Annotated in this window: 52 protein-coding genes (1 of these 52 running past the window's edge); 9 read left to right on the top strand and 43 right to left on the bottom strand. The window is 62.6% G+C overall.

Going from position 1 to position 57,671, the window contains the following annotated elements; all coding sequences use genetic code 11:
- On the top strand, window positions 1-393 hold the final stretch of the coding sequence (locus tag V6M61_RS15915; protein WP_332777559.1) for a protein kinase domain-containing protein. It extends 1,764 nt beyond the left edge of the window; 393 of the gene's 2,157 nt are visible here — the last part of the coding sequence; the start codon falls outside the window, past its left edge; its stop codon occupies window positions 391-393.
- Between the two features lie 95 nt (window positions 394-488).
- On the opposite strand, the gene V6M61_RS15910 is transcribed toward V6M61_RS15915, so the two are convergent.
- Window positions 489-1,208 (bottom strand): ABC transporter ATP-binding protein, encoded by a 720-nt coding sequence (locus V6M61_RS15910; RefSeq protein WP_332777558.1) that lies wholly within the window; start codon window positions 1,206-1,208, stop codon window positions 489-491.
- 106 nt (window positions 1,209-1,314) lie between these two features.
- Between V6M61_RS15910 and V6M61_RS15905 the strand changes: the two genes are divergently transcribed.
- From V6M61_RS15905 to V6M61_RS15895, 3 genes are all read left to right on the top strand, one after another.
- Entirely contained in the window at window positions 1,315-1,959 is a 645-nt protein-coding gene (locus tag V6M61_RS15905; RefSeq protein ID WP_332777557.1) for an arylesterase, read from the top strand.
- Window positions 1,956-3,011, top strand: a complete 1,056-nt coding sequence (gene mnmH / locus V6M61_RS15900; RefSeq protein WP_332777556.1) for a tRNA 2-selenouridine(34) synthase MnmH — start codon at window positions 1,956-1,958, stop codon at window positions 3,009-3,011. The genes V6M61_RS15905 and mnmH overlap by 4 nt, the downstream gene beginning before the upstream one ends.
- A gap of 61 nt (window positions 3,012-3,072) precedes the next feature.
- Complete coding sequence (locus tag V6M61_RS15895) at window positions 3,073-4,197, top strand: SMP-30/gluconolactonase/LRE family protein (RefSeq protein ID WP_332777555.1); 1,125 nt, start codon at window positions 3,073-3,075, stop codon at window positions 4,195-4,197.
- Window positions 4,198-4,338: 141 nt separating this feature from the next.
- Here V6M61_RS15895 and V6M61_RS15890 read toward each other — a convergent pair whose 3' ends face one another.
- The 22 genes from V6M61_RS15890 to V6M61_RS15785 form a co-directional block, all read right to left on the bottom strand.
- Window positions 4,339-4,512, bottom strand: a complete 174-nt coding sequence (locus V6M61_RS15890; RefSeq protein ID WP_332777554.1) for a hypothetical protein — start codon at window positions 4,510-4,512, stop codon at window positions 4,339-4,341.
- Between the two features lie 55 nt (window positions 4,513-4,567).
- Window positions 4,568-5,746 (bottom strand): PLP-dependent transferase, encoded by a 1,179-nt coding sequence (locus tag V6M61_RS15885; RefSeq protein ID WP_332777553.1) that lies wholly within the window; start codon window positions 5,744-5,746, stop codon window positions 4,568-4,570.
- A 4-nt stretch (window positions 5,747-5,750) separates the two neighbouring features.
- Window positions 5,751-6,275 carry a phosphoribosyltransferase gene (locus tag V6M61_RS15880; protein WP_332777552.1) on the bottom strand — a complete coding sequence of 175 codons (525 nt, stop codon included), beginning with the start codon at window positions 6,273-6,275 and terminating at the stop codon, window positions 5,751-5,753.
- A gap of 44 nt (window positions 6,276-6,319) precedes the next feature.
- The gene (locus tag V6M61_RS15875; protein ID WP_332777551.1) at window positions 6,320-7,660 is read right to left on the bottom strand and encodes an adenylosuccinate synthase; all 1,341 of its coding nucleotides are present in this window, start codon (window positions 7,658-7,660) and stop codon (window positions 6,320-6,322) included.
- 63 nt (window positions 7,661-7,723) lie between these two features.
- A complete protein-coding gene (locus V6M61_RS15870) occupies window positions 7,724-8,938 on the bottom strand; it encodes an ATP phosphoribosyltransferase regulatory subunit (protein WP_332777550.1) in 1,215 nt (404 codons plus the stop codon).
- Between the two features lie 130 nt (window positions 8,939-9,068).
- On the bottom strand, window positions 9,069-9,257 hold the full coding sequence (locus V6M61_RS15865) for a DUF2065 domain-containing protein (RefSeq protein WP_332777549.1): 189 nt from the start codon (window positions 9,255-9,257) through the stop codon (window positions 9,069-9,071).
- A gap of 13 nt (window positions 9,258-9,270) precedes the next feature.
- Entirely contained in the window at window positions 9,271-10,173 is a 903-nt protein-coding gene (gene hflC / locus V6M61_RS15860; protein WP_332777548.1) for a protease modulator HflC, read from the bottom strand.
- Window positions 10,174-10,184: 11 nt separating this feature from the next.
- Window positions 10,185-11,606, bottom strand: coding sequence for an FtsH protease activity modulator HflK (hflK, locus tag V6M61_RS15855; protein WP_332777547.1), 1,422 nt, complete (start codon window positions 11,604-11,606; stop codon window positions 10,185-10,187).
- Between the two features lie 58 nt (window positions 11,607-11,664).
- Window positions 11,665-12,798: a GTPase HflX gene (gene hflX / locus V6M61_RS15850; RefSeq protein ID WP_332777546.1), complete on the bottom strand. Its 1,134-nt coding sequence runs from the start codon at window positions 12,796-12,798 to the stop codon at window positions 11,665-11,667.
- 41 nt (window positions 12,799-12,839) lie between these two features.
- On the bottom strand, window positions 12,840-13,091 hold the full coding sequence (gene hfq, locus V6M61_RS15845; protein ID WP_442957792.1) for an RNA chaperone Hfq: 252 nt from the start codon (window positions 13,089-13,091) through the stop codon (window positions 12,840-12,842).
- 72 nt (window positions 13,092-13,163) lie between these two features.
- Window positions 13,164-14,507 carry a ribosome biogenesis GTPase Der gene (der, locus tag V6M61_RS15840; RefSeq protein ID WP_332777544.1) on the bottom strand — a complete coding sequence of 448 codons (1,344 nt, stop codon included), beginning with the start codon at window positions 14,505-14,507 and terminating at the stop codon, window positions 13,164-13,166.
- 26 nt (window positions 14,508-14,533) lie between these two features.
- Entirely contained in the window at window positions 14,534-15,679 is a 1,146-nt protein-coding gene (gene bamB, locus V6M61_RS15835) for an outer membrane protein assembly factor BamB (protein ID WP_332777543.1), read from the bottom strand.
- On the bottom strand, window positions 15,676-16,380 hold the full coding sequence (locus tag V6M61_RS15830; protein WP_332777542.1) for a YfgM family protein: 705 nt from the start codon (window positions 16,378-16,380) through the stop codon (window positions 15,676-15,678). The genes bamB and V6M61_RS15830 overlap by 4 nt, the downstream gene beginning before the upstream one ends.
- A gap of 58 nt (window positions 16,381-16,438) precedes the next feature.
- A complete protein-coding gene (hisS, locus tag V6M61_RS15825) occupies window positions 16,439-17,734 on the bottom strand; it encodes a histidine--tRNA ligase (protein WP_332777541.1) in 1,296 nt (431 codons plus the stop codon).
- Between the two features lie 8 nt (window positions 17,735-17,742).
- Window positions 17,743-19,017, bottom strand: coding sequence for a flavodoxin-dependent (E)-4-hydroxy-3-methylbut-2-enyl-diphosphate synthase (gene ispG, locus V6M61_RS15820; protein WP_332777540.1), 1,275 nt, complete (start codon window positions 19,015-19,017; stop codon window positions 17,743-17,745).
- Entirely contained in the window at window positions 19,017-20,009 is a 993-nt protein-coding gene (locus tag V6M61_RS15815; protein WP_332777539.1) for a helix-turn-helix domain-containing protein, read from the bottom strand. The genes ispG and V6M61_RS15815 overlap by 1 nt, the downstream gene beginning before the upstream one ends.
- Before the next feature lie 34 nt (window positions 20,010-20,043).
- Window positions 20,044-20,850 carry a type IV pilus biogenesis/stability protein PilW gene (pilW, locus tag V6M61_RS15810; protein WP_332777538.1) on the bottom strand — a complete coding sequence of 269 codons (807 nt, stop codon included), beginning with the start codon at window positions 20,848-20,850 and terminating at the stop codon, window positions 20,044-20,046.
- Window positions 20,847-21,995: a 23S rRNA (adenine(2503)-C(2))-methyltransferase RlmN gene (rlmN, locus tag V6M61_RS15805; protein ID WP_332777537.1), complete on the bottom strand. Its 1,149-nt coding sequence runs from the start codon at window positions 21,993-21,995 to the stop codon at window positions 20,847-20,849. Before rlmN ends, pilW begins: the two co-directional genes overlap by 4 nt.
- Window positions 21,996-22,014: 19 nt before the next feature.
- On the bottom strand, window positions 22,015-22,440 hold the full coding sequence (ndk, locus tag V6M61_RS15800; RefSeq protein ID WP_332777536.1) for a nucleoside-diphosphate kinase: 426 nt from the start codon (window positions 22,438-22,440) through the stop codon (window positions 22,015-22,017).
- Between the two features lie 115 nt (window positions 22,441-22,555).
- A complete protein-coding gene (locus V6M61_RS15795; protein WP_332777535.1) occupies window positions 22,556-24,190 on the bottom strand; it encodes a pseudouridine synthase in 1,635 nt (544 codons plus the stop codon).
- 18 nt (window positions 24,191-24,208) lie between these two features.
- Entirely contained in the window at window positions 24,209-24,943 is a 735-nt protein-coding gene (scpB, locus tag V6M61_RS15790) for an SMC-Scp complex subunit ScpB (protein ID WP_332777534.1), read from the bottom strand.
- A gap of 102 nt (window positions 24,944-25,045) precedes the next feature.
- Window positions 25,046-26,080, bottom strand: a complete 1,035-nt coding sequence (locus V6M61_RS15785; RefSeq protein WP_332777533.1) for an RluA family pseudouridine synthase — start codon at window positions 26,078-26,080, stop codon at window positions 25,046-25,048.
- A gap of 17 nt (window positions 26,081-26,097) precedes the next feature.
- Between V6M61_RS15785 and V6M61_RS15780 the strand changes: the two genes are divergently transcribed.
- Window positions 26,098-26,925 carry an outer membrane protein assembly factor BamD gene (locus V6M61_RS15780; protein ID WP_332777532.1) on the top strand — a complete coding sequence of 276 codons (828 nt, stop codon included), beginning with the start codon at window positions 26,098-26,100 and terminating at the stop codon, window positions 26,923-26,925.
- Here V6M61_RS15780 and V6M61_RS15775 read toward each other — a convergent pair.
- Together V6M61_RS15775 and V6M61_RS15770 are read right to left on the bottom strand one after the other, a co-directional pair.
- Window positions 26,888-28,894: an ATP-dependent DNA helicase gene (locus V6M61_RS15775; protein WP_332777531.1), complete on the bottom strand. Its 2,007-nt coding sequence runs from the start codon at window positions 28,892-28,894 to the stop codon at window positions 26,888-26,890. The two genes, V6M61_RS15780 and V6M61_RS15775, sit on opposite strands and share 38 nt — an antisense overlap.
- Window positions 28,894-29,097 (bottom strand): YdcH family protein, encoded by a 204-nt coding sequence (locus V6M61_RS15770; protein ID WP_332777530.1) that lies wholly within the window; start codon window positions 29,095-29,097, stop codon window positions 28,894-28,896. Before V6M61_RS15770 ends, V6M61_RS15775 begins: the two co-directional genes overlap by 1 nt.
- An 86-nt stretch (window positions 29,098-29,183) precedes the next feature.
- Between V6M61_RS15770 and V6M61_RS15765 the strand changes: the two genes are divergently transcribed.
- Window positions 29,184-29,942, top strand: coding sequence for a PP2C family protein-serine/threonine phosphatase (locus tag V6M61_RS15765; RefSeq protein WP_332777529.1), 759 nt, complete (start codon window positions 29,184-29,186; stop codon window positions 29,940-29,942).
- A 101-nt stretch (window positions 29,943-30,043) separates the two neighbouring features.
- Here V6M61_RS15765 and V6M61_RS15760 read toward each other — a convergent pair whose 3' ends face one another.
- From V6M61_RS15760 to V6M61_RS15700, 13 genes are all read right to left on the bottom strand, one after another.
- Window positions 30,044-30,655 (bottom strand): hypothetical protein, encoded by a 612-nt coding sequence (locus V6M61_RS15760; protein ID WP_332777528.1) that lies wholly within the window; start codon window positions 30,653-30,655, stop codon window positions 30,044-30,046.
- Window positions 30,656-30,660: 5 nt separating this feature from the next.
- The gene (gene zapE, locus V6M61_RS15755; RefSeq protein WP_332777527.1) at window positions 30,661-31,758 is read right to left on the bottom strand and encodes a cell division protein ZapE; all 1,098 of its coding nucleotides are present in this window, start codon (window positions 31,756-31,758) and stop codon (window positions 30,661-30,663) included.
- A gap of 74 nt (window positions 31,759-31,832) precedes the next feature.
- Window positions 31,833-33,272 (bottom strand): dihydrolipoyl dehydrogenase, encoded by a 1,440-nt coding sequence (lpdA, locus tag V6M61_RS15750; RefSeq protein WP_332777526.1) that lies wholly within the window; start codon window positions 33,270-33,272, stop codon window positions 31,833-31,835.
- Between the two features lie 62 nt (window positions 33,273-33,334).
- Window positions 33,335-34,588: a 2-oxoglutarate dehydrogenase complex dihydrolipoyllysine-residue succinyltransferase gene (odhB, locus tag V6M61_RS15745; protein ID WP_332777525.1), complete on the bottom strand. Its 1,254-nt coding sequence runs from the start codon at window positions 34,586-34,588 to the stop codon at window positions 33,335-33,337.
- Between the two features lie 67 nt (window positions 34,589-34,655).
- A complete protein-coding gene (locus tag V6M61_RS15740) occupies window positions 34,656-37,544 on the bottom strand; it encodes a 2-oxoglutarate dehydrogenase E1 component (protein ID WP_332777524.1) in 2,889 nt (962 codons plus the stop codon).
- A 264-nt stretch (window positions 37,545-37,808) separates the two neighbouring features.
- Complete coding sequence (soxB, locus tag V6M61_RS15735; RefSeq protein ID WP_332777523.1) at window positions 37,809-39,527, bottom strand: thiosulfohydrolase SoxB; 1,719 nt, start codon at window positions 39,525-39,527, stop codon at window positions 37,809-37,811.
- Window positions 39,528-39,657: 130 nt separating this feature from the next.
- A complete protein-coding gene (gene soxX, locus V6M61_RS15730; protein WP_332777522.1) occupies window positions 39,658-40,323 on the bottom strand; it encodes a sulfur oxidation c-type cytochrome SoxX in 666 nt (221 codons plus the stop codon).
- 29 nt (window positions 40,324-40,352) lie between these two features.
- Entirely contained in the window at window positions 40,353-41,135 is a 783-nt protein-coding gene (gene soxA / locus V6M61_RS15725; RefSeq protein WP_332777565.1) for a sulfur oxidation c-type cytochrome SoxA, read from the bottom strand.
- A 147-nt stretch (window positions 41,136-41,282) separates the two neighbouring features.
- A complete protein-coding gene (gene soxZ / locus V6M61_RS15720; RefSeq protein ID WP_332777521.1) occupies window positions 41,283-41,594 on the bottom strand; it encodes a thiosulfate oxidation carrier complex protein SoxZ in 312 nt (103 codons plus the stop codon).
- Window positions 41,595-41,654: 60 nt separating this feature from the next.
- Window positions 41,655-42,122 (bottom strand): thiosulfate oxidation carrier protein SoxY, encoded by a 468-nt coding sequence (gene soxY, locus V6M61_RS15715; RefSeq protein ID WP_332777520.1) that lies wholly within the window; start codon window positions 42,120-42,122, stop codon window positions 41,655-41,657.
- A 119-nt stretch (window positions 42,123-42,241) separates the two neighbouring features.
- The gene (locus V6M61_RS15710; RefSeq protein WP_332777519.1) at window positions 42,242-43,435 is read right to left on the bottom strand and encodes a c-type cytochrome; all 1,194 of its coding nucleotides are present in this window, start codon (window positions 43,433-43,435) and stop codon (window positions 42,242-42,244) included.
- Entirely contained in the window at window positions 43,422-44,780 is a 1,359-nt protein-coding gene (soxC, locus tag V6M61_RS15705) for a sulfite dehydrogenase (protein ID WP_332777518.1), read from the bottom strand. The genes V6M61_RS15710 and soxC overlap by 14 nt, the downstream gene beginning before the upstream one ends.
- Window positions 44,781-44,799: 19 nt before the next feature.
- Window positions 44,800-45,183, bottom strand: coding sequence for an ArsR/SmtB family transcription factor (locus tag V6M61_RS15700; RefSeq protein WP_332777517.1), 384 nt, complete (start codon window positions 45,181-45,183; stop codon window positions 44,800-44,802).
- Window positions 45,184-45,498: 315 nt separating this feature from the next.
- On the opposite strand from V6M61_RS15700, the gene V6M61_RS15695 reads away from it, so the two are divergent.
- Window positions 45,499-46,788 (top strand): surface lipoprotein assembly modifier, encoded by a 1,290-nt coding sequence (locus tag V6M61_RS15695; protein WP_332777516.1) that lies wholly within the window; start codon window positions 45,499-45,501, stop codon window positions 46,786-46,788.
- A gap of 16 nt (window positions 46,789-46,804) precedes the next feature.
- Window positions 46,805-49,024, top strand: a complete 2,220-nt coding sequence (locus V6M61_RS15690; protein ID WP_332777515.1) for a FecR family protein — start codon at window positions 46,805-46,807, stop codon at window positions 49,022-49,024.
- A 27-nt stretch (window positions 49,025-49,051) separates the two neighbouring features.
- Here the strand turns inward: V6M61_RS15690 and V6M61_RS15685 are convergent, their stop codons facing one another.
- Window positions 49,052-50,032, bottom strand: coding sequence for a glycosyltransferase family 4 protein (locus V6M61_RS15685; protein ID WP_332777514.1), 981 nt, complete (start codon window positions 50,030-50,032; stop codon window positions 49,052-49,054).
- Between the two features lie 55 nt (window positions 50,033-50,087).
- On the opposite strand from V6M61_RS15685, the gene V6M61_RS15680 reads away from it, so the two are divergent.
- Window positions 50,088-52,265, top strand: a complete 2,178-nt coding sequence (locus V6M61_RS15680) for an O-linked N-acetylglucosamine transferase family protein (RefSeq protein ID WP_332777513.1) — start codon at window positions 50,088-50,090, stop codon at window positions 52,263-52,265.
- Window positions 52,266-52,376: 111 nt separating this feature from the next.
- Here V6M61_RS15680 and V6M61_RS15675 read toward each other — a convergent pair whose 3' ends face one another.
- From V6M61_RS15675 to V6M61_RS15660, 4 genes are all read right to left on the bottom strand, one after another.
- Window positions 52,377-54,290 carry a propionate--CoA ligase gene (locus tag V6M61_RS15675; RefSeq protein ID WP_332777512.1) on the bottom strand — a complete coding sequence of 638 codons (1,914 nt, stop codon included), beginning with the start codon at window positions 54,288-54,290 and terminating at the stop codon, window positions 52,377-52,379.
- Window positions 54,291-54,869: 579 nt separating this feature from the next.
- Entirely contained in the window at window positions 54,870-55,802 is a 933-nt protein-coding gene (locus V6M61_RS15670; protein ID WP_332777511.1) for an AraC family transcriptional regulator, read from the bottom strand.
- A gap of 19 nt (window positions 55,803-55,821) precedes the next feature.
- Complete coding sequence (locus V6M61_RS15665; RefSeq protein ID WP_332777510.1) at window positions 55,822-56,754, bottom strand: alpha/beta fold hydrolase; 933 nt, start codon at window positions 56,752-56,754, stop codon at window positions 55,822-55,824.
- A 187-nt stretch (window positions 56,755-56,941) separates the two neighbouring features.
- Complete coding sequence (locus V6M61_RS15660; RefSeq protein WP_332777509.1) at window positions 56,942-57,130, bottom strand: hypothetical protein; 189 nt, start codon at window positions 57,128-57,130, stop codon at window positions 56,942-56,944.
- Between the last annotated feature and the right edge of the window lie 541 nt (window positions 57,131-57,671).

Genomic DNA, 57,671 nt, shown 5'->3' with positions numbered 1-57,671 from the left:
TCCATCCCGGACACCGCCGCGCGCGAGGCCTTTGCCAAGGCCAAGAGCGGCAACAGCAACTCCAACGTCGGCGGGGTCGGCGCCATCAGCCGGCCCGCCTCGGTCAGCCAACCCGGCAAACCCAGTCGACCAAGTGCTGCTGACATCAGCCAGCCTATGCACACCCAGCCGGCCTCGATCAAGGTCACCTACTTCAGCGCCGAGCTGCAGGCCCAACTGGAGCGGGCCCTGAGCCAGTACATCGGCCCCCTGTCCAGGGTGATCGTGCGCAAGGAAGCGGGGCGGCATACGGCTTATGAGCCACTGGTGCAGGCCCTCGCGCTCAATATCGACCGCCTGGACGAAAGGACCAGGTTTGTCGCCGCAGCGCACAAATTCTCTTCGGGCCACTGAAGAGATGGGAAAAGATGGGCCAAGGAGCCCATTTTCGCTATCAAATCAATAGCTTCTTGCGCATACTTTTCAAGGGCTAGCAGCCTATTTGACCTTCAGGTCGGCACCGTCTCGTCGGGCATGATCCGGCCGGCTTCGATGGTGATGCGGCGTTCACAGCGGGACGCAATGGTCCGGTCGTGCGTCACCAGCACCAGCGTGGTGCCCAGCTCGCGGTTCAGGTCAAACATCAGGGTCATGACGGTTTCGCCGGTTGCAAAGTCCAGGCTGCCGGTCGGCTCGTCGGCCAGCAGCACGGCCGGCTGCACCACAAAGGCCCGCGCCAGCGCCACGCGCTGCTGCTCACCGCCCGACAGCACTTTGGGATAATGGCCCAGGCGCTCGCCCAGACCCACGCGCTTGAGCATTTCGGTGGCCTGGGCCCGGGCGCTTTTGGCGCCCGCCAGCTCCAGCGGCAGCATGACGTTTTCCAGGGCGGTCAAATTGCCCATCAGCTGAAAGCTCTGAAATACAAAACCGACTTTTTGGGCGCGCAATGCCGCACGGTCGTCTTCACTGAGGGCGAACAAATCCTGCCCGGCCAGCTGCACGGTGCCCTGGCTGGGAGTGTCGAGGCCGGCGATGATGGACAGCAGCGTGCTTTTGCCCGAACCCGATGCCCCCACGATGGCGGCGGTTTCCCGGGGCGCGAGCGCAAAATCAATATCGCGCAAAATAGTCAGTGTGCCGGTGGAGTCAGTCACCGACTTGAAAACATTCTCAACGGAAATAATTGAAGAAGTGTTCCTAACAACAGAAACCGCGGGTTCAGACATGTCAGCCTTATCAGAAACAGAAAACGTGAAAAACAAGCGCCCTGACTTTACCAAGCTTGCCGGCGCGACGTGGACCCTGCTCACAAAACCACTTGGCATCCTGCTCATGACAGCCATGGCAGCCATGCTGGCCCTGCCCGCTCCAAGCTGGGCGCAAGGCGCTGCAGCGCTGGCCAAACCGGCCCCAACCACGGCCGACACCATTGTGGTGGTGGGTGATTCCCTGAGCGCCGAATACGGCCTCAAGCGGGGCACCGGCTGGGTGGCCTTGCTGCAGCAGCAGCTGGCCGGTGAAAAGCGCTCCGCCCGGGTGGTCAATGCCAGCATCAGCGGCGACACCACCTCCGGCGGCCGCTCGCGCCTGGGTAGCCTGCTGGCGCAGCACAAACCCACCGTGGTGGTGATTGAGCTGGGCGGCAATGACGCCCTGCGCGGCCTGCCGCTGGACATGACCGAGAAAAACCTGACCGCCATGGCCCAGGCGGCCCGAAAAGCCGGCGCCCGGGTGCTGCTGGTGGGCATGCAGGTGCCGCCCAACTACGGCAGCGCCTACAGCGCCAACTTTTCCGGCCTGTTTGCAAAGGTGGCCAAAACTGAAAAAGCCGCGCTGGTGCCGTTTTTCCTCAAAGGGGTGGCTGACGTGGACGACTCTGCCGCGCTGTTTCAGGCCGACCGCATTCACCCCAACGAGCAATCACAGGCCAAAATGCTCGCCAATGTCTGGCCCGAACTGAAAAAACTCCTCAAGTGACCGTACAACTACTCTCCGCCACCGAGGCCTTGGCGCGGCTGGCCGACTTTTCCATCGTGATCGACGCGCGCAGCGAAGGCGAATATGCCGAAGACCACCTGCCCAATGCCCACAACTGGCCCAGCCTGCGCGACGAGGAGCGCAAGGTGGTCGGCACGCAGTACAAGCAGATCAACGCCTTTGAAGCCAAGAAGCAGGGCGCGGCCCTGGTCGCCAAAAACATCGCTGCGCATATCGAGCGCGAGGTGCTGGACAAACCCAAGGAATGGCAGCCGCTGGTGTACTGCTGGCGCGGCGGCAAACGCAGCGGCTCGCTGGCGCTGATCCTGGACCAGATCGGCTTCAAGGTCACGCTGATCGAAGGCGGCTACAAGGCCTTTCGCGCGGCGCTGGTGGCCGACCTGCCGCAACTGGCGGCCCGCTACCGCTACCAGGTAGTCTGCGGCACCACGGGCTCGGGCAAAACCCGCTTTTTGCAGGCCCTGGCCGCCCAGGGTGCACAGGTGCTGGACCTGGAAGCGCTGGCCAACCACCGCAGCTCGGTGCTGGGCCTGATCCCGGGCCAGGCGCAGCCCAGCCAGAAAGCCTTTGACACCCGCATCTGGACGGCCCTGCGCGGCTTTGATGCGACGCGGCCGGTCTACATTGAAAGCGAGAGCAAAAAAGTGGGCAACGTCGTGATCCCCGACAGCCTGATGGCCGCCATGCGCCGCAGCCCCTGCCTGCGGCTGGACCTGCCCGAAGCTGAGCGGGTCAGCCTGCTGCTGGAAGACTACGACTTCTTTGTGCGCGACATCGAGCTCTTCTGCGAGCGGCTGGGCGCGCTGACCGAGGCCCGCGGCAAAGACATCGTCGCCCACTGGCAGACGCAGGCGCGCAGCGGCGACGTCGCCAGCGTGGTGCGCGAATTGCTGGTCAAGCACTACGACCCGGTGTACCTGCAGTCGATGCGGCGCAACTTTGAGCAGTACGAAACCGCCCGGGTGCTGACACCGCGCGACCACACGGTGGCCGCAATGACCGAGTTGGCACAAACCCTGTTGGCAAGCTGAACCGGGCCCCCAAGAATCAGGGCCACCGGCCTCACCCCCTTGCCGGCCAGAAGACCGACTCATGAAAAAAATCTTTTACACGCTTGCAGTCACCCTGGCGCTGGCACTCGCCTATTTCTGTTTCTGGCCCGTGCCGATTGAGCCCGCCGTCTGGACAGCACCCGCCGCACCGGGCTATGTGGGCCCCCACGCCGTCAACCAGAAACTGGCCGGCCTGCAGCTCATTTCGCTGGGCAAGGAAGAAGGCCCCGAACATGTCGCCATCGGTCCGGACGGCAAGCTGTACGTTGCCGTGGCCAGCGGCAGCATCCTGCGCATGGCGCCCGATGGCAACGGCCAGGAGGTGTTCGTCAATACCGGCGGCCGGGTGCTGGGTTTTGACTTTGATGCTGCCGGCAACCTGGTGGCGGCCGACGCCATGCTGGGTTTGCTGTCGATCGCCCCCAACCGGCAAATCAGCGTGCTGGCCAGCAATGTGGGGGGTGACCCGATCCGCTATGCCGACGCGGTGGTGGTTGCCAAAAACCCGGCGGCGGGCGCAAAGATCTACTTCAGCGACGCCTCTACCCGTTTTGGCGCCAAGGAATGGGGCGGCACCTTCGAAGCCAGCGTGCTGGACATTCTGGAGCAGTCCTCCAGCGGCCGGGTGCTGGAGTACGATCCGGCCACCAAAAACACCCGCATCGTGGCCCGCGGCCTGGCGTTTGCCAATGGCCTTGCCCTGAGCGGTGATGGGCAGCACCTGTTCGTCAATGAAACCGGCAAGTACCGCGTCTGGAAGATCGCCGTCACGGCGCACCAGCTGGATGTCGTCCAGAACGACTTCGACCCCAGCCAGGCCCGGGTCCTGCTGGACAAGCTGCCCGGCTACCCGGACAACCTCATGCGCGCCCCTTCAGGCGGAAAAATCTGGATGGGACTGGTCAAGCCACGCAACCCCACCATCGACAAGCTGGCCGGGCTGCCTTTCCTGCGCAAAGTCACCTTGCGGCTGCCGCGTGCGCTATGGCCCATCCCCAAGGCCTACGGCCATGTGGTGGCGTTCAGTGAGGACGGAAAAATCCTGGCCGACCTGCAGGACCCGAGCGGGGCCTACCCCGAAACCACAGCCGTCACCGAGACGGCCGAGCGCCTGTACATCCAGAGCCTGCACGCCAAAGGGCTGGGCTGGCTGCCCAAACAGTAAACCCTGCGTCACCCCGCGCTGGGTGATCAGCGCCGGATGCGGCAGGGTTGGCTGGGACTTTGAAAATTGCTATCGAAAATATAGCTGCTTGCGCATATCCTGCTTGGGCTGGAGGCTTGTTTTTCTTGTAAGCTCAGGGGTTCACGGAGTGGGTTCCGCAGGCGGCACATTGGCCGGAACATCGGTCTGCGGCTCATCCGTATCGGGAGCGTCATCGGTTTTGCCTTCGGCCTTGCGCTTGAGTTTTTCTTCTTTTTTACGTTTTTTCGCAAGCTCTTTCTGGCGTTTTTCGTAGGAATAATTAGGAGTTGCCACGGCGTGCTTTCATGAATGAATAGCCCTTACTGTACTGCATCGCCGTCCATCGCTGTCAGAGGCTGGCCAGCGCCTGCGCCAGGTCGGCCTGCAGGTCAGCCACGGCTTCCAGACCCACGGAAAAACGCACCAGGCCGCCCTGGTGCGGCCATGGCATGGTGCGGATGTGGGGCACGTCGTAAGGCGCGCACAAGCTCATGGGGCCTGCCCAGCTGTAGCCCAGTTTGAAGAGCTTCAGGCTGTCGCAAAAGCCGTCAATCTGCGCCTGCGTGAACCCCGGCTTGAAGACGGCGCTGAAGAGGCAGGCCGCGGCGCTGCAGTCGCGTTTCCAGGTGGCATGACCGGGTGAGCCTTCCAGCGCCGGGTGCAGCACGGCAGCCACTTGCGGCTGGGCCTGCATCCAGGCCGCCAGCGCGCGCGTGGCGCTGTCCTGCGCCGCGTAGCGCAGGCCGATGGAATGCAGGCCGCGCAAGACCAGCTCCACATCGTTGCCGCCCACGCCGTGACCGACACGCATGTGGCACAGGCGGACCAGGCCGTGCAGTGCTTCACTGTTGGTCACGACCGAGCCCATCAGCACGTCGGCCCCGCCGCTGGGGTATTTGGTCAGTGCCTGCACCGAAATATCGGTGCCCGATTTGAACGCATTGAAAGCAATGCCAGCCCCCCAGGTATTGTCCAAAGCGGTGACGATGCCATCCGGATGGGCATGCTGACAGGCCTTGACCACCGCCACCAGGGCCGGCAAATCGGGAAACTCCAGCGTGATGGAACCCGGGGCCTCCAGCCATACCAGCCTGGTTTGAGGGCTGAGTTTGGCCGCCAGGTCGGCCGGGTCCATGGGGTTATAAAACCGGTGGGTGATGCCCCAAGCGGCCAGCTCGTGCTGGGCAAGGACCTTGTTGGGACCGTAGACGTTGTCGGGGATCAGCATTTCATCGCCCGACTTGAGCAGCGCCATGCCGACCAGTGACACCGCCGCCAGGCCGCTGGGTACCAGCGTGCAGAATTGGCCCCCCTCCAGCGTGGCAATCCGCTCTTCGAGTATGAAAGTGGTGGGCGTGCCGCTCAGGCCGTAGGTGTAGCCGGTCTTGTGCCGCCAGTCGCGGCTGCGCAAGGCCGCCACGCTGGGAAATATCACGGTGGAGGCTTTGTAAACCCCTGGAGGGATCGCCCCGAAACCCGCTGGCGGTACGTAGGGATGATGAATAAGTTGGGTGGATGAATCGCTCATGGGGCTATACCACCCACTTGCCCATCAACTGCGCGGGACTGAGCGAGTCGTAGCCTTCAAAGGGCTGGTGAATCCAGGGGTTGGTCGGCAGGAACTCCACCGAATAGTCGGGGGTGAAGATGGACAGGCCCTTGGTCCAGATCACGGCACTGCGCAGCTCGGTGATGGGTTTGTAGTTGTTGCGCAGTTGGTCAATCACGGCATTGAGCGTTTTCCCCGAGTCCGCCAGATCATCGACCAGCAGCACCTTGCCGGCAATTTCGCCCTTGGGCGTGGTGATGAAACGGGCGATGTCCAGATTGCCCTGCACCGTGCCGGCATCCGCCCGGTAGGAGCTGGTGGACATGATGGCCAGCGGCTTGTCGAAAATGCGCGACAAAATGTCCCCGGGCCGCATGCCGCCGCGCGCCAGGCACAAGATGGTGTCGAACTGCCAGCCCGATTGGTGAATCTTGATCGCCAGCTTTTCGATCAGGCTGTGGTACTCGTCATAGCTGACATACAGGTGCTTGCCGTCTTCGGTCAACATCTCAAACCTTTCCTTGTCTTTTGTAGTCCCGTGGCCCGACAGTATCAGGCGACGTAGGGGTTGCGCAACAGGATGGTGTGGTCACGGTCAGGGCTGGTGGAGATCATGTCAATCGGCACGCCCGTCACTTCTTCAATCCGCTGAAGGTACTGCTGGGCCGTCACCGGCAGCTCGTCATAGCGCGTGACGCCCACGGTGCTCTGGCTCCAGCCTGGCAGGGTTTCGTAAATCGGCTTGCAGCGGGCGATGTCATCCGCGCCCATGGGCAGGATGTCGATGACCACGCCGTCGAGCTCGTAGCCGGTGCACAGCTTGAGCTCGTCAATGCCATCGAGCACGTCCAGCTTGGTGATGCACAGACCCGACAGGCCATTGACCTGCGCCGAGCGCTTGAGCAGCGCCGCGTCAAACCAGCCGCAACGGCGGCTGCGACCGGTGGTCACGCCTTTTTCGGCACCCACGGTGCTCAGGTGGTAGCCCACGGTGCCGGGCTGCTCCCAGTCCAGCTCGGTCGGGAACGGGCCGCCGCCGACACGGGTGCAGTAGGCCTTGGTGATGCCCAGGATGTAGTGCAGCATGCCGGGGCCGACGCCGGCGCCGGCAGCGGCATTGCCGGCCACGCAGTTGCTGGAGGTCACGAACGGGTAGGTGCCATGGTCCACGTCGAGCAAGGTGCCCTGCGCGCCTTCAAACAGCAGGTTGGCGCCATCGCGGTGGGCATCATTGAGCTCGCGCGACACGTCGGCCATCATGGGTTTTAGCAGCTCGGCGTGGCGCATGGCCTCTGCATAAACCGTATCGAAATCGATGGCCGGTGCGTGCAGGTAGTTGGTCAGCACAAAATTGTGCAGGTCGAGCAGCTCGCGCAGCTTGGTCGCAAAGCGCTCCGGGTATTTGAGGTCCTGCACGCGCAGCGCACGGCGGGCAATCTTGTCTTCGTAGGCGGGGCCGATGCCGCGGCCGGTGGTGCCGATCTTGGTGGTGCCACCCTTCTCGCGGTAGGTTTCACGGGCAATGTCGAGTGCTGCGTGGAAAGGCAAAATCAGCGGGCAGGCCTCGCTGATGCGCAGGCGCGAGCGCACTTCCACACCGGCTTTTTCCAGCCCTTCAATTTCTTCAAACAGCTTGGCCGCCGACAGCACCACCCCATTGCCGATGTAGCACTTGACGCCCGGGCGCATGATGCCACTGGGGATCAGGTGCAAGGCGGTCTTGACGCCGTTGATCACCAGCGTGTGGCCGGCGTTGTGGCCGCCCTGGAAGCGCACCACGCCCTGCGACATTTCGGTGAGCCAGTCGACCAGCTTGCCCTTGCCTTCATCGCCCCATTGGGTTCCTACGACCACGACGTTGCGTCCCGCGGTTGCGGTTTGTTTGTTTGTCATCTTCGATTTCTCTGTAAGGATTCGGTTGAAATGGCGGGGCACTCGGCACGCTCGGGGCGCCCGTTACGCCCTGGCCTTGTTCAGTGGCTGAACCACCCATTGGCCGGCAATATGGGCCAGTTCGCGGTCACAGTCAAATTCGTTGACTTCGTGCTCATGCCCGGGCAAAACACAGGCGACGGTTTCACCGCCGGCGCGCAGGCTGGCGATGGCAGCGCGCAGGCCCGCTTCCTCGCCCCAAGGGGCGCGAATGGCTGCCTTCAGCGGTCGGGGCGCCAGTACGCTGACCAGTTCTTTCAAGTCCAGACTGAAACCGGCCGCCGGACGGTTGCGGCCGAACACGGCGCCAACCTCGTCGTAACGGCCGCCGCGCACCAGCTCGGCGCCCTGCCCGCCATCTTTTTGCCCATGGCCATAAATGGCAAAACGGGGGCCGCTGTAGTAGGCATAGCCGCGCAAATCCGCCAGGTCAAAACTGACCTTGACGCCACTGGCAAGATGTCCCACATGGGTTGCCAGCCATTTCAGGTTTTGCAGGGCCTGATGCACGCCGGGCGTGGTCTTGAAGGCTTTCTCAGCCTCCACCAGCACCGCCTCATCACCGTACAGTTGCAGCAGAGCCAGCAAGCCCTGGCTGGAGGCCTTGGAAATGCCGTCCTTGAGGCTGGCCAGCAGGCTCGCCAGTTCGCTGGCATCCTTGGCCGCCAGCGCGGCATGAATCTGGGCCAGTGTCCGGGTGCTGACTTTGGCGCCCCCCAGCAAGCTGCCCACGATGCGCACGTCGGCCATGTCCACCAACAGCTGGGTCACGCCGGCCGCGCGCAAACCCTCCAGCGCCAGCAACTGAGCCTCCAGATCGGCCTCAAGCCCGGCATGCCCGTAAATTTCAGCACCAAACTGCAAGGGTTCACGCGTGGCATGCGGGCGGTCTGCCCGGGTGTGCAGCACGGGGCCGCAGTAACAAAGACGGGCCACACCGTTGCGGTTGAGCAGGTGGGCATCAATGCGCGCCACCTGCGGCGTGGTATCGGCGCGCAGGCCCAGGGTGCGGCCGGACAGCTGGTCAACCAGCTTGAAGGTTTGCAGATCGAGCGCCTCGCCCGTGCCTGTGAGCAGGGATTCCAGGTGCTCCAGCAGTGGCGGCATGACCAGCTCGTAGCCGTAGCTGCGGGCCGTATCCAGAAACAGGCGACGCAGCTCTTCGATGTGGCGCGCCTCGGAGGGCAGGACATCGGCAATTTGATCCGGCAATTGCCATGATGACGACCAGGCGGGCATGGGTAATTTGGGGGGCTGTTAAATACGGGATTTTACCGGGCTTGGACGCTGTTTTTGGCCAAACCCTGGCCAGATGCGGCCGAAGGATTGAAATACCGGCATTAAACCGGCCTGGTCAGTCGCCTGCAACTCACCGGAAAAGAGCCCATAGCGCCAGGCCCACCAGCATGCTGCAAAGGCCAAAAAAGCGGATCTGGCCGTCGCTCATTTCAAGCATTTTTTGAAACATGCCGCGCCAGCGCCGGGGCGAGAAAAACGGCAGCAGGCCTTCGATCACCAGCATCAAGGCCAGCGCCAGCCAGAAGGTGTTGCCGTCCAAGACCGCGCTATCGCTATTTTTTACCGGAAGCCGGGGCAGCCGCACCCGAGCCGCGCATGGCCTTGAAAAAGTCCGACGACGGATCCAGCACCATCACATCGCTCTTCTTGTGGAAACTGGCCTTGTAGGCATCCAGACTGCGGTAGAACTGTGCAAATTGCGGGTCACGGCCAAACGACTCGGCGTAAATACGGGCCGCTTCGGCATCACCCTCGCCCTTGATTTTCTGGGCGTCACGGTAGGCATTGGCCACGGCGACTTCGCGCTGCCTGTCGGCATCGGCGCGGATTTTTTCACCTTCGGCAGCACCGGTGGAGCGCAGCTCGTTGGCCACACGCTTGCGCTCGGCTTCCATGCGCCGGTACACCGACTCCGTGATGGCCTCCACGTAGTCGACGCGCGTGATCCGCACATCCACCACATCCACGCCCCAAGGCTTGGCGCCCTGCACTGCCTGCAGCACCTCGCGCTTGACGTCGGCCATGAGGGCCTCGCGCTTGAGCGACAGCAAATCCTTCACGGTCCGCTTGTTGATTTCTTCCTGGAAGGCGTTGCGCACCACCCGGTTCAGCTGGTTGGCGCCGGCTTTTTCGTCCAGGCCGACGTTGCGGATGTACTCCGACGGCTGGGTAATCCGCCAGCGCACGTACCAGTCGATCACCACACGCTGCTTTTCAGCCGTCAGCATGGGTTCTGCGTCGGTGCTGTCGAGTGTCAGCAGTCGCTTGTCGATGTAGGACACATTCTGAAAGGGTGGCGGCAGCTTGAAATTCAAGCCAGGCTCGGTAATGACTTCCTTGATCTGGCCCAGCGCATACACCACGCCAAACTGACGCTGGTCAACCACAAACAGCATGGAACTGAGCAGCGCGAGCGCCACCAGCAGTGAAGAAGCAATAAATCCAACTCTATTCACGTTTGTCTTCCTTAGCGTGTGTCGCGGTCGCGCGTGCGGGACGAATCACGGGCACGGGCATCGATGGGCGGCAAGCTGGTGGCGGGTGCGGCCGGTGCGGGTGCGGGCGCTGCCGCGTTACCGGAGGCTGCGGCATCGGTGCCCGCTGCGCCGCCTTGAGCGCTCATTTGCATGATCTTGTCGAGCGGCAGATACAGCAAATTGGAACCCTGGCGCGACTCCACCATGACCTTGGTGACATTGCTGTAGACCTGCTGCATCGTGTCGATGTACATGCGGTCACGGGTGACTTGCGGCGCCTTCTGGTATTCGGTCAGCACGGAGCGAAAGCGCTGGGCATCGCCCTGGGCCTGCGCCACGATGCGGGCCTTGTAGGCCTCGGACTCTTCCTTGAGCCTTGAAGCCGAGCCGACAGCCCGCGGAATCACGTCGTTGGCATAGGCTTGCGCCTCATTCTTCGCACGCTCGCGCTCCTGGCCAGCCTTGAGCACATCATCAAAGGCCGACTGCACCTGCTCGGGCGGGCGCACGCCGCTTTGCTGCAGATTGATGCCCACCACTTCAACCCCCACCTTGTAGCGGTCCAGAATGGTTTGCATCAGCACGCGAATTCGCGGCCCGATTTGATCCCGCTCCTCGGCCAGCGCTGTATCCATCTTCATTTTGCCGACCACCTCGCGCACCGCCGTTTCCGCCGCCTGCACCACGGCGCCTGCCGGGTCCTTGCTCTCGAACAGGTAGGCGCGCGCGTCGCTCAGGCGGTACTGCACGGCAAACTTGATCTCGACAATGTTTTCGTCTTCGGTCAGCATGGCCGACTCTCGCAAGCCGGTGGCCTTGATGATGGAATCGCGCCCCACGTCGACCGAACGAATCTGGGTGACCACCACCATCTCGTGGCGCTGTATCGGGTAGGGCAGGCGCCAGTTGAAACCGGCGCCCACCGTGGAGTGGTATTTACCGAACTGGGTGATGACGGCCTGCTGGCCCTCCTGGACAATGAAAAAGCCGGTGCCCAACCAGATCAGCGCAGCCACGCCGCCGATGAGTCCGACGCCAATACCGGCACTTTTCATGTCGGGCTGAAAACCGCCGCCATTGCCGTTGCTGCCCCCGCCAAACCCGCCGTTGCCACCCCGCTGGCCGGCATTTTTGGCGCCGCCAAAAAGCCCACCCAGCTTGCGGTTGAAATCACGCCAGAGTTCGTCCAGGTCCGGCGGGCCTTGATTGGGGCCCTGACCTTGTGGCCGATTGCCGCCGGGCTTGGAGTCCGGGCTGTCTTCGCGCCCGGCCTCAGGCTTGGACTCGCCAGGCGACGACTTGTCATCGTCACGTCCCCAGCGGGGGTCGTTCAGATTGAACATGCCTTGGGCGCGTTGTTTCAGCCGTGCCGGCAAGGTCGTCAGCGTCTGTAGCACAGGGTTCAAATTCATGGAATCAGGCTCTCACTTTTTTTCATTTCCCGACATTGTGCCTAATCAAGCCAGCGGGTCAGGCAACGGCCTCAGCTATTTGAGGGAAATCCTCATTCTGGACCTTGGAAGCGTGGCTGGCCAGCAACTGGCGCAGCAGCGGCAGGCCTTCGCCGGTTTGGGCGCTGACAAACACCCGATCGACACGCGTAGCCGCATCCGAAAACGCATCTTTGATCTCGAACATGTCCACCAGCAGCTGCGGCCGGCGTGCTTTTTCAAAGGCATCGAGCTTGTTAAATACCAGGATTTGCGGCACCGCCGCCGCGCCAATCTCGCTCAACACCCGCTGCACCTGCTCAATCTGCTCGAGATAGTTCGGATTGGCAGCATCGACCACATGCAACAGCAAGTCGGCATCAGCCGCCTCCTGCAAGGTCGCGGCAAAGGCGTCGATCAGGCCGTGCGGCAAATCGCGAATGAAGCCCACCGTGTCTGACAGGGAGACGGAGCGGCTGGCATCGCCCAGATACAGCTGCCTCGTGGTGGTGTCGAGCGTGGCAAACAACTGGTCTGCCGCATAGGCCCGCGCCTTGACGAGCGCGTTGAACAGGGTGGATTTGCCGGCGTTGGTGTAGCCCACCAGCGAGATGGTGAAGGAGTTGCGCCGTTCGCGCTGCCGGCGCTGGGTCTGCCGTTGCCTGATGACTTTGGCCAACCGCTCTTTGGTGCGCTTGATGGCGTCGCCAATCATGCGCTTGTCCAGCTCGATCTGCTTTTCACCCGGGCCGCCGCGCAAGCCCGCGCCACCGGTCTGGCGCTCCAGGTGCGACCAGCGGTGCACCAGGCGTGTCGACAAATACTGCAAACGAGCCAGTTCGACCTGCAGTTTGCCCTCGTGGCTGCGGGCGCGCTGGGCAAAAATCTCCAGAATCAGCAAGGTCCTGTCATTGACAGGCAATTCCATGTGCCGCTCAAGATTGCGCTGCTGGGCAGGGCTGAGGGCCTGGTCGAACAGCACTTCGGTCGCGCCGGTCTCCAGGGCCAGCATCTTGATTTCATCGGCCTTGCCGCTACCGACGAACAGGGCGGCATCCGGGGCCTTGCGTTTGCAGACCACGCGCGCCACCGGTTGCATGCCGGCAGTCTGGGCGAGCAGGCCCAGTTCTTCAAGCCCGGCATCAAAATTGGGAAAGCCAAGATCAACCCCCACCAAAATGACGGGGGGCTGCGCATTCGCTAAAAGGTCCGGTCTCAGCTGGCTGGGCTTTCTTCTGATTCTGCGGTGGAAAAATTCACCGCGCGACCAGGGACAATGGTTGAAATGGCGTGCTTGTAAACCATCTGGGTGACGGTATTGCGCAGCAGGACCACATACTGGTCAAACGACTCGATTTGACCCTGCAGCTTGATGCCGTTCACCAGGTAAATAGAGACGGGCACATGCTCGCGGCGAAGCGTATTGAGAAAAGGGTCTTGCAAGAGCTGACCTTTGTTATTGCTCACGATATTCTCCGTGTTCAAGAGTTGTTGATTAAGGCTTCACCTTACCACAGCGCCCCGGTGGCGCAAGTGGTTCTAGCCTGATTCCTTGTCCGCATAGGGGTTCTGCGAGGTTTTCATCTGGATCCGCATGGGCGTACCCACAAGGTCAAACTCCTTGCGAAAACGCCCTTCCAGGTAGCGTTTGTAGGAGTCGGTCACGTGCTCCAGCGAGTTGCCGTGAATAATGATGACGGGCGGGTTCATGCCGCCCTGGTGGGCGTAGCGCAATTTCGGGCGGAACATGCCGGAACGCTGGGGCTGCTGGAACTGCACCGCCTCCAGCAGCAGACGGGTCAGTACCGGCGTGGACATTTTCCGGTTGGCCGAGGCATGGGCCTGGATGATGGACTTCCAGACCGGCGCCAGCCCCTGGCGCTTGATGGCCGAGATCTGGTGCAGCGAGGCAAACTTCAAAAATGCCAGCCGGGTTTCAATCGAGCGCGCCAGCATTTCACGCTGGTAAGCGTCGACGGCATCCCATTTGTTGACCGCCAGCACCACGGCACGGCCACTTTCAAGGATGTAACCGGCAATATGCGCATCCTGGTCGGTCACGCCCTGGGTGGCATCGAGCAGCAACAGCACCACATTGGCGCTTTCGATGGCCTGCAGGGTCTTGACCACGGAAAACTTCTCGATCGCCTCAAAAACCTTGCCCTTGCGGCGCAGGCCGGCGGTGTCGATCAGTTCAAACTTCTGCCCGTCACGCTCAAACGGCACCGAAATGGCATCCCGGGTCGTGCCGGGTAAATCAAAAGCCACCAGCCGCTCTTCGCCCAGCCAGGTGTTGATGAGGGTGGATTTGCCCACATTCGGTCGACCGGCCACGGCCAGCCTGATGACGGAAGGGTCCTGGGGTTCAAGATCTTCGCCGGGCTCAGGCAGGTTCAGGGGCGCCAGGGCCAGATCCACCAGCGAGCGTATGCCCTGCCCGTGCGCGGCGGACACCGGCAGCACCTGGCCCAGCCCCAGCTCGAAAAACTCGGACAGCTGCACCCCCTCCTGCATGCCTTCGGCCTTGTTGGCCGTCAGCACCGTGGGCTTGCCCAGCTTGCGCAGATAGCTGGCAATGTCATGGTCTTGCGCGCTGATGCCGGCACGCGCATCGACCACAAAGATCACCACATCGGCTTCGGCCACGGCTTGCCGCGTCTGCTTGGCCATTTCCTTGTAGATGCCGCTGATGGCGTCGGGCTCAAAACCGCCCGTATCGATCACGATGTACTCGTGTTCGCCCAGCTTGCCGTTGCCGTAGTGACGATCCCGTGTCAACCCGGCAAAGTCCGCAACAATGGCATCGCGCGACTTGGTGAGTCGATTAAAAAGGGTCGATTTCCCCACATTGGGGCGACCGACCAGTGCAATAACAGGTTTCATCAAACAGGTTTCAGGCAAATTGCCGTTTATTCAGGCCTAAAGCCGTAGATACCGCCGTTGCGGGTGACCGCCACCAGCGTGTTGCCAGCCAGTGCCGGCGCGGCCATGACGGGAGATCCATCCGTCGTCAGCCGGTTTAACAGGGAGCCGTCTTCACGGGACAGCAGATGGACAAAACCTGAAGCGTCACCAATCGCCACCGAACGGCCGACGAGCAGAGGCGCTGTCAGGTTGCGATAGCGCAGGCGGTCGGTCGTCCAGGCGCGTTCGCCATCGCTGCGGCGCCAAGCCAGCACTGTGCCGTCAGCCTCGGTGCCAAAAACCAGGCGGTCATCGCCGTGCACCCCTTGCATGCCATTGGCCGGCTTGGTCCAGAGCAGGCTGCCGCGCGCCGCATTGACGCAGCCCACGCTGGACTGGAAAGCCCGGGCGCAGACCGTATCGCCGACCCGGCTGACATGGCTTACCAGATCGACCAGGCGCTCCACATCGTTGATGCCCCGCGGCGAAGCGATGGGGGCTTCCCAGCGAATGCTACCGTTGGAGGGGTTCAGGCCCGTCAGTCGGCCCGCCAAACCCACCACCAGTGTATCGCCCACCGCCAGCATGACGCCGGACTGGCGCAAGACCAGCGGCTCGCTGGGGCGCTGCTGCGTCCACAGCTTGCGGCCGGTCTGGCCATCGAAAGCGTTGACCGACCGGTCAGCCGCCAGTACAAAAACACGGCCCCCGGCCACAAAAGGCGCGGTGTAGGCCAGGGCATTGAGTTTGTGGCGCCAGAGCTCGCGGCCATCCTGCAGCGTCACCACCTCGTTGGCTTTGGTGACGACCGACGCGAGCTTGCCGTCGCTGCCGACGCCGGCGGCAATCGGGCCGCCCACGCTGGTGCGCCAGAGGTCGCGCCCGCTGACCGCATCCAGGGCGGCCACGGCACCATCGCCGCTGGCCACCAGCACCGAATTGCCGCTGACATGGACATCGAGCGGAAAGTTCACCTCGCCGATGCGGGCACTCCAGCTCTGCTTGGCAGCGACCAGTGCTGCAACCAGCGGCAACTCTGCCGGCTTGGGTTTGTTGGCGCCGCCGGAACAGGCCGCCAAGATTGCTATCAAAACAATAGCTGCAGGCGCACGTACAACAAGGGCTAGGGGTTTAAATGATTTTAAATTCACTTTTTAACCTCCGTGGCAGGCGCTGCTGCAGCCGCTGCAGCCGAATTCGGTGCAGCCATGGTCGGATCAACGCCCAGGGCGTTGAGCTTGACTTCCACCAGGCGGCGGTACTCCGCACGCTCGTCAAGACCCTTGTAGGCTTTTTCGTATTCGGCTTTGGCTTCGTTTTTCTTGCCCTGAGCGGCCAGGATGTCGCCACGGCGATCCGCCGCCAGGGCAACAAAGTCTTTGGGGAAAGTGCCCGAGAGCTGCTGCAGCGCCTCGTCATAGGCCTTGTTTTCCATCAGCACGCCGGCCAGGCGCAGCTTGGCGATCGCCTGATAACCCTCATCCGAGGCCTTGCCAGCCACCCAGCTCAAAGCGGCCTTTGAAGCATCGACATTGCCTTTGTCATAGTAGGCCCGGGCCGCCAGCAGGCCGGCCTGCTGCGCATAGGTGGTGCTGCCATAGCGGTCTTTCATGTCGGCCAGCGCCCGGTCGAGCTTGGCGACTTCACCGGATTGCACGGCACGCTCCACTTCGTCATACATGACGGCCGCTTGCGCGGCCTGACTGCGCTGCCAGTACTGGTAGCCGTTCCAGGCGGCCACCGCCCCGAACACGGCGATCAAGGCCCAGGTGATCAGGTCACCGTATTGCTTCCAGAAGTGTTTCAGCTCGTCAAGCTGCTCCTGCTCTTCCAAATCGAGATGTTTTGCCATAAAAATCCAGTCGCCTGCCAAATGAATTGTGGTGATTGTAGGGGTCGGGGCCTGGCGCTCAGCGCAGGGTGTGAGCCCAGACCGGCACGTCTTGCAGCTTGCGCAGCATCTGCGCCTGGGCCGCGTCCATTTTGTCGCCGCGCAGGGCCTTGACCGCAACGCAGCCTTGGGCCAGCTCGGCCTCACCGAAGATCAGTGCGAATCTCGCGCCGCTGCCATCGGCTTTCTTGAACTGCGACTTCATGCTGCCCATGCCCTCCAGGCCGGCACCGGCATGCATCTGCACGCTGACGCCCGCGGCGCGCAAAGCCTGCAGGGTTTGCAGGGCCACCGGCAAGGCCGATGCCTCGGGAATCACGGCATAGGCATCGGGGACCAGCGCCGGGACAGCCTTGCCGTTTTCCTTGATGAGCTCGAGCACGCGCTCCACACCCAGCGCCCAGCCCACGGCCGGCGCCGGTTTGCCGCCAATTTGCTCCATCAGGTAGTCATAACGGCCACCGGCGCAAATCGTGCCCTGCGCGCCCAGACTCTCGGTGATGAACTCGAACACGGTGAGGTTGTAGTAGTCCATGCCCCGCACCAGCCGCGGGTTGATCCGGTAGCCGATGCCGTTGGCCTCGAGCATGGCCTTGACGCCGTTGAAGTGCTTGAGCGACGCTTCACCCAGGAAGTCGATCAGCTTGGGGGCCGACTCCACCACCGCCTGCATGGCCGGGTTCTTGGTGTCCAGGATGCGCAGCGGGTTGCTGTGCAGGCGGCGCAGGGCGTCATCATCGAGGAGCGCCGCGTTTTTCTCAAAATGTGCGATCAGCTCGGCGCGGTGCTGCCTGCGCTCTTCCGGCTGGCCCAGGCTGTTGATTTCCAGCCGCACATCCTTGAGGCCCAACGCTTTCCACAAGGCATCGGCCAGCAAAATCAGTTCGGCATCGACCTCGGCACCGGCAAAGCCCAGCGCCTCGGCGCCGATCTGGTGAAACTGGCGGTAGCGGCCGCGCTGGGGCCTTTCATGCCGGAACATCGGGCCCATGTAGTACAGCCGCTTGCCGCCCTCGTACAGCATCGAGTGCTCGATCACGGCCCGCACCACACCGGCGGTGCTCTCGGGACGCAGCGTCAGCGCCTCGCCGTTGAGCTTGTCTTCAAAGGAGTACATCTCCTTTTCAACAATATCGGTGACTTCGCCCAGGCTGCGGACAAACAGCGGTGTCGGCTCGACGATGGGCGTGCGGATATTGCGGTAGGCATAGCGTGCCATCAGCGAGCGCACGGTTTCTTCCAGCCATTCCCAGCGCGCCGATTCGGGCGGCAAAATGTCATTCATGCCTTTGACGGCAACGATTTTTTCAGCCATGAGTGTAGTTACGCGGTGACGGCAGCGTGCTGGCTGCCGAAACGCTTTTCAATGTAGTTTTCAACGATGACCTGGAATTCCTGCGCAATGTTGTCGCCGCGCAGGGTCAGTCTTTTTTCGCCATCAATAAACACCGGTGCGGCCGGCGCCTCGCCGGAGCCCGGCAGGCTGATGCCGATGTCGGCGTGCTTGCTTTCGCCGGGGCCATTGACGATGCAGCCCATGACGGCCACCTTGAGCGCCTCGACACCCGGGTACTGCTCGCGCCAGACCGGCATCTGGGCCCGCAGGAAATCATCAATCTGCTTGGCCAGCTCCTGGAAGGTGGTGCTGGTGGTGCGACCACAGCCCGGGCAGGCGGTGACGCTGGGCACAAAGTTGCGCAAACCCAGCGCCTGCAGGATCTCGGAGGCAATCACGACCTCCTGGGTGCGCGCTTCGCCGGGCTGGGGGGTCAGGGAGACACGGATGGTATCGCCAATGCCCTCCTGCAGCAGGATGGACAGCGCCGTCGCCGAAGCCACCGTGCCCTTGGTGCCCATGCCGGCCTCGGTCAGGCCCAGATGCAGCGCATAGTGGCAGCGTTTCGCAAGCTCGCGGTACACCGACACCAGATCCTGCACACCGCTGACTTTGCAGGACAGGATGATCTGGTTACGGCTCATGCCCATGTCTTCGGCCATGCGCGCCGAGTCAATGGCGGAGGTAATCAAGGCCTCGTACATCACCTGTTTGGCATCCCAGGGCGTGGCACGTGCGCTGTTCTGGTCCATCAGGCTGGCCAGCAACTCCTGATCGAGGCTGCCCCAGTTCACGCCAATGCGCACCGCTTTGTTCCAGCGCATGGCCGCTTCAATCATCTGGCCAAACTGCCGGTCACGCTTGTCGCCTTTGCCCACGTTGCCGGGGTTGATGCGGTATTTGGACAAGGCCTCGGCGCAAGCGGGATAGTCCGTCAGCAGGCGATGGCCGTTGTAATGAAAATCGCCAATCAGGGGCACGTCAATGCCCATGCGGTCCAGCTGTTCGCGCACATGAGGCACCGCCTGGGCCGCCTCGGGGGTATTGACCGTGATGCGAACCATCTCCGAGCCGGCCAGCGCCAGCTCCTTGACCTGGATGGCCGTGCCAATGGCATCCACGGTGTCGGTATTGGTCATGGACTGCACACGCACCGGCGCATCGCCCCCGACCGTGACCACGCGCGAGCCCCAGACGACTTGGGCTTGACGGGAGCTGCGGGCCTTGGGCCAGGCCGACTCAACAGGAAGGCAGGACTGCACTACTTCACCTCGAATCGGGCAACATTGTCCCTGGCCAGCGGCTTCAAATCAAAAACCTGGCCGCGAATATGAACGCTCGTCGCATCCGCACGCCCTACCACGGCGGCCAGCGGCAGCGCGCCGGAAGCACCCGCAACCTCGCCGGCGCTCAGAGTGCGGCGCAGCACCACCTGGCCTTTGGCATCGGTCACCTCCACCCAGGACTCCCCTTTCGCCCTGAACACCACAATCCCTGGGGGCGCCGGCTGCGCAGCGGCACTGGCCGTTGCGGCCGGTCCAGCCAGGACCGGCGCCGGGCTCGCGGTCGTGGCCGTAGAAGGAGGCGCTGGTGCGGCGACGGGGACCGTGGGCGCGGACGTCAGGCTGGCAGCCAGAACAGGCGCCGGCGGCGACGTCACCGTGGTTGACACCATGGCGGGCGCCTCTGTCGGCCAGGCAGAGACGGCGGGCTTGGCATTGTCAGGCACGTCGGTTGCCGCGGTCGCTGCCGTTGCGGGCGGGCGGGCGGGTGCGGTGGCTACCGCAGAAGTTTCAGCCACGGATTGGCCTTCGCCAGAGCCCGGTTGCACGGCCGGAAAAAAAATCAGCACCAGCGCGCCTAGCAGCAGCAGCAGGCCCCCCAGCACGGCAGGCCGGGAGATTTGGGTCCACAAGGATGGGCCGGGGCCGTCACTGGGCGCACGAAAAGGGGCATTGATGCCCTTGTCCTGATGATTGAGCTTCGGAGCGCTGGATTGCGGCAGCCGGCTCAGCACCTCCGTGGCATCCATTTTGAGACTGCGACAGACGCTGGAAGCCAGCGCACGCACGAAAACCGCATCGGGCAACAAGTCAAGGCGGTCTGCTTCCAGCGCTTCAAGCTTCTTCACCGGCACTTTGAGCGATACCGCGAGCGCGGCAATATGCAGGCCAGCGGCCTCGCGGGCGGATTTGAGCAAGGTGCCGGCGGAAGGTCCCTGCACCCCATCCACGTTCGCGCCTTGCGCAGCCATCGCGGACTGATCCATTGCCAACGAACCCCCAAACTCACTCATTAAAGGCACCTCTCTCGTAAGCCCCGGCTTCGCGGGACTGCCCAAAGCGTTTTTTCAGCTGGTCGCCCAGCTGCAGCATGGCCTGGCGGTTATTGAGCCGCTGTTCGACCTTGACGCCGAGCCACAGGGTTTCGGCATTGGCCAGATCGCTGTTATTGATGCGCCGAATGTAGAACTGGGCACGCGTCAGGTCACCACGGCCATACAGCAGGTTGGCCAGGTTGTAGCCCGTGATCGGGTTGCCGGCATCGAGCTCGTAGGAACGCGTCAAGCTGACCTCAGCTTCCGCCATCTGTCCGGCCTGGACCTGGCACAGGCCTTGCGCCATCAGGGTTTTGGCCTGACCGCCATAGGCTGGATTGGCGATGGCCTGCCCAAACAGGCGAAACGATTCACTGAAGCGGGCCTGCCGGCACATCAGCCAGCCGTAGTTGTGTGCGACATCGCCATCACGCGGATTAAGCACCAGGGCACGGCGAAAACTGTCTTCCGCCATGGGAATGTCGTTCATGCGGAGATAGACCAGGCCACGCAGGTTGTAGGCATCGGCAAAGCCGGGATCGACCGCCAGCGACTGCTTGATTTCGTCCAGCGCGACATTGGTCTGCCCCTGCTCGAAATAGCCGACAGCCAGCTCCAGCCGGAGACGGGCCCTCCGGCGGCTTTCGGGCTCGTCCGACTCGGTCATGATTTCACTGCCAGCGGCCGAGCCAGGTGAGCCCGGCTGACTGGCGCAGCCGGCCAGCAAAACAGCCGCCCAGCAGGCTGACAGCCAAATAGCATTCCTGACCAGCCTCATACACTTGTCTCCTTGGCAACGACCACCTTGATCCCCCCGAGCATACCTTGCCGCTGCGCCGCCATGCGCTGCTCGACGCCGGTCCGGTCCTGCACATCGCCGGCCAGCTGGCCGCAAGCGGCATCAATATCGTCGCCACGGGTTTTCCGGACGGTGGTCACGATGCCGGCGTCCATCAGGATTTTGGCAAACGCCATCACCTGCGGCATGTCCGAGCGCTTCAGGCCGGACGCGGGAAACGGGTTGAACGGAATCAGGTTGAACTTGCAGGACAGCCCCTGCGCCGCATGCTTTTGCATCAGAGCCACCAGCTGGCGGGCATGCTCAGGCTGGTCGTTCACCCCTTCGAGCATGCAGTACTCAAACGTGATGAAATCCCGCGGCGCGGCCGCCTGGTAACGGGTGCAGGCTTCGAGCAGCTCGGCAATCGGGTATTTACGGTTCAGCGGCACCAGGTTGTCGCGCAAGACATCTTGCGGCGCATGCAGCGAGACCGCCAGTGCCACCGGACAATCCTGGGCCAGACGATCGATCATGGGCACCACCCCCGACGTTGACACCGTCACCCGGCGACGCGACAGGCCATAGCCATGGTCGTCGAGCATGACTTTGAGGGCCGGCAGCAGCTGCGAGTAATTTTGCAGCGGCTCACCCATGCCCATCATCACCACATTGGAAATGACGCGCTCGTCCCGGCCCAGGTGCTTGCGCAGGAAATGCTCTGCAAACCACAGCTGGGCCACGATCTCGGCCGTCGTCAGGTTACGGCTGAAGCCCTGGTGCCCGGTCGAGCAGAAACGGCAGCCCACGGCGCAACCCGCCTGCGATGAAATGCAGAGCGTGCCGCGGTCGGCTTCGGGGATGAATACAGTCTCGATGACGTCGCCGCCGCCCACATCGAACAGCCACTTGATGGTGCCGTCGGCGGAATCGTGCCGGGAAACGACCTTCAGGCCCTGGACGTGGGCCGACGCAGCGAGCTTTTCGCGCAGCGATTTGGCCAGATCGGACATCTGATCGAAGCCCGAAACACCGCGCTGGTGAATCCACCGGAACAGCTGCGTCGCGCGGAAGCGCTTTTCTCCAAGCCGCTCGCAAAAGGCGGCCAAGCCCTCGAGATCGTAGTCAAGCAGGTTGGCCGTCATTGCATGAGCGTTAAGTGTATTAGCGTGAATAGATGTTCATGCCTGGGAAGAAGAAGCTGATCTCCACCTGGGCAGTGTCGGCAGCATCGGAGCCGTGCACGGCATTGGCATCAATGCTTTCGGCGAAGTCGGCGCGGATAGTGCCGGCTGCGGCTTTCTTCGGGTCGGTCGCGCCCATCAGGTCGCGGTTTTTCAGGATGGCGCCCTCGCCTTCCAGCGCCTGGATCATCACCGGGCCGGAAATCATGAATTCAACCAGGTCCCTGAAGAAAGGACGCTCTTTGTGCACGGCGTAGAAAGCCTCGGCTTCACCACGTGACAGGTGGGCCATCCTGGCAGCGACCACTTTCAGGCCGGCCGCTTCGAAGCGTGCATAGATTTGACCAATGACGTTTTTTGCAACGGCATCGGGTTTGATGATGGAGAGGGTGCGTTCGATCGCCATGAAATTTTCCTTAACCTTGATTTCTTGATTTATTCGAATTGAACAAAGCCCATGATTTTAACCTGCAGGCCCTGCTTTTATTCAACCTTATACGGCGTGGTGTTTAACGCAGAACTCAGCGGTTTCCGCCCCGATTGCCACCACCGCGGTTTCCACCGCCGCCCCGGCGCTGCCCGCCTCCACCACCTGCGCCACCACCACTGCCCCCGCGGCGCGGCCCCTGGCCTTGACGCTGGCGGGTAAAGGTATCGGCGCCGATGTAGCCGAAGGAGGTTTTCATGGGGTCAGGCTGGGAGCCACCAGGGCCCTTGTCACTTCGGTCGCCCCGGTCATCGCGGCGTTTTTGCCCTTGCGAGCCGGAACTTCCGCCGAAATTGCCCGGCGGCTGGCCGGTCCGTGGACCGGCCCCTCCAAAATTGCCCTGGCCCCGTCCTTTTCCACCGCGGCGCCGGTTCCCGGCACCCTCCCGGGGCGCACCCGTTCGATGATTCAGGGGCGGTTGAAACTCATGGGGGTCTTGATCCGCAGCCTCAGGTTGTTGCAGCTGTTGCGGCGCTTCTGGTGCTTGCGACACCCTTGTCTGCCCTGCGTCCGTCGCCGGCGAACGACCCCGTCCGCCGCGCGAGCGATCGCCCCGGCGGGGCCCACGGCCCTGACGGCCTTCGCCAGCGTCGCCTTCACCGCCCGGTTCCTGGGCATTTTTCGGCGGACGTGGGTCAGCCCGGGATTCGGAGCGGGTGACAGCATTGGTCAGCGCCCAGATATCGCGCTCATCCAGTTCCACAAACGCGCCCCGCTTCAAACCGCGGGGCAGCACCATGGCGCCGTAGCGTATGCGTATCAGGCGGCTGACCGCATGGCCGACCGCTTCAAACATGCGCCGCACCTCGCGATTGCGCCCTTCGGAGATGGTGACCCGGTACCAGCAGTTGGCGCCTTCCCCACCGCCGGCCTCCATCGAGCTGAACTGAGCCACACCATCGTCCAGGTTCACCCCTTCGAGCAGGCGCTTTTTTTCTTCATTGCTTAACGCGCCCAGCACCCGGACTGCGTACTCCCGCTCCAGCCCAAAGCGCGGGTGCATCAGCTTGTTGGCCAGCTCGCCCGAACTGGTCAACAGCAGCAAGCCTTCGGTATTGAGGTCCAGGCGGCCTACCGACTGCCATTTGCCCTGAAACAGCTTGGGCAGGCGGCGGAACACGGTGGGACGGTTTTGCGGATCGTCATGCGTCACCACCTCGCCGGCAGGCTTGTGGTAGGCAATCACACGAGGCGGCGGCGGCGCAATGCGCACCCGGATGGGCTTGCCATTGACCTTGATGGTGTCGCCAAACTGGATGCGCTGGCCGATGTGGGCCGGCTCGGCATTGACCGAAATGCGCCCTTCCAGAATCAGCTGCTCCATTTCCAGGCGTGAGCCGAGGCCGGCCTGCGCCAGCACTTTGTGCAGCTTGGGGGTTTCGGGCTGCGCCGACAGTACCCGCTTGGGCAACTCAAGCGCTGCATCTTCTTCATCCGCATCGAATTGCCCCGTGACCACGTCTTCAAAGCGGTAGCCCGTGCCTGAAGGCGAAGGCGTTTGAGCCGGCGGGGCTGGCTCAGCGGCAGGCCCGGTCAGGACCTCAGGAGCTGGCTCATTGCTAGCTATCAATTCAGTAGCATCTGGCGCAATATCCACGCCGGCTGATGCCTTTTTTGGCTCTTCATCAGGATGAGGAGCCTCAGGAAACGGATGGTCTTGTGAGTTCATGCTTTGATGCTTTTACATTCATGCGAGTGGATCGCTGGCGGTCTCTGTCTGGCTGTCCGCCTGCAGGTTTTGCAGGTTTTGCAGGTTTTCGGAAGATGCGGCGGCCACAGACTCTGCGAACAACAGCTCGGCGCCGGCAAGCTGCTCCTGCCCGGACGTCCCGGCGCCTGCCTCCACCGCTGTGTCGGCCGCGGGTGCCGCAATGCCAAATTCAATCTGTTCGAGCATGGCTGCCTGCCCGTTTGCGCTGTCCATGGCCGGCAGTTGGTCGAGCGACTCGACACCCATGTCGTCGAGGAACTGCCGTGTGGTGGCATACAGCGCGGGGCGCCCCACGGTTTCACGGTGGCCAATCACCTCCACCCAGCCGCGGTCTTCCAGCTGCTTGAGCAGCAGGCTGTTGACCGTGACCCCACGGATATCTTCCATGTCGCCACGCGTCACCGGCTGGCGGTAAGCAATGATGGCCAGGGTTTCAAGCGTCGCCCGGGTGTACTTGGGTGGTTTTTCAGGGTGCAGGCGGTCCAGGTATTCCCGCATCTGGGGGCGGCTCTGGAAACGCCAGCCGGTGGCCACATGCACCAGTTCAACCCCTCGTCCGGCCCAGTCGTTTTGCAACTCCTGAAGCAAAAACTTGATCGTATCGGCCGTCAGCACCCCGTTGAACAAAACACCCATCTCGCGCAAAGGCAGCGGCTGCTGTGCGCAAATAAGTGCCGTTTCGAGGATGCGCTTCGCATCCGTCGTATTCATGATTGTTAGTTCCGAAAAAAGCGAGACAAGGCGCTTGGCAGCGCAATTCACAGCTATGCGCAACCACTTCTTCAGGGGCGCTGTGTTGCAGGTAGCAAAAAACTACTGAAGTTGATTGTATCTCAGCCCCAAACTGGCCGTGGCCGCCAGCAGGTCGGCCGGCAGCGGCGAGCGGAACTCCAGCGCCGCGCCGGTCACCGGGTGCGCAAAGGCCAGCCGGCAGGCATGCAGCGCCTGACGGGTCAGCCCGCCGGCCAGCTTGCCGCCATACAGCTCATCGGCGACCAGCGGATGGCCCAGGCAGGCCATGTGAACCCGTATCTGGTGCGTGCGGCCGGTCTGCAGCTTGCACTTGACCAAGCAGTGCTTGTCCTGGTTGTCCAACAGCGTGATCTCGGTCAGGGCTGCTTTGCCGGCATGCTTGTCCAGATCCACCACGGCCATGCGCAGACGGTTGCGTGGATCGCGCCCAATCGGCAAGTCTACCTGGCGCGTCCGGGCGCCGGTCCAGGGCCCGTGGGCCAGCGCCAGGTACTCCCGGCTCACGGTGCGCGCCGCAATCATGCTGACCAGCTGGTCCATCGCCTGCCGCTGGCGGGCCACCACCATCAGCCCGCTGGTGTCTTTGTCGAGCCGGTGCACGATGCCCGCACGCGGCAGGAAGTGGGCTTGCGCGTCACGCGCCAGCAAACCATTGAGCAGGGTTCCGCTCCAGTTGCCCGGCGCCGGATGGACCACCAGACCGGCCGGCTTGTTGATCACCAGCAGATGCTCGTCCTCAAACAGCACCTCCAGCGCCATCGCCTCGGGTTTGAAGGCCTGGCTCTGGGGCGTCGGTTTGAGCTCGATGGTGAGCTGGTCCGCCGCCTTGACCTTGGCCGACGGCTTGGTCACCGTCCGGCCGTTGAGTTGCACCGCGCCCTGCTCAACCAGCTGCTGGAGATAGCTGCGGGAGAACTCGGGCACGATGCCGGTCAAAGCGCGGTCAAGACGGTCCCCGTGATTCTGCGCCGGAACCGCAACCTGGCGCAATTCAAGTTCGGCGCCGCCGTCTGCGTCGTCCTGCGCCTCGTCCGGCAGGCTGTTTGCCGCCGCAGCGGTCGATATAATCAATGGGCTTTGTCCAGAATCAGTCATCAAGAAGGTCGGTTGTGATGTTTTCCACCAAATTATCGGTTGTTCCCGCTGCATCACCACGGGCTGCAGCCCTTCTTGCGTTTGCGTTGTCCCTGCTCATGGCCGGCTGCTCGAGCACCGTCAAGGACCCCACGGCGAACTGGAGCCCCAACAAGATTTACGCGGAGGCCAAGGACGAGTCCAACTCCGGGGCCTACGACAAGGCCGTCCCTCTGTTTGAAAAGCTTGAAGGCCGGGCCGCAGGCACCGCGCTGGCCCAGCAGGCCCAGATTGAAAAGGCCTACGCCCAGTACAAAGGCGGCGATCAAGCCCAGGCGATTGCCACCCTGGACCGTTTCATCAAGCTGCATCCCAGCAGCCCGGCGCTCGATTACGCCCTGTACCTCAAGGGCCTGGTCAATTTCAATGACAACCTGGGCCTCTTTGGCTTTTTGTCCCAGCAGGACCTGTCCGAGCGGGACCAGAAATCCGCCAAGGAATCCTTCGAATCGTTCAAGGAGCTGCTGGCCCGCTTCCCGGACTCCCGCTATACGCCGGACGCACGCCTGCGCATGAGCTATATCGTCAACTCCCTGGCCCAGTCCGAGGTGCATGTGGCGCGCTACTACTACTCGCGCGGCGCTTACATCGCGGCCATCAGCCGGGCCCAAACCGCGATTTCGGACTACCGCGATGTGCCGGCGCTGGAAGAAGCCACCTATCTCCTTTTCAAATCCTACGATGCGCTGGGCATGACCCAGTTGCGCGATGACGCCAAGCGCGTGCTGGAAAGAACCTACCCGCAAAGCGAGTACCTGACCAAGGGCTTCAAAACGGTGGCGGGTCCCTGGTACAAGTTCTGGTAAGACTGTCCAGCCGGTCGGTCAGCGCCTGCTCTGAAGCCAGGCGCTCCATCGGCGGAAGCGCCTTCAGCAAACGCCGGCCATAGCTCATCGAGGCCAGGCGGCTGTCGCAGACCACCAGCACGCCCTGATCGGTTTCCCGGCGTATCAAACGCCCCGCGCCCTGCTTGAGCGCCACGGCCGCCTCGGGCAGAAAATAATCATTGAAGGCGCTTCGCCCCTGGGCTTCCATATGCTTGGCGCGCGCTTCGGCCATGGGATCGTTGGGCGGCGGAAAAGGCAGCTTGTCAATGATCACCAGCTGAAGCGCATCGCCCGGCACATCAATGCCTTCCCAGAAAGAGGCGGAGGCGACCAGCACACAGCCCCGTTCGCCCTTGGCATTGCCCTGGCGAAAGCGCTCTATCAGGACACGCTTGGGCAAAGCCCCCTGAATCAATACTTCAATCTCGTCCGAGTTCTCAAACGCAGACTGCAGACTTTCACCGATGGCACGCAAAGCCCGCAGCGTGGTCGTCAGCACCATGGTGCGCCCCCCCAGGCGCCGCACCCATTCGGCGGCCGACGCGGCGACGTGGGCGGTGTGCGACGGATCGCCCGGCTTCGGGAAGTTGGGCGGCACATACAAAGCCGCCTGACGGGCATAGTCAAAAGGACTGCCAACACGCAACACCTGCGCCTCCGTGAGGCCGCAGGGCTGCGTGAACCAGCTCAGCTTTTCATCATCGCCCAAGGTGGCCGATGTGAATACCCAGGTTTTGGCAGCGGCCTGGCTTTCGCCCAGGACTTTGGTTTTGACCGCCTTGGCAATATCGAGCGGCGACTCCACCAGCCGCAACTGGGACCCGACATCGACCCACCGGACGCAGTCTGGCTCACAGGGTCGCTGGAAACTTTGGGCGCGCTCCGCCAGTTCCGTGGCACGTTCGTGCAGACGCACAAAATCGGGGGCTATCTCGCTGACCGTGTCCAGCGCTTCGCAAGCCTGGGCGCACGACAGGCCCACGGCAGCCAGCGCATCGGCCCAGGCGACGGCCTCCACGTTGTCAGGCGCCGGGGCGGTCCAGCGCAATTTGCTGCCCGGGTAATGCTTGCCCGCACACAAACGCAGCTCACGAGCCGCATGCTCGGTTGCACCGGCCACCTTTTGCCAGTCCACCAGGCCTCTTGCAAACTGCAGCCCGGCGCCCAGCATGTCGCGGGAAAAATCAAGCAGCTGACCGGTGGTCAGGTTTTTGCCCAGAAACTGCACGCCGGTTTCGTTGAGCTGGTGCGCTTCGTCAAAAATGGCAATCCGCACGCTGGGCAGCAATTCAGCCACGCCCGACTCGCGCACGGCCAGGTCGGCGAAAAAAAGATGGTGATTGATGACCACCACATCGGCCGCCAGCGCTTCGCGGCGGGCCAGATTGACATGGCAGGCACGAAACTTCGGGCATTGCGCACCCACGCAGTTTTCGCGGGTTGAGGTCACCAGGGGAATCACCGGCGAGCGCTCATCCAGCCCGGGCAACTCGGCCAGATCACCCGTGCGCGTCACCTGGGACCATTGTTCAACCCGGGCCAGCGCGCGAGCCGAAACGCGATCCGGCAGGCTGGTGTCGTGGCGGGCGAGCTCCATGCGGTGCAGGCACAGATAGCTGCCGCGCCCCTTGAGCAGCGCGGTCCGCACCGGCACGCCCAGGGCCTCGACCAGTTTGGGCAGGTCGCGTCCAAACAACTGGTCTTGCAGCGCTTTGGTGGCCGTCGACAACAGGACACGTTCGCCGCTGAGCAATGCGGGCACCAGGTAGGAAAAGGTCTTGCCCACGCCGGTACTGGCCTCCACGACCAGGGGGTAGGCCCCTTCAATGGCGCGCGCGACCGCCAGTGCCATCTCGGTTTGGCCGCCGCGCGGCACAAACTGCTCCGCCGCGCGCGACAGCACGCCGTCAAAGGCAAAGGCCTCTTGAACTTCACGTTCCAGGTTCATCAGGCAGGTTCAGGAGGGTCCAGCAGCGATTCGAGCTGGGAAATCTGGTCGCGAAGGTGCAGGCGGCGCTTTTTGAGGCGTCTGAGCATCAGCTCATCGACCGGCGTTGCACGCGCTGTAATATCTACCAGCGCGTTAAGGTCTGCGTGTTCGATTTTGAGTTCGATCAGCCGCCGCTCCGGGGAGTGTAAATTTAAGTCCAAGGTTTTTTATCCACGCGCGCTGCTTCATCTGATAATACGTTGATTACGGAGAGAAATCGAGTCCCGGCGACTCGAGTCAAATCAAAATGTCCAAAGGCTATCGAATTACAGCATCAACAGGTATCCATAAAGGCGACCGGGACTATCAGCAAGACCAGGTCTCCCTGTTCAGCCACCCCCGGTTTCCAGGCTGCATGCTGGGCATCGTGGCCGACGGCATGGGCGGGCGAAGCGGTGGGCGCAAGGCCTCGGACCAGGTCATGCTGACGGCCAAGCAGCTGTTTGAGCGTTATGCCCCCGAATCCGATGATGCGCCCTCGGTGCTCACGCAGATCATCGAAGAGGCTCACATCGTCATCAAACTCACCGCCATTTCGGCGGAGCAGGAGCCTCACAGCACCCTGGCCGCATTTTTGATCAATCCCGGTGGCGACTGCCACTGGGCGCATACCGGCGACTCCCGCATTTACCACTTCCAGGACAGCAAGCTGGTGCACCGCACGATGGATCACTCCTACGTACAAACGCTGGTCGACAAAGGCGAGCTTACCGAAGAGGAAGCCAACGTTCATCCCCAGTCCAACATCCTGATCGGTTGCCTGGGAACTGAGGATCAACCTCCCATCGCGCGGCATTTCATACCGCAGCTGCGCCCCGGCGATGTGCTGATCGCCTGCAGCGATGGCGTCTGGCACTATTTCAGTCCCAGCGAGATGGGCTCGGCCTTGTCCATGCTGTCCCCGCGCGAGGCGACTGAGTTTTTGATCCAGAAAGCCAGATCGCGCGCCCGTGGCGGCGGTGACAATCTGTCGCTGGTGATCGTCAAGCTCGAACCATTGGTTTAGGCCCAAGCGCCGCGAAGGGCCGCCCCGAGCAAGCGACGGCCCCCTGGGGGGGCAGCGCATTACACGAAGTGAAAAGCGTGGGGGCTAGCTCAAATACCCGTTTATGGCGGGACCGGCAGTGGCTTGGCGGTGCTCTTGCCCTGCTTGAGCCGCTCTCTTTCGTGGTCGGCCTTGTGCTCTCTCGCCTTGTCCTGGCGCTCATTGAATTTTTTAAGCGCCTCGGATGCCGCGGACTGCCGGTCTGCCGCGGCAGCGGCTTTGTCCTGAGCCTCTTTGGACTTGCCGACATTGGCACCGCTTTTAGCTTGCTCCTCGGCTTTTTTGGCTGCCCGCTCCAGCCTGGATTGATAGTCCTGCCGGGCTTTTGCGCGGCGATCGGCCGCCTCTTGCTGCTTTTGGGCCGATGATTTCTCTTCAGTCCTTCGGATCTGCTCCGCCGCTTTGAGTTTTCGCTCCTCTTCATCGAGCGAAATTTCCTGGCGCCTCAGATCAGCCAGCGCCTCTTGCCGACGCGGCTTGATGTCATTGAGGCACTGGTTGGTGAAAAATTTCTGATGGCAGGCCGCTTCCTCGGCCGCAAAGCCCGCCTCCAGTTTTGCGCGCTCGGCACTGATGCGCATTCTTTCCGCATTTCTGGCCTCCTGCCCGGTACTCTGCGCCGGCTGGGCCAGCGCTGCGCCACCCATGGCCGCAAGCAGGAGTAAAAGCGCCATGCTCTTCATGTGAGTGCTGTATCCACGTTTCTGCGTTCCAGCGCCAGGAATTCGGTTGATTGCATCTCGTTGAGCCTGGAAATGGTGCGGGGAAATTCGTGCGCCAAAGGCCCTTCCGTGTACAACGCCTCGGGCGGCACTGCGGCTGACATGATCAGCTTGACGCGACGGTCATAAAGCACATCCACCAGCCAGGTAAAGCGCCGGGCTTCCGAGGCCATACGCACCGGCATATGCGGTACATCACTGAGGAGCACCGTATGAAACTGGGCCGCGATCTCCAGGTAATCATTTTGGGACCGGGGGCCGCCACACAAGGTCTTGAAATCGAACCACACCACGCCGCCCGCCTTGCGCCGGGCCTGGATTTGCCGGGCCTCAATCTGCAGAATGGGGTTTTCGTCATGCGCCTCGGCCAGCCGGTTGAAGGCCTCGGCCATCTCCGCGTCCGCCCCGGCACCCAGGGGCGTATGGTAGAGCCTGACTTGCTCCAGCGTGCGCCGACGGTAGTCCGTGCCGTTATCGACGCTGAGGACTTCGAGGTTTCTTTTCAGCAGCGCTATCGCCGGCAGGATGCGGTCCCGGTGCAGGCCATGGGGGTACAGGGCGTCGGGATGAAAGTTGGAGGTGGTGACGAAGCCGACCCCGTTGTCAAAGAGGGCGGCCAGCAAGCGGTGCAAGATCATGGCATCGGTGATGTCTGCCACATGAAACTCGTCAAAGCAGATCAACCGGTAGCGCTTGGCAATGCGCCTGCCCAGTTCATCGAGCGGATTGACCGTCCCCTGCAGATCGCGCAGCTCCCGGTGCACCTCGCGCATGAACTCATGAAAATGCAAGCGGGTTTTGCGTTTAAGCGGCACCGCCCCGTAAAAGCAGTCCATCAGAAAGCTTTTGCCGCGCCCTACCCCACCGTGCATGTACACACCGCGTGGTATGTCGGGCCGGTTGATGAGTTTTTTGAGCGGGTTGGAGCGCTTTTCCTTGAACGCGGCCCATTCGCTGGCACAGCGCTCGAGGGCATGCACCGCGCGCAGCTGCGCGGGGTCGCTCTTGAAACCGCGTGCCGCGAGTTCGGCTTCGTAGGTTTGCTGGACGGTCATCACCGGTGTTGTCATCCCGGACTTGACCCGGGATCCATGGATTGCGGGTCAAGCCCGCAATGACACGGCATGGTTCAGAAGTTAAGCGTGCGCTTGTCCACCGCGAGCGCCGCTTCCTTGGTGGCCTCCGATAGGGACGGGTGCGCATGGCAGATGCGTGCAATGTCTTCACTGCTGGCGCGGAACTCCATCGCCACCACGCATTCAGCAATCAGTTCACTGGCAAACGGACCCACGATGTGCACGCCGAGAATTTCGTCGGTCGCCGCATCGGCCAGCATCTTGACCATGCCGGTGGTGTCGCCCAGCGCGCGCGCGCGGCCATTGGCCATGAAGGGGAAGGTGCCGGCCTTGTAGGCACGGCCTGCCGCCTTGAGCTGCTGCTCGGTCTGGCCGACCCAGGCGATCTCGGGGTTGGTGTAAATCACCCAGGGAATGGTGTTGAAGTTGACATGCCCGTGCTGGCCGGCAATGCGCTCGGCCACGGCCACGCCCTCTTCTTCGGCCTTGTGCGCCAGCATGGGGCCGCGCACCACGTCACCGATCGCCCAGACATTGGGCAGATTGGTCTTGCACTCGTCGTCCACCACCACCGCACCGCGCTCGTCGAGCGTGAGGCCGACGGCTTCGGGATTGAGGCCTGTCGTGTTGGCCACGCGGCCGATCGAGACGATCAGCTTGTCCACCGCCAGCGTCTGGGCTTCGCCCTTGGCATTGGTGTAAGCGACAGAAACGCCCTTCTTGTCAGCCTTGACCTCGCCGACCTTGACGCCGAGCTCAATCTTCAGACCCTGCTTGGTGAAGGCCTTGTGCGCTTCCTTGGCGATCTGCTCGTCAACGGCCCCCAGAAACGTGGGCAGCCCCTCCAGCACGGTCACTTGTGCACCGAGGCGGCGCCAGACCGAGCCCATCTCCAGGCCGATCACGCCGGAACCGATGAGGCCCAGCTTTTTGGGGACGGCGCCTATGCGCAGTGCACCATCGTTGGACAGGATCATTTCCTCGTCGAACGGTGCGCCCGGCAGTGCGCGGGCATTGGAGCCCGTGGCCACGATGATGTGCTTGCCGGAGATGGTCTCTTCGGCACCTTCTTTAGTTGATGCAGCCACCTTGATCTGGTACACGCCGTCCTTGGCCGCCGCGAAGGAGCCGCGACCATGGAAGAAGGTCACCTTGTTCTTTTTGAACAGGTAGACGATGCCGTCATTGTTCTGCTTGACGACCGTATCCTTGCGGCCCAGCATCTTGGCGACATCCAGGCTCAGGCCTTTGACCTCGATGCCGTGATCGGCAAAGTGATGGCCCGCCTGCTCGTAATGCTCGGAGGATTGCAGCAGGGCTTTGGAAGGAATGCAGCCTACATTGGTGCAGGTGCCGCCGAGGGCCGGACCGCCCTTGGCGTTTTTCCATTCGTCGATACAGGCGACATTGAAACCGAGCTGGGCGGCGCGAATGGCCGCGATGTAGCCGCCAGGACCGCCACCGATGACGATCACGTCAAATTGTTTGGACATGTTTTTTCCCAATGAATGGGAGACCGGCTGCCGACAACTGCTGCAGCCAGTCCCGCCAGGTTTTAGATATCAAACAGCAGACGCGCCGGATCTTCCAGCGCCTCTTTCATGGCGACCAGGCCCAGCACGGCTTCGCGGCCGTCGATGATGCGGTGGTCGTAGCTCATGGCCAGGTAGTTGATGGGGCGCACCACGACCTGGCCGTTTTCGACCACGGCGCGGTCCTTGGTGGCGTGCACGCCCAGAATGGCCGACTGCGGCGGGTTGATGATGGGGGTGGACAGCATGGAGCCGAACACGCCGCCGTTGGAGATCGAGAAGGTGCCGCCGGTCATCTCTTCGATGCCCAGCTTGCCGTCGCGCGCCTTGGCGCCGTACTCGGCAATCTTCTTTTCGATGTCGGCAAAGCTCATCTGGTCGGCATTGCGCAGGATAGGCACCACCAGGCCGCGGGGCGAGCCCACGGCGATGCCGATGTCAAAGTAGCCGTGGTAGACGATGTCGTTGCCGTCCACCGAGGCGTTGAGCACCGGGTATTTCTTGAGCGCATGGACCGCTGCCTTGACGAAGAAGCTCATGAAGCCGATCTTGACGCCGTGCTCTTTCTCGAACTTTTCCTGGAAGCGCTTGCGCATTTCCATGACCGGCGCCATGTTCACTTCATTGAACGTGGTCAGGATGGCGTTGGTCGATTGCGATTGCAGCAAACGCTCGGCCACGCGGGCGCGCAGGCGGCTCATGGGCACGCGCTGCTCGGGGCGCTGGCCCAGATCGCCGGCCTTGGCTGGCGCCGCCACTTGAGGCAAGGAAGTGGTTGGAGCGCCCGTTGGGATTGCACCAGCAGCTACTAATTTGGTAGCGGATGCAGCGCCGGAAGCCATCGCACCGAGCACATCGCCTTTGGTCACACGGCCATCCTTGCCGGTGCCTGCGACAGAACCGGAATCGAGGCGGTTGTCGGCCATCAGCTTGGCAGCGGCCGGCATGGCAACGCCGGCCATGGCGCCGCCCGCAGCAGGCGCTGGCGCCGAGGCGGCGGCAGGTGCCGGGGCCGTTTTTGCGGCGCCGGCATGGCCCTCGGTATCAATCCGGGCAATGACCTGATCCGACACCACGGTGCCGCCATCGGCCACGACCAGCTCGGTCAATACACCGGCTGAAGGCGCCGGGACTTCCAGCACCACCTTGTCGGTTTCAATTTCAATCAGGATTTCATCAATGGCGATTGCCTCGCCTACTTTCTTTTTCCACTGCAACATGGTTGCCTCGGCCACTGATTCAGACAGCTGAGGAACTTTGACTTCTACGATAGCCATTTTGATTCTTTCAAAAACGTTCTTGTGTTCTATGTTTTCTATGCTCTATAGAGGACTTGAAGCGGCCTTACTTGGCCAGCACAAAGCCCTTGAGCTTGGCAAACGCGCCGTCCACCAGCGCTTTTTGCTGTTCCTGGTGCAGGTACGAATACCCCGCAGCCGGTGAGGCCGAAGCGGCACGGCCTGAGTAGCCCAGCTTCTGGCCTTCTGCCATGTTCTCGTGGATGTAGTGCTGCACAAAAAACCAGGCACCCTGGTTCTGCGGCTCATCCTGGCACCACACGATGTCGGTGGCGTTCGGGTACTTCTTGAGTTCGGTCGCAAAGGCTTTGTGCGGGAAGGGATAGAGCTGCTCGACACGCAGGATCGCCACGTCGTCCGCGCCTTTTTCGTCGCGCTTTTTGGCCAGGTCGTAGTAGACCTTGCCGGAGCAGGCGATCACGCGCTTGACCTTGTCGGCCTTCTTGTTGACCTCTTCCTTGTTTTCAGGAATGACAGTCTGGAAGCCGCCTTTGGTGAACTCGCTCAGAGGCGAGGCTGCGTCCTTGTTGCGCAGCAGCGACTTGGGCGTCATGATGATCAGCGGCTTGCGCAGGTTGCGCACCATCTGGCGACGCAGCACGTGGAAGATCTGGCTGGCCGTGGTGGGCTGCACCACCTGCATGTTGGTGTCGGCGCTCAGTTGCATGAAGCGCTCCAGGCGCGCCGAACTGTGCTCTGGGCCCTGGCCCTCATAGCCGTGCGGCAGCATCAGGGTGATGCCGTTGACGCGGCCCCACTTGACTTCACCGGAGGCAATGAACTGGTCGATCACCACCTGGGCACCGTTGGCGAAGTCGCCAAACTGGGCTTCCCAGATCACCAGCGTGTTGGGGTCGTTCGAGGCATAGCCGTACTCGAAACCGAGCACAGCTTCTTCGGACAGGATGGAGTCGATCACCACGAACGGGGCCTGGTTCTCGGCCACGTTCTCAAGCGGCACGTAGGTGCCGGTGTCCCATTTCTCACGGTTCTGGTCGTGAATCACGGCATGGCGGTGCGTGAAGGTGCCGCGCCCGCAGTCCTCGCCCGACAGGCGGATGGGGTAGCCACTGGCCACCAGCGAAGCAAAGGCCATGTGCTCGCCCATGCCCCAGTCCACGGGAATGTCGCCGCGGCCCATGGCAGCGCGGTCGTCATAGACTTTTTTCACCAGCTGGTGCGGTGTGACGCTGGATGGAATGGCGGTAATCCTGTCGGCCAGCCGTGTCCACTCGGCCATCGGAATCGCGGTATCGCCCGCGTCGGTCCATTTCTTGCCAAGGTATGGACTCCAGTCGACGGCGTACTTGCTCTTGAAGTTGGTCAGCACCGGGTCGACCGTGTGCTTGCCCGCGTCCATGGCGGCGCGGTAGGCCTTGACCATGTCGTCGCCCAGCGTGGCGCCCAGGCCTTGGGCGGACAGCTTGTCCGCATACAGTCTGCGCGTACCGGGATGGTGGGCGATTTTCTTGTACATCAGGGGCTGGGTCAGCGCTGGCGTGTCCTGCTCGTTGTGGCCGAGCTTGCGGAAACAGATGATGTCGAGCACCACGTCTTTCTGGAACTCCATGCGGAACTCCAGCGCCAGTTGCGTGGCCAGCACCACGGCTTCGGGGTCGTCGCCGTTGACGTGCAGCACGGGCGACTCGATCATCTTGACCACGTCCGAACAGTACAGCGTTGAGCGGCTGTCGCGCGGGTCGGAGGTGGTGAAGCCGATCTGGTTGTTGATCACGATGTGCACCGTGCCGCCCGTGGAATAGCCACGGGTTTCGGCCAGCGCCAGGGTTTCCATGACCACGCCCTGGCCGGCAAAGGCGGCATCGCCATGCACCAGGACCGGCAGCACCTGCTTGCCCTGCGGGTCATCGCGGCGATCCATGCGGGCGCGCACCGAGCCTTCGACCACGGGGTTGACGATTTCCAGGTGCGAGGGGTTGAACGCCAGGCTCAGGTGCACCGGGCCGCCGGGGGTCGTCACGTCGGAGCTGAAGCCCTGATGGTATTTGACGTCACCGCTGGGCAGCTCTTCCTTGGCCGTGTGATCGAATTCGGCGAACAGGTCGGCCGGCATCTTGCCCAGCGAATTGACCAGCACGTTGAGGCGGCCGCGGTGGGCCATGCCAATCACGATCTCCTGCACGCCCTTGACGCCGGCCTGCTGGATCAGCTCGTCCATCGAGGCGATGAAGCTCTCGCCGCCTTCGAGCGAGAAACGCTTCTGGCCAACGTATTTGGTGTGCAGGAAGCGCTCCAGGCCCTCAGCGGCGGTCACGCGGTCCAGGATGTGCTTTTTCTTCTCGGTCGAGAAGTTGGGCTTGCTGCGGATCGATTCGAGTTTTTGCTGCCACCAGCGCTTCTGGTTCTGGTCGGTAGCGTACATGTACTCGGCGCCTATGCTGCCGCAGTAGGTCTCGCGCAGCGCGTTCATCAGGTCGCGCAGGGACATGCTGTCCTTGCCGAAGAACGCGTTGCTGGTGTTGAACACGGTTTCCTGGTCGGCGTCGCCGAAACCGTAGAACGAGGGCTCGAGCTCGGGAATCTTGTCGCGCTCGGCGCGTTTGAGCGGGTCCAGATCGGCCCAGCGGGCGCCAACGTTGCGGTAGGCCGCGATCAGCTGCTGGACGGCCGTGCGCTTGCGGCCCAGTTCGGAGTCGGCACTGTCAACGACCACCCGGGTCGGGCCCTGCTTGGCGCGTTCGGCAAAGGCATTGACGACGGGCAGATGCGGCACGTCCTTGGCATTGCTGCCGTCCACGGCGGGAACGTTTTGCAGCGCGTCAAAGTAGTCGCGCCAGTTGTCGGGCACGCTGCCGGGGTTGGCAAGGTAGTTTTCATACATCTCTTCGACATAGGGCGCATTGCCGCCGAAGAGATAAGTGTTGCCTTGATAGGCAGTGTAGACAGATGCAGGTGACTGCGAGCTGGAACTCATGATCCGCTGACCTCCGTTTCCCTTGAGGAAACATTAGCTGGTTAAAGCTGGTTGATTAACCTTCCGCAACACGGCTGGACCGATTAGCGGATGCGACTGTGGCAGGAAGGGCCTTCAGAAACAGGCTCGATTGTGCCACCGAATCGGACCCGAAAGTGACGCAGGGGACCAGCAAGCCGTACGTAGTTTCGCGAACGGGCGTTCTTTTCCGGGCTGTTTACCAGCCAGAAACGCCGGCATCAGCCTATGAATCAACCCGGAAAATCAGCTCAGATAGCCCGGATTGCCGGCCATGCCCACCAGTTCCGGCGTATTGAGCCGGACGGGTTTGATGACTTTTTGGGCCTTGAGGTAGCTTTCGACCACGTCCCAGACCGGTGGGCCGGCGTTTTTGCTGGCCTCGGCCACCGGGGCCCAACCGGCCACCTTGTAGGTTTTGTCGGCGGCTATCAGTTGGCCCTTCAGGCGCATGTTCTGGATGCGTGAGCCCATTTTGGCGTTCGGGTCTAGCTGATAGCTCAGGCCGCCGACGCGCACCATGTCGCCGCCCTGCTGGTAATAAGGGTCGGGGTTGAACAGGTTGTCGCCCACGTCTTCCAGAATGGTCTTGATCATGTCGCCGCGCATGTCGCTCAGCGTGGTCCAGGGATAGGTGATGGCGGTCTGGTCCATGACATGCTCGCGCGTGATGGCCTGCCCGGGCAGCAGCGAGGTGCCCCAGCGAAACCCCGGCGAGAAAGCAATGTCGGCGCCGCGCACCTCCATCAGCGCGTCCAGGATGAGCTGGTCAAACGTGCCGTTGAAGTTGCCGCGGCGGTACAGCGTGCCTTCCGTCACCGCCAGTTTTTCGGACAGCTTGGCGCTGTAGGGGCTGCGCACTTTGTCAATCAGCGCCGTCATGTCCTGGTCGGCCGCCAGCAGATTCGAGAACACCGGCAGCAGGCGGTACTTGAAGCCCATCACCTTTTTGTCCTTGACGTCCAGGTCCAGCACGCCCAGGAACTTGCCGTTGCTGCCGGCATTGGTCACGATGGTCTGGCCGCCCGGGTTTTTAACGATCACCGGCACCGGCACGCCGTCGTGGGTGTGCCCGCCCAGGATCGCGTCAATGCCGGTCACGCGGGAAGCCAGCTTGAGGTCCACGTCCATGCCGTTGTGGCTGAGCAGCACCACGACCTGCGCCCCTTTGGCACGGGCCTCGTTGACGGTTTCCTGCATCTCGCTTTCGCGGATGCCAAAAGTCCAGTTCGGCGTCTGCCAGCCGGGGTTGGCAATCGGCGTGTAGGGAAAGGCCTGGCCCACGATGGCGACGGCCACACCGTTCATCTCCTTGATGACATAAGGCTTGAACACGGCGTCGCCAAAGTCATTGGTCTTGACGTTTTGCGCCACGAAATCGATCTTGCCGGCGAAATCCTGCTCGATGATCTTTTTGATGCGGGCTTCGCCGTAGGTGAAATCCCAGTGGCCGGTCATCACGTCCACGCCCAGCAGCTTGCAGGCATCGACCATGTCCTGCCCCTCGGTCCAGAGCGCCGTGGCACTGCCCTGCCAGGTGTCACCCCCATCGAGCAGCAAGGCGCCGGGCCGGCCGGCCTTGAGCTGTTTGACCAGGGTGGCCAAGTGCGCAAAGCCGCCGACCTTGCCGTACTGGCGCGCGGCGCGCTCAAAGTCCAGGTAGGTGAAGGCATGCGCTTCGGGCGAGCCGGCCCTCAGGGCCGCGGCCTTGAGCAGGTGCTGGCCCACCAGGTGCGGCAGCTGCCCGCGCATGGCGCCGACCCCCAGGTTGACGGAGGGTTCGCGGAAATGAATAGGCAGCAGCTGGGCGTGGCAGTCGGTCATGTGCAGCAAATGCACGTTGCCCGAACGCGGCACCCTGTACAGGCTGTGCGCCTGGGCGGCGCCGGCCTCGCGCTGCACAGGGAAACCGGCGGCCAAGGCGGCCGCCATGACACTAGCAAACTCGCGACGGGACAGGTTCATGACACACTTTCTGACACAGGACATCCTGCCCGTGAAACTGGATGAACCATCGGGCAAGTGAAAATTGCTATCAATTCAATAGCTATTGGCGCGCACCGACCAGGGGCCGGCGGCCAAATTCGCTATCGAACTACTTGTTGACGGGCGACTTCGGATCGAGCAGCAGCGCCATGACATGCTTGATTTGCTGCTCGGTCAGAATGCCCGCATCGCCAAAGCGCGGCATGCCCGAGCAGGCGTTGAAGGCATGGGTGTTCCAGATACGGCCCCAGGTGTATTTCACGATGGGCAGGGACTCTGCCGCGGCCGGATCTTTCACACCGCGCAAGACACCGTACTTGAGCAGGCTGGGGCCCTGGTTGCCAAAGGAAATCTCGGCCGGCGAGATCTGGTGACAGGCGTAGCAGTTGGCGCCATTGGCCGCACCGGCCACGTCGCTCCACTGCATGCCACGGCCGTTCTGGGCGATCTTCTCGCCCTCTTTCCAGTCACCCAGGTAGTTGCCGTCGGCCGGGTATTTGATCGACTCGTAAATGGTTTTCTGCAGGGCTTCGCGGGTCTTTTCGGGCAAGGGCTCACCGCTGACCGCTGCTTGCGAGCACAGGCGCTGCAGTTCGGTCTGGTCCAGCCGGTCCAGCTTGGCGATGCCGCGCTCGGAAAACGAGCTTTTCAGGGTCTGCACCACCTCTTCATGCGAGGGGCCGGTGGCGCAAGCGGCCACCAGCAAGGTAGCGGCGGCCACCGCAGCCGCGGCACCCAGACGGACCGGGGTGATTTTGAATTTTGTCGATTTCATCTTTTGTATCTCCAGCATCTTTTGCGGAATTAGCGCTTGATGGCCGGGGCGGCCATCTTGCCGCCATTGGCGTTCACGCCCATGAAGGTGATGAGGTCCACCGAAGCCGGGCTCAGGTACTGCATTTCGGGAAAGCGCTGCTGGCGAAAGCAGTCATACAGGCGCCATTGCATGGTGCGCACCGCGCCCTGGCTGACGCGGTAAGCCGGCCACTGGCTGAAAGCCTCTTGGGCGGGCTTCTGCTTGGTCAGATTGGGCAGGTCTTGCAGACGGATGCGCTTGTTGTCTTCACCGTGGCAGGAGGCGCAGGAAAAATCGTAGGGGCCACCCTTGAAGTAAAACATCTCGCGGCCACGGGCATACGAGCGCTTTTCTTCCGGGTGGCTTTGCGGGATGGCAATCGTCATGTCACGCGAGTCGTCGTAAACATAGGCCACCAGGTCTTCGATCACCGTGGCGCGCTCGCCATCACGCGAAAAAGCAGTGGACGCCTTGAAGTCTTCCCGCTTCATGCCCTGCAGGGTGACCATGCAATGCACCAGACGCGATTCCAGGTCCATCACCTTGCCGGTATCGGCAAAGTAACGCGGCAGCTGGGCCACGGCGCCCTTGACCTTGCCGGGGCCCAAACCCAGGTCACAGCCTTGCAGGCTGGCGTTCTTGGGGCCGGCCGGCTTCTTCCACAGGGCTTCGCCGCGGGCGGCATTGAGGTCAGCGGGGTTGCCGTCCTGCAGCGAGGCGCGGTAATCGGCAATCGCATCGGCAGTTGATTTTTGCTGCGCCTGGGCCATGCCAGTCGCTACAAAAAGCATAGCTGTCAGCGCAAACACTGCACCGGCTAAAGCGGGGATCTTCTTCAAAATGTTCTCCTCGGGGGAATGCTTTGGATAGCATGGGCTTCGCTGCGCCGGCAAAGCTCACTGGCAACGATGGGCACCTTGGCAGGCGCCCGCGAAAAATCAGGCAATCACGGCCTCGTCGGTGCGCTTGTCACCCTTGTTGTCAATCCAGTTGACGATGACCTTGTCGCCGGCCTTGCCGCCCTTGAAGCTGAACTGCACAAACGGGTTTTTCGACACGGCCGGGCCCCACTGGGCGCTCATGACGACCTTGCCGTTGTGGGTGGCATTGATGCTCTGGATAAACCAGGCGGGAACGGTTTTGCCGGCGGCGTCTTTGCGCTGGCCGCTTTCCATTTCATGGCTGACGAGCACGCGCACGGTGGTCTTGTCGCCCTGGGCCTGGGCCCTGATTCGCATGGGATCTGACATGTTTTCTCCTGACTTGAACTGTGGTGAATGGGGTACCTGGAAAAAAGACAAACAGCCGGCTTAGCCGCCGCAGCCGCCCAGGGTGACCTTGACTTCCTTCACCGAATAAAAATACTTGTCGCCGACCTTGGCCAGTGCATAGACGTTGGACGACTGACCCATCTTGAGGTTGGTCGACACATTGGCATCGGTGCCAGCGGGAATGTCAAACAGCGCGGCCAGCGCGTTCGGGTTTTTCTCGACCACCAGGGCCAGCTGCGTGGTCCCGGCAATATTGCTCTGGGCACCGATACGCACCACGTTGCCGTTTTCGGCAATTTCAGGGGCCTGCAGAACCAGGTCTTTGCTTTCAGCCGGCATGCCGGTCGCACCCAGGGCCTTCATGACGTCTGCCAGCGACTTGCTGTCAAAAGCTGCCTTGTTCCAGCCCGGTGCATTTTGGGCGTAGGCAGGCGCCAGGCCAGCAGAAGCGGCCAGCGCCAGCGCCGCGGCACCGGTGCTGCTGCTTAAAAAATCACGACGTTCCATGGACTGAACTCCTTTTTATATAACTTGAATGTATGAAAACTTGAACGCTATTGAACACAAAATCTCAACATCCGGGCAGGGTATTTATCCCAGCGCCTGCGCCGACAACCGGCTTCAACCTACTTGCCCATTCCCTGAGCCAACCATTGGGCCAGTTGCGCCGATTCAGCCGCACTCAAAGCCTGCGGGGGCATGGGAATATTGCCCCACACACCCTGTCCACCAGCCTTGATTTTGCCCGAGAGATAACTCACTGCATCGGTGCGGTCTTTATATTTGTTGGCTATATCCCTGAACGCCGGTCCCACCAGCTTGCTGTCCATGCCATGGCAGGCCAGGCAGGCATTTTTTTGCAGCACAGGCATCACGGACGCACTGCCGGGTCTGGTGGGTGGCACCGGTTTGGCCTCTGGCGCAGCCGGCCTGGACGGCAAAGCCGCTATCTTTTCAGGAGCTGCTGGCGCAATATTGGAAGGGGCTGGAGCCGCATTTGATTCAAGGTTTGCGGCCATGGGCGGCCGGGTTGTGTCCGCACCCCGGCTGGGCCCCAAGGGGCGCGACTGCTCGGCCAGGTTGCCATGGGCGTTGCGCGCGTAGTCGGGCAAAAAGCTCTTGATGACCACCTCGGTTTTGCAGTTGCGCCTGCAGGCCGAGCCCTGGACATCGGGCTTGGCCGTGCCGCCCAGCTCCTTGCCGGGCCACAGGGCGTGCGCGGTGGTCATGCCCTTGCGGTTGGGCAAACGGTTTTGCACGTCGCGGATGTTGGCGTCCGACAGCGTGAAATCGTCCGGCAGCACATTGCCCAGGCTCAGGAGGTAGGCCGTGACCGCGTAGACCTCGTCGGCACTCAGTGATTTGGGCGTGTTCCAGGGCATGGCGCGGAAGATGTAGTCCCACAGCGTCGACAAGGTAGACAGCTTCATCAGCGTGGTGCGGTGCGGCTGGTTGGCGCCCGGCAACAGGCTGTCGACGCGCCCGGTTTTCATGTCTTGCGCCGAGGTGCCGCCGGCCAGCGGCGTGAAAATGTCGGACGACTCGCCGAAGGTGCCGTGGCACGACGCGCATTTGCCTTCCCACACCACCTCGCCCTGGCGTACCGAGCCCTGGCCTTTGGGCAGGCCCTTGAAATCGGGGCGCACGTCAATGTCCCAGGCCTTGAGCTCGGCGGGGGTGGCCGTGCGGCCGATGTCGGCCAGGGCGACTTGCCGGGCGCCGGGTGATGGCGCCTGGGCATGGCCCATTGCCCCCACGCCGGCCAGCCACAGGCCGGCCAGCAGCGGCAGGCTGCCCTTCAGGAACTCAGACCTGGACATTTTTAACCTCGCCGTTTTCTTCCAGCAGCCACGACTGGATGGCGTTGTTGTGATAAATGCTGCGCGAGGCGCGCACCCGGCGCAGCTCGCTGTAAGTGGGCTGGATCTGCCCGGTGTCATCCACCGCCCGGCTCTGGAAGATGACCGGCTTGCCGTCCCAGACAAAGTCGGTGTTAAAGCGCGTCAAACACTTGGTGAGCACCGGGCCCTCCAGGCGCGCGGCCCTCCAGTTACGGCCACCGTCGATGGACACGTCCACCTGCTTGACCTTGCCTCGCCCGCTCCAGGCCAGCCCGGTGATGCTGTGAAAACCTTTTTGCAACAACACCTGGCCGCCACTGGGCGAGGTGATCACGCTTTTGACTTCCTGGATGCTGGTGTACTGGCGGTGCATGCCGTCGGGCAGCAGGTCCACATAGTGAATGGTTTCGTCTTTGGCGCCGTAAGGCATGTCGCCCAGCTCGATGCGGCGCAGGTACTTGACCCAGCTCACGCCCTGCACACCCGGCACCACCAGGCGCAGCGGATAGCCGTTTTCGGGGCGCAGCATTTCGCCGTTTTGCCCGTAGGCGACCAGCACCTCGCCGCTCATCACGAGGCTCATGGGGATGGTGCGCGTCATGCTGGAGCCATCAGCCCCCTCGGCCAGGACAAATCTGGCCCGCTTCAAATCTGCGCCGCAGAGCTCGAGAATCGTGCGCAGCGGCACGCCCGTGAACTCGCTGCAGCTGAGCATGCCATGGGTGTACTGCACCGTGGGCACGGCCACATTGCCCCACTCCATGCCGGTGTTGGCGCCGCACTCGATGAAGTACATGCGGCTGACGCTGGGCAGGCGCATAAGCTCGTCCATGCCAAACACCATGGGGCGCTTGAGCATGGTCTCGTCGGAGCCATTGACCATCAGCCGATGCCTGGAAGGGTCGATATCCCACCAGCCCTGGTGGTGCCGCTCAAAATGCAGACCGCTGGGCGTGATGATGCCGAACAGCCCCTGCAGCGGACAAAAACTCACGCTGGACTGGCCCACGCGGGTCAAACCCGGGCTTTCGCGGCGCTGCAGGTTCTTTTCCCACTCGCTGGGCAGGCCATAGCCGCGCGCCGCGACGGGCTGACCCAGCCCTGTGCTGTGGGCGGGCAGGTTCAGGATTTCGTCGGCACCCGCCCCCACAGCCGCATTGGCACCCGCAGCCATCTGGGCCTTCACCTGCCCTGCCGCCAGCACCCCCGAGGCAGCGGCCGACAAAGCCCCGGCCAGAAACCCGCGGCGCCCGGCCCTGACGTCCTGAATCTGCGCGCGGCTCAGAAAGTTTTCGGGCGCCCGCTGGATAAATCGGCTCAACATGACGATCAGACTTTCGGGTTCAGGCGGGGTGGGTATGGGTTTTGGGCGCCAGGCTCTCGGCGACGGGCACGGCATCCGGTTCATCCAGTTCAATGGCGATCTGGGTGCAGACGCTGCGGCACAGGGCCACGGCCTTTTCGCTTTGCACGCGGTAAATCACCTGCGTGCCCTCCTTGCGCTTGGCCAGCACGCCGCTGCGGTACAGCACCGCCAGGTGCTGCGACAGATTGGGCTGCGTGGTGTCGATTTCGGCCAGCAGTTCATTGACGGATTTCTCGTGCTCGCACAGGGCGCTTAACACGCGCAGGCGCATAGGCGTGGCCAGCACCGCGAACAGCTCGGCGGCCAGTTCGAACACACGCCCCTGCTCGGCCTGCGCGCCGGCCTGGATCATCTGGTTCATTTGACTTCCATGGGTTTAATTCTTAAATATAAGCAATCACTAATATTTTGACGCCTTGCCGTTGAAAGAGACTCCGTAGATACCCTTGGATGCACCAGAAATCGGCGCGCCGGAGTGATGAAGCGCCGCTCTCGCTCAGCCGCGCGGACGCAGATTGGGTGTTATTTCACAAGTGCGTGATGACAGATGCAAAAAGCCACTTTCAAGAGGTATGGCGTGCTATAAAACCCTTCAATTGACCGGGTGTTACTTTCGACTACTTCCATGGCCTTCAAACGCGCTCTTGCTTTTATTTATTTGACGAGCGGTTTGCTTGTGGCCTGGTCACTCGCCGGTCCGGTGCATGCCGAGGTGGATACCCTCGTGCGCAATGCGCGGTCACTGGTCGAGCAAGGGCAGGCCCGACAGGCCTTTGATCTGCTGGAACCCATGGAGGTGTCTCGCGCAGGCGATCCGGACTTTGACACCGTGCTGGGAATAGCCGCCAACGAGACCGCCCAGTACACCCGCGCCATCCTGGCGCTGGAGCGGGTCTTGTCCGTGCAGCCCGACAACGCCCGCGCCCGGGCGGAACTCGGCCGGGCGCTCTTCGCAGTCGGAGACACCAAGGCAGCACGCACCCTGCTGCAGGAAACCAAAGCCCAGGGCGTTCCGCTGGAAGCGGCCCAAACCATAGACCAATTCCTGCAGGCCATCGACCGCGTCGAGGAGGCGGGCCGCTCATCGGTCAAGGGCTATGTGGAAGCGGGCGTTGGGCACGACAGCAACATCAATAGCGGCCCGTCCCAGGGCAACGTGGCGGTCCCCGCCTTCGGCGGGCTGGTGCTGACGCTCAACCCATCCGGCGTCAAGACCCAGGCGGCCTACGCGACCTTGGGGGGCGGCCTGTCCGGCCGCTACGTGATTGATCCCCGCTGGTCATTGATAGGCAATGCCAGCGCCGCTTACCGCGCTCACTCCGGCGGTAACAGCCAGTTCGACACCAGCCAGATCGATCTCAACGCGGGTGCGTCCTACCGGCTGGAGCGCAACGAGTACAGCCTGGTCGCCCAAATCGGCACTTTTGACGTGAACAACAGTCGCGCGCGCAAGCAAACGGGCCTGGTGGGCGAATGGACGCATCGCTTTGATGGCTTCCGGCAATTCAGCGCCTACCTGCAGCTGTCGCGCCTGCACTACCCGCAGCAAACCCTGCGCGATGCCGACCGCAACGTGATCGGAGCCTCCTACGCCCATTTGTTTCGCAGCGGATTGCTGGCTTACGCCGGCCTTTATTTTGGGCAGGAAAAAGAGCGTGCCAGCGGGGTCGCCCACCTGGGCCACAAGTTGACGGGCATGCGTGGCGGTGTGCAACTGCCATTGAGCGAGAGCCTGGCCGTATTTACCACGCTCGGTTTCGAAAATCGCCGTTTCGGCGCTGCGGACCCACTGTTTCTGGTGACCCGCCGCGACCGGCAGACCAACCTGAACCTCGGCCTGTCCTGGGTGCCCGCCAAGTCGTGGCGCGTCACGCCGCAGTTGGCCCTGACGAACACCAGCTCCAACATACCCGTCGCCGACTTCGACAAGCGCTCTGTCTTCGTGACAGTCCGCCGCGATTTCTGAACAGCAGGGGCATGCCATGAAACCAGAGTTCAAACTCCACAATGCGGCGTTGTTGATGGCACTTGCAGCCGCCTATCCGCTGCATGCCCAAGCCGCGGCGGGCATCGCCCAATTCACCGCCGGCGACGTGACGCTGCGACGGGGCGCAGGCGCCGACGCCCTGACCAAGGGGCGCGACATCGAAAGCGGTGACGCCATCGTGACGGGCCCCAGCGGCCGCGCCCAGCTGCGCTTCACCGACGGCGGGCTGGTCTCGCTGCAACCCAGTTCGCAGTTCAGCATTTCCAATTACGCCGATCGCAACGACCCCAAGCAGGACAGCTTCTTCGTCGAACTGCTGCGCGGCGGCATGCGTACGATCACGGGGCTGATCGGCAAGCGAAACCGGGAAAACTTCAAGGTGACCACCACCACGGCGACGATCGGTATCCGCGGCTCGGCCTTCAATCTGGCCTACAACCCGGATGGCACCCTGTCGGTATCGACCGAACTCGATGAAATCGAAGTCTGCACCAAGGCCGGCTGTGTCGGGCTAACCGCCGGCGAGTCCGTGCGTGTCAACAACAACGAAAGCACCCCGGTGCGCACCAACACGCGCGCCAGCCTGCCGACGCCCGCACCACGCCAGGCACCCGAAGTGGTGGGCAACCAGACCACCAGCGACGGGCGCAGCGCCATTGTGACGGCTGCTCCTAGAGTGCTGGTCGGACTGGCACTTGCCGGCTATGGAATCAAAAGCACAGGCGGCGACCAGGGCCAGAGCGGGGATGGCGCCGTGCTCATCGACCCCAGCGGCAACCCCGAGCGCTATGTGGACGCCAGAGAGCCGACCACGATCGTGCGCGACGGCGCGGCCACGACGACCGTGATCAGCAACACGGGGTCCCTTGCGACAGGCGACCTGCTGGTGCTGGGCACGTGGAGCGCCGCCACCCTGACCGATCGCGACGGCATATTCGCGATCGCCCCCGTAGCGTTCGTCACCGGCGTGCCCACGCCGCCAACCGACATTGCGGCCCTATCGGGCCAGCGCGGCGAGTACTCGCTGGCGCATGCCACACCCGTATTCTCAACAACAGGCATTACCGGCGAGCTTTTGCCCAGCAGCAAGCTGTCCGTTGACTTCCTCGGTATCGGCAACTATGTGGACGTCAACCTGGATGTGCGCATGCACGGTACGGCACCGACAGACTACAAGCTGCGCGGTGGTGCAAAAGGCACAGGCACCGGATTCGCCGGTGTCCTGTCTGTATCCAGTCCAAGCTGCGTCCAGGGTAGCGCTGGCTGCGGACCGGCCACCTCGGCGCCTGCAAGCACCACGTCGGCAGGCCTGGCAGATTTCAGAAACGCACCGACGGGTTTCGTCAACGGCTTCCTGAGCGGCCCGAATGCCGCGAACATCGGCTTGAGCTATGGCGCCTATCGCACGCCGCATGGGGATTTCGGCGGCGCGGCCACGTTCAGCAAAAACTCGCTCAGCCCCACCCCCACCAACAACAGCCTCACCGACCTGCAAGTCCATCTGGTGGACGGCAGCGGTTTTCTCGGTGGCTACGGCCAGCGCACCGACAACCTCTACTCGATTATCAAGCCCCGCTTCGTCGGCGAAGCCATGACAGGGCTCGTCAACAGCCCGGGCTCCTACTACACCTCCGGCGGAACCACCTACACGTACAGCAAGACCGGAACCGGCGGCAGCTTCGGTGCCATCGGAAAAACCTCCGATCCCGATTTCATCGGCTGGGGCAACTGGGTTAGCGGCAGCAAGGAGGCAAGCGGCCCCTACGGCGGCAGTTCCCAAGTGCTCGATTCGGTCCACTATTTGGTAGGCCGCCCGACACCGTCTTACCAGATGCCAATCAGCGGCACGGCCCAGTACGCCCTGGTCGGCCACACCGTCCCCACCGCCACCTTGGGCGGCACGACCATCACCGGAACCCTGCTCAGCGCCAGCCTGTCTGCAGACTTCAGCTTGTCCACGGCGAATGTGAACATCAGCACCCAGTTCGGCGCCACCCGGGTCGATATCAATATCGACGCCACCAGCAGCTATGGACCTGCCTCCATCTCCGGCTCGACCTTCCAGGGTTGCACCGCCACGGCCAACGTCTACGGCATGTTCAGCGGCAACATGGCTTACCGGGCCGGTCTGGTGTACAACGCCACCGATCCGACCGTAGGACGCGTGGCTGGTTCGGCCGTGTTCCAGCGCACCACGAGCAGCGCGCTCCGCTGAACAGGCCCGCCTTCTTCTTCCTTCTTGTCAGCGCAGGTAAAACTGCAGCAGCGATTCGGTTGCTTCATCACTGTGCAAAGCCTGTGCACGCAAACGGGCAGCCCCGCCCATTTGCGCGCGCGGGGCCGGATCGGCGGCCAAGCGCATGAGCAGGTCATGGGCTTCTTCCTGGGATCGGACCAGGTAGCCGGATAGTCCTGCCTGCACAGCATCGGTGTAGCCGCCAACCGTGGCGGCCACCACCGGCAGGCCTGCGGCCATCGCCTCGACCACCACGCGCCCGTAGGCCTCCACCATGGCGCCCGTCCGGTAAAAAAAGATGTCCAGCGATTGGTAAAAGTCCTGCGGCGCCTCGGCCCCTGTCGGCAGCAACTCCACCCCTGCCACGCCAGCCAGGCGGCTCTCCAGACAGGTGCCTCCCATGATGCGCACCCGCCAGCCGCGCGCGGCCAGCAGGCGGTACAGCGCCGGATCATCGGGATGGTGCTTGTCGGGCACGTCCCGGCTCATGCGGCCCACGGTCACAGGCCGCCCCGTCGGGCGCTGCAGCGGCACCGCGAGAAACGGCGAAAGATCGATCCAGCTCGGCTCCACGATGCCGGGCAGACCGGTGGCCAACCTGAAGCTCTCCGAGGCAAACAGCATCTCCGGCTCGCAAGCCGTGGCCTCGCGCAGGGATTCGATCATGCCAAACAGCCGCTGGTGGCTGGCCAGGTTGTAGAGCAAGGCCACCCGCTCGGGCCGCGCGTGGGCTGCCCACAGGCCGGTCTGCACATGCACCCCGCCAATCAAGAGCATGCCGCCCTTGGGGAACTGCCGTGCAAAGGGCCGAATCGGCTGAACCCCTTGTTGCGCGTACCAGGAATGCGGCGCAACATCCGACCACAGCAGCACCGGCCGACGCCCCGCCAGGCGGCGCCCGAGTTCCAGCAAGTGCCGCTCCCCGCCGGTGAAGGGGTTGTCGAAGCGGCCCACCAGGTGCAGGGGGGAAGCGAGTAGCGCAGACATGAGTGTGTGCATTATTGCCGCCAGGATGCCGCAAGTTGGCCAGATAATCCATGCGATGAGCCAACCCTCACCGCCAACCCGGGCCATGGACCTCGCCGCCGCGCAAGCTTCAGCCCAGGCCAACCCGCAAAACCCCGAGGCCCAGATGCGCCATGGCGCGGCGCTGCACGCTGCGGGACAAGCGGAGCGTGCCCTCGTGGCGTTTGAGAAAGCCTTGGCGCTGGCGCCACGCAGCGTCGACGCCGCCTCAGCCTGCGCCACCTTGCTGTTTGAACTGGCACAGCCCCAAGCGGCCTACCGCGTCCTCGACGGCGTTCGCGACCTCCTGCTGCTTGACGCCGACGGCGCCACCAACCTCGCCATCGCGGCCGAAGCCTGTGGCGACAACGCGCAGGCACGTGCCTGCTACAAGCAGGCCCTGTCCCTGAACCCTGATCACGTGCGCGCCCTCAACAACCTGGGTTTGATGGCGGCACGCGAAGACCGCTGGGAGGTGGCCACTGCCCATGCCCGGCGCTGCGTGGAACTGTTGCCCGGCGAGCCCTCGCTGTGGGTCAACTGGTGCGACCTGCTCACCGGATCGCGGCGCTATGCCGACGCGCTGACGCAGCTGGAGCTCGCAACACGGCGCTTCCCCGCCATCCCGGAACTCGGCCTGCGCCGGGCCGTGGTGCTGGCGTTCAACGCCGAGTTCGAACGATCGCAGGCGGCGTTCCAGGCACTCGGGCCAGGCGCGCTGGCCCTGCTCAGGGATTTCCTGACAGCCGCCACGGCCGCAAGCGAGCGCCCGGTGCGCAAGGCGCCCACGACGCTGCCTGATCCCTATGAAATGTTCTGCCAGCAGGCCTTCGAGGCCATGCAGGTCTGCGACTGGCGCGATCACGACCGGCTGACGGCGGCCATCCGCCAGATGCTCGAACACGCCCTGCGCACCGGCGAGGGCCGCGACTGGCGCGACACCCAGTTCTACGGCCTGATGCTGCCGCTGCACGAAGACGAACTGGCACAAATTCGCCAGGTCTCCATCGCCACCATCGGCGTCAACCTCAGGACGCCGATGCCGGCCTTCATCGCCAGGCGCTCCCAAAGCCGCGACGACCGCATTCACGTGGGACTGGCTGCGCAGAGCCTGCGCGACCCGCGCTACGCCAACGCACTGGCGCGGCAGCTCGCACTGCATGACGCCTCGCGCTTCGCGATTCACGTCTACTCGCCCACCCCCCAGCCCGAGGCCCGCCTGACCAAGCCGTTGCTTCCATATGCCGCAAGCGTCGTGGAAATCGCCCACCTGTCGGACGACGAAGCCGTGAGCCGCATGCGGCTGGACCAGCTCGACCTGTTCATCGACACGGCCTTTGACACCCCTTGGTGCCGCCCCGAAATCCCCGAGCGGCGCGTTGCCCCGGTGCAGATGCGCCAGCTGACCTGGCACCGCCACCATCCGCCGCGGCCCTGCGAATACAACATGTCCGACACCTTCGTGCACCCGCAAACGGGCGAGGTGGCCCGTTATGGCGCGGTGGTCCGGCTACCCTACACCTGCTGGCTCGCCACCAACGACGATCAGGCGGACACCACGCCGATCACACGCGCCGATGTTGGACTGCCCAACGATGCGCCGGTGCTGTGTGCCCACCTGCCCTCGCTGATGATCGATCCGCAGACCTTTGCGCTGTGGATGCACATGCTACGCGCCCTGCCCGATGCCGTGCTCATGCTGCCCAGCTACAAGCCGCTGGCCCAGCTCAACCTGGCCCGCGAAGCCGAGGCGGCAGGCGTGCGGGCCAATCGGCTGGTGTTTCTGGGCCGCGCCAATCGCAGCGAAACGCTGGCACGCCTGAAGCTGGCCGACCTGTTTGTCGACACACTGCGCGTCAACGCCAACCACGGCCTGGACGATGTCTTGCGCATGGGGGTGCCCGCCATCAGCTGCGCAGGCCACAGCATGGCGGCGCGGCTCGGTGGCAGCATCATCCGGGCGGCAGGTTTACCCGATTGTGTGTATGCAGACCCCGCCGCCTATCTGGATGCTGCACTTCTGCTCGGTCGTGATCGTGACCGGCTTACCAGACTACGCCAGCAGCTGCAAGCCGCGCGCGCCACGGCGCCTCTGTTCGACGCCCAGGCCCGTGTCCGGGAATGGGAGGCGGCCTGGACCGTCATGGCCGAGCGTTCGCGCGCAGGTTTACCGCCTGCGGCTTTCGATGTGCCATTGCATGACAGAACCAATTAGCTATCAATTTAATAGCTGCTAGCGCATATATCTAAAGGGCTACAGCCTCTTTTTTCTTGAGAAAATGCCTTGAAGGGCATTGAAACATGCTCAACGCCGAAACCAGCCCACTCACACCGCAGCCACCCGGTCCCGGATCTGCTGCAGTGCCGCCGGGTCGTCCATGGTGGTCAGATCCCCCGCATCGCGCCCTTCGCACACGGCCTGGATGGCACGCCGCAGCAGCTTGCCGCTGCGGGTTTTGGGCAAGGCCGTGACAAAGCGCACCCTGGCCGGCCGCGCTACCGCGCCCAGATCACTGTCCACGCGCTTCATGATCTCGCCCTCAAGCTTGAGAGAGGCCGCACCGTCCTGCAGCAAGCTGGCGTCCTTGAGCACGGCAAACGCCATCGCCACCTGGCCTTTGAGCGCATCGGCCACGCCAACCACCGCCACTTCGGCCACCTGCGGATGTCCTGAAATGCTTTCTTCAATCTCGCGCGTACCCAGCCGGTGCCCGGCCACGTTGATCACGTCGTCGGTACGGCCCAGGATGAAGTAGTAGCCGTCTTCGTCGCGGACGCCCCAGTCAAAGGTGCTGTACACCATCTTGCCGGGCACGCTCTTCCAGTAGGTGTTGACGAAGCGCGCATCGTCTTTCCAGACCGTCTGCATGAAGCCCGGCGGCGTCGGGCCTTCCAGCACGACCACGCCTTTTTCGTTGGGCTGGGTCAACTCTTCGCCGGTGGACTCATGCAGCAGCTTGACGCGGTAGCCATACATCGGAATGCCCGGGCTGCCAAACTTGCTGGGGGTTTGCTTCACACCGTTGGCCACCGTCAGCAGCGGCCAGCCGGTCTCGGTCTGCCAGTAGTTGTCGATGATGGGCACGCCCAGCCCCTCGCTGATCCAGCGGGCGGTGGGCTCGTCCAGCGGCTCCCCGGCCAGAAACAGCGCACGCAGGCTGGACAGGTCGTATTTTTTCAGCAACGCCGGGTCCTGCTTCTTGAGCACCCGCACCGCCGTGGGCGCACTGAACATCGCCGTAACCTTGTATTTTTCAACCAGCTGCCACCAGATCGCGCCGTCGGGCTGCCTGTCAAAGCCCTGCGTGGGCAGGCCTTCATACATGATGGTCGCCATGCCGGCGATCAGCGGGCCGTAGACGATGTAGCTGTGGCCCACCACCCAGCCAATGTCGCTGGTGGAAAAATAGGTTTCACCGGGCCGGCCGTCAAAAATATGCTTCATGCTGGCCGCCAGCGCGACCGCGTAGCCACCCGTGTCGCGCTGCACGCCTTTGGGCTTGCCCGTGGTGCCGCTGGTGTAGATGGTGTAGCTGATGTCGGTGGAGTCCAGCCATTCGCAGGCCACCTGGGCTGCCAGATGCTGCTGGCGCAGATCGCTCCACAAATGATCGCGCCCCGCCACCATGTCCATGGGCGCCAGTTGGCGATCCACCAGCAGCACGGCTTCGGGCTTGTGGCTGGAGGCGCAAATCGCTTCATCGAGCAGCGGTTTGTAGGCCAGCACCTTGCCGCCGCGCGAGCCGGCATCGGCGCTGATGATGAGCTTCGGGCTGGCGTCTTCGATGCGCGAGGCCAGCGAGCCGCTGGCAAAGCCGCCAAACACCACACAGTGGATGGCGCCAATGCGTGCGCAGGCCAGCATGGCAAACGCAGCTTCCGCCATCATGGGCATGTAGATCAGCACGCGGTCGCCCTTTTGCACCCCCAGCGCCTTCAGGCTGGCCGCCATGCGCTGCACCTCGGTGTGCAGGTCGCGGAAGGTGTAGATTTTTTCCTGCCCGGTTTCGGTCGAGACGTAAATCAGCGCCGCCTGGTCAGGCCGGTCCTTGAGGTGCCGGTCCACCGCGTTGTGGCACAGGTTGGTCTTGCCGCCCTCATACCAGTGCACAAACGGCGGCTTGTCGTAGTTACACACCCGCTCAAACGGCTGGTGCCAGTCGATCAGCTGGGCCTGCTCGGCCCAGAAGGCGTCGGGCTGCTCAATCGAGTAGCGGTAGAACTCGGCGTAGCTGGTCATTCTTTGTCTCCTGCGGGTGCCCCGATGGGCCAGGCTGAGCGATGGCTCAAACTGAATTCATAATTATGGATAAGGGGCTTGCGACAAACTGACATCGCATTCGCCACTGACTATTCAACCTAGAAACCGCAGTTGGACGCGCCCGAGTGGGCCGTCATGGGGTGGGCTGGCAAGGCGCGACGAGGCAGCAGGCTGATGCCTGCAAGGAGGAGCAACGCCGCCAGCGCGCGCCAGGACGGCTCAATCGGGTGCGTAGCGCTGTCACCCAAAAGGTGAACTCGTGCGTGAGCGAATAAGTGTGTGTTCATGCGGCCCGGCCAGCGGAAAATGAGCGGCCAACTGCGGTTTCTAGGTTCAATGGCCAACCGGGTTCACGCCACCGCCATGTTGGACAAATTACTCAGCAGTCCGAAATCAAGGCGACGCCACCCATGCTGTCATTCTGAGCAATGCGAAGAATCTTGCCAGCATACCGAGATCCTTCACTGCGCTCAGGATGACAATGCATGTCGCACTACATTCGGACTGCTGAGTAAAGGGGAAACCCTTTGTGGAGCCATAAACAAGTTCACATTCCAGTCAGAGCGGAACCACGGGAATGCATATCTCGCACTCGAACGCCCCGGTCTGGGGGTCACACGCTGCGTCTGTCGGGTAGTACTCGAAGCATGGACGGGCATCAAGCTGAAGCCCGCTGGCAGGCAACCAATCCCGCAGCAACGCGGCCCAAGCCTCGCCCACCTGTTCGCCACCACCCTTGAAGGCGAGGACAGCATACCTGCCGCCCGGAATGGTAGCCTTGAAAGCGCCTCCTGACGCAACGAAATCCGGCGCAACCTCCGCGCAGGCATCGTACCGGCATTGCTCAGCCGCCGTGATGCTGGGGTCGTCGTGGCTGATGCCGTAGCGCGCTCGTTCAAGCAGCTTGTTCGTGACAGCCCACGGATAGTAAGTGTTCTGCCAGAACAGCGAGATGGGCTCACCATAGGGGCCGAGGTGGCGAAGATAGGCGACGGTCACTGGCTGCCGGTCGATGAGTTTCACGTTCATGATTGCCTCCATGTTTGGGGTTCGGAAGGCAACATGTTCCGCCGAAAGAGTGGCTGGCGCCTGACTCATCTTGCTATTCACCTGACCAGGATTGCTGTTCGCACGCCGTTGCGTGGCCTGTTGCATACGCCAGGTGGTGGGTGAGCAGCCGAACCTGTTCCTGAATGCGCGCGTAAACGCTTCTGCAGAACCAAAACCCACCGACAACGCCATATTCAGAACCGTCGAGCGCGGTTGGGCTGCAAGCCGCATGGCCGCGACCTCAACACGCCGGCGGCGCAGATAGTCACCCAGCGTTTCGCCCATCCACGCAGAGAAAAGCCGATGAAAGTGGAATTGGGAAAAGTGCGCGACTTCGGCCAAGGTGTAGAGGTCGAGCGCTTGGTCCAGATGCTGATCGATGTATGCGAGCACTCGGTGCATCCGGCTTTCGTATTCCGAGCGGCTGTTTGGTGAAACCATGCGGCATCTAATGCCGCGGTCAAGCCGCCGGCTCGCCGGAGCGAAGCGGGGGCGGGACGGTCGGCTTGAACCGCTTGTCATGCCCTCCCTGTTTCTGCAAGAAAGGAACGACCGCTTCCGCCAGTTCATCAGGCGCTTCTTCTTGAACAAAATGTCCAACTGTGTTCAGGCGAACGGCTTGCGCCTCCGGGAAGGTCTGCTCCCAGCGCTTGAGTTCCTTGTCACGAAACGCGATGTCCTTCATGCCCCAAACCAGCAACTTGGGCTTGCCCTTGAGTACCGAGACCTTGTCCCATAACTGCCCCAACCACGGCGTGGACGCAAGAATCTGCTTTGGAAACGCGATGCAGCCCTGGCGGTCTTCGGGGGCGACCAGAGGGTGTATGTAGTGTTCATGTGCAGCCTTGCTCAGCTTGGCTTTGTCGCCAAATGCCTGGCGGAGTAATACGCGCGCAAAGAAATTATGTCGGCGAATGAGCATCCGACCGATCGGCCCTCCCATGAAGGAGCTAAAGCCAACATAATGCAGATCGCGGTTGACCGGCCATGCCCAGGTATTGATCAAGACGATGCGCGCGACATTCTCGGGATGACGGACGGCATAAGACAGGCCGATAGGACCGCCCCAGTCCTGTAGCACAAGAGTGACGTTCTTCAGCGCCAGTGCCTCGATGAGTGCCGCCAGATTCCCTGCATGATCCTGTGGACGATAAGTCCAGTCCTTTGGCTTGTCGGACAAGCCGAATCCAATGTGGTCCACCGCGATACAGCGATACTCCGGCCGAAGCCTCTTAATGAGATGGCGGTACAGGTACGACCACGTCGGATTGCCGTGCACCATAACGATGGGGCTGCCAGCCCCTTCATCAACGTAGTGCAGCTTTCCGACCGGCACGTCGAAATAACGCGATTCAAACGGATATTCCTTTCGATCAATCCAATCGCCGGTCATGATCTGCCCTCCCCTTGTTGACCCACCAGGTAGTGGATGGCCTCATCGAACAACGCCTTGTACCTTCCATAGTCTTCGGAGCGACTCAGATTTATCTGAACCCACTCACGCATCTTCGGTTTTCCCATGGGCTGAAACGGGATCGCATTCCGGTCGGACGCCAACAGCTTGGTGCGCATACTCGTCTTCACTTTCCGGCGCTGATCGAAAGTTCCAGTGCATCGGCCGCTCGATCCACAAAAAGTCGTGTCCCGTCCGTGAACTCCAGCAAGACCTCTGTCGGTCTATGACGAATCACCCGAGCAACCACTTTTCCACGGAGCAATTCCGATACGCGCTCCGCTTCATCTTCGAGTTGAGAAACTTCGTCTGGCATGAGTTTTAACGTAAAAGTAACCGGCGCCCACTCAAGGTGGACCGCGCAGCGGCCGGACGCCTTTGGGCGTCCGCGTTGACTGGCAAGTTAGAGGGCGTGCGACCTGCTTCAAACACTAGCATCTCCGCCAGGTGCATCTCCGTCGCCGATATTTTCGGGCCCCTCGCCATATCCCGGACCAGAACCAAGGAAGCCGACAACAGCGGATGCGAAGAACCAGCCTATCGCCGCACCCACCGAGGCACCGCCGAATATGACTGCCGCAGTCAACGTGGGCGACCACTCGTAAAAGTGGGGACCACTTACTAACACCCCAACGAGAAGTCCCAGTCCGAGCCCACCAACGCCACCCCGCCGTCGGTACTTTGTCGGGACGCCGGGTCCGGCGCTACGCGATTGGTGAATGCTCATATAGCGCTCTAACGAGGCTGTAAAAAAACCCGGTTCCCACGCGCGCAACTGTGGTGTTGCCCCGTGCGCGGATCGAGTTTCGTGAATTGGACGTTCATGCCCACAGTGTGCCGCAATTTCGTCTTCCTTT

It is taken from the genome of Polaromonas sp., from assembly GCF_036676035.1.
GTDB lineage: Bacteria > Pseudomonadota > Gammaproteobacteria > Burkholderiales > Burkholderiaceae_C > Polaromonas.
Note: the sequence above shows the minus strand (reverse complement) of the source record. Positions and strands in the feature narration are given on the sequence as shown.

Excerpts from the sequence above, each read along its gene's own strand:
- V6M61_RS15830 (WP_332777542.1), bottom strand. The coding sequence starts at position 16,380 with ATGGCAAAACATCTCGATTTGGAAGAGCAGGAGCAGCTTGACGAGCTG.
- V6M61_RS15795 (WP_332777535.1), bottom strand. The coding sequence starts at position 24,190 with ATGAACTCACAAGACCATCCGTTTCCTGAGGCTCCTCATCCTGATGAA.
- zapE (WP_332777527.1), bottom strand. The coding sequence starts at position 31,758 with ATGACCGTCCAGCAAACCTACGAAGCCGAACTCGCGGCACGCGGTTTC.
- V6M61_RS15815 (WP_332777539.1), bottom strand. The coding sequence starts at position 20,009 with ATGGCTGCGCAAGGCGCGAACGTGGATGGGGTGCAGGGACCTTCCGCC.
- V6M61_RS15710 (WP_332777519.1), bottom strand. The coding sequence starts at position 43,435 with ATGTCCAGGTCTGAGTTCCTGAAGGGCAGCCTGCCGCTGCTGGCCGGC.
- scpB (WP_332777534.1), bottom strand. The coding sequence starts at position 24,943 with ATGAATACGACGGATGCGAAGCGCATCCTCGAAACGGCACTTATTTGC.
- V6M61_RS15675 (WP_332777512.1), bottom strand. The coding sequence starts at position 54,290 with ATGACCAGCTACGCCGAGTTCTACCGCTACTCGATTGAGCAGCCCGAC.
- V6M61_RS15660 (WP_332777509.1), bottom strand. The coding sequence starts at position 57,130 with ATGCCAGACGAAGTTTCTCAACTCGAAGATGAAGCGGAGCGCGTATCG.
- soxB (WP_332777523.1), bottom strand. The coding sequence starts at position 39,527 with ATGAACCTGTCCCGTCGCGAGTTTGCTAGTGTCATGGCGGCCGCCTTG.
- hflK (WP_332777547.1), bottom strand. The coding sequence starts at position 11,606 with ATGAATTTGAACCCTGTGCTACAGACGCTGACGACCTTGCCGGCACGG.
- der (WP_332777544.1), bottom strand. The coding sequence starts at position 14,507 with ATGAAACCTGTTATTGCACTGGTCGGTCGCCCCAATGTGGGGAAATCG.
- V6M61_RS15775 (WP_332777531.1), bottom strand. The coding sequence starts at position 28,894 with ATGAACCTGGAACGTGAAGTTCAAGAGGCCTTTGCCTTTGACGGCGTG.
- V6M61_RS15690 (WP_332777515.1), top strand. The coding sequence starts at position 46,805 with ATGAAACCAGAGTTCAAACTCCACAATGCGGCGTTGTTGATGGCACTT.
- lpdA (WP_332777526.1), bottom strand. The coding sequence starts at position 33,272 with ATGTCCAAACAATTTGACGTGATCGTCATCGGTGGCGGTCCTGGCGGC.
- rlmN (WP_332777537.1), bottom strand. The coding sequence starts at position 21,995 with ATGACGGCCAACCTGCTTGACTACGATCTCGAGGGCTTGGCCGCCTTT.
- soxC (WP_332777518.1), bottom strand. The coding sequence starts at position 44,780 with ATGTTGAGCCGATTTATCCAGCGGGCGCCCGAAAACTTTCTGAGCCGC.
- soxY (WP_332777520.1), bottom strand. The coding sequence starts at position 42,122 with ATGGAACGTCGTGATTTTTTAAGCAGCAGCACCGGTGCCGCGGCGCTG.
- V6M61_RS15875 (WP_332777551.1), bottom strand. The coding sequence starts at position 7,660 with ATGACAAACAAACAAACCGCAACCGCGGGACGCAACGTCGTGGTCGTA.
- ndk (WP_332777536.1), bottom strand. The coding sequence starts at position 22,440 with ATGGCGATCGAACGCACCCTCTCCATCATCAAACCCGATGCCGTTGCA.
- V6M61_RS15685 (WP_332777514.1), bottom strand. The coding sequence starts at position 50,032 with ATGTCTGCGCTACTCGCTTCCCCCCTGCACCTGGTGGGCCGCTTCGAC.
- soxZ (WP_332777521.1), bottom strand. The coding sequence starts at position 41,594 with ATGTCAGATCCCATGCGAATCAGGGCCCAGGCCCAGGGCGACAAGACC.
- V6M61_RS15870 (WP_332777550.1), bottom strand. The coding sequence starts at position 8,938 with ATGCCCGCCTGGTCGTCATCATGGCAATTGCCGGATCAAATTGCCGAT.
- V6M61_RS15740 (WP_332777524.1), bottom strand. The coding sequence starts at position 37,544 with ATGAGTTCCAGCTCGCAGTCACCTGCATCTGTCTACACTGCCTATCAA.
- V6M61_RS15700 (WP_332777517.1), bottom strand. The coding sequence starts at position 45,183 with ATGAACCAGATGATCCAGGCCGGCGCGCAGGCCGAGCAGGGGCGTGTG.
- V6M61_RS15885 (WP_332777553.1), bottom strand. The coding sequence starts at position 5,746 with ATGAGCGATTCATCCACCCAACTTATTCATCATCCCTACGTACCGCCA.
- hisS (WP_332777541.1), bottom strand. The coding sequence starts at position 17,734 with ATGGCTGAAAAAATCGTTGCCGTCAAAGGCATGAATGACATTTTGCCG.
- V6M61_RS15905 (WP_332777557.1), top strand. The coding sequence starts at position 1,315 with ATGACAGCCATGGCAGCCATGCTGGCCCTGCCCGCTCCAAGCTGGGCG.
- odhB (WP_332777525.1), bottom strand. The coding sequence starts at position 34,588 with ATGGCTATCGTAGAAGTCAAAGTTCCTCAGCTGTCTGAATCAGTGGCC.
- V6M61_RS15680 (WP_332777513.1), top strand. The coding sequence starts at position 50,088 with ATGAGCCAACCCTCACCGCCAACCCGGGCCATGGACCTCGCCGCCGCG.
- V6M61_RS15780 (WP_332777532.1), top strand. The coding sequence starts at position 26,098 with ATGTTTTCCACCAAATTATCGGTTGTTCCCGCTGCATCACCACGGGCT.
- soxX (WP_332777522.1), bottom strand. The coding sequence starts at position 40,323 with ATGAAATCGACAAAATTCAAAATCACCCCGGTCCGTCTGGGTGCCGCG.
- V6M61_RS15665 (WP_332777510.1), bottom strand. The coding sequence starts at position 56,754 with ATGACCGGCGATTGGATTGATCGAAAGGAATATCCGTTTGAATCGCGT.
- V6M61_RS15910 (WP_332777558.1), bottom strand. The coding sequence starts at position 1,208 with ATGTCTGAACCCGCGGTTTCTGTTGTTAGGAACACTTCTTCAATTATT.
- V6M61_RS15670 (WP_332777511.1), bottom strand. The coding sequence starts at position 55,802 with ATGGTTTCACCAAACAGCCGCTCGGAATACGAAAGCCGGATGCACCGA.
- V6M61_RS15765 (WP_332777529.1), top strand. The coding sequence starts at position 29,184 with ATGTCCAAAGGCTATCGAATTACAGCATCAACAGGTATCCATAAAGGC.
- V6M61_RS15880 (WP_332777552.1), bottom strand. The coding sequence starts at position 6,275 with ATGTTGACCGAAGACGGCAAGCACCTGTATGTCAGCTATGACGAGTAC.
- V6M61_RS15895 (WP_332777555.1), top strand. The coding sequence starts at position 3,073 with ATGAAAAAAATCTTTTACACGCTTGCAGTCACCCTGGCGCTGGCACTC.
- pilW (WP_332777538.1), bottom strand. The coding sequence starts at position 20,850 with ATGAGGCTGGTCAGGAATGCTATTTGGCTGTCAGCCTGCTGGGCGGCT.
- soxA (WP_332777565.1), bottom strand. The coding sequence starts at position 41,135 with ATGCTTTTTGTAGCGACTGGCATGGCCCAGGCGCAGCAAAAATCAACT.
- V6M61_RS15785 (WP_332777533.1), bottom strand. The coding sequence starts at position 26,080 with ATGACTGATTCTGGACAAAGCCCATTGATTATATCGACCGCTGCGGCG.
- V6M61_RS15760 (WP_332777528.1), bottom strand. The coding sequence starts at position 30,655 with ATGGCGCTTTTACTCCTGCTTGCGGCCATGGGTGGCGCAGCGCTGGCC.